Source organism: Novosphingobium sp. NBM11 (genome assembly GCF_015390225.1).
Taxonomy (GTDB): Bacteria; Pseudomonadota; Alphaproteobacteria; order Sphingomonadales; family Sphingomonadaceae; genus Novosphingobium.
The window spans coordinates 226062-283114 of sequence record NZ_VUOG01000003.1 but is presented as its reverse complement, the minus strand read 5'-3'; the positions used below and the strand labels follow the sequence as shown (position 1 = coordinate 283114).

55 protein-coding genes and 6 pseudogenes (2 of these 61 cut by a window edge) are annotated in these 57053 nt (G+C 64.1%); 42 read left to right on the top strand and 19 right to left on the bottom strand.

Going from position 1 to position 57053, the window contains the following annotated elements:
- The 5 genes from F1640_RS21715 to F1640_RS21695 all read left to right on the top strand — a co-directional run.
- Positions 1-137, top strand: the 3' end of a protein-coding gene (locus tag F1640_RS21715) for a TonB-dependent siderophore receptor (protein WP_124808923.1). 2011 nt of this gene lie to the left of the window's left edge; the window shows 137 of its 2148 coding nt (coding positions 2012-2148); its start codon lies beyond the left edge, outside the window; it ends in the stop codon at positions 135-137.
- A 41-nt stretch (positions 138-178) separates the two neighbouring features.
- Complete coding sequence (locus F1640_RS21710; RefSeq protein ID WP_223806575.1) at positions 179-835, top strand: energy transducer TonB; 657 nt, start codon at positions 179-181, stop codon at positions 833-835.
- Between the two features lie 147 nt (positions 836-982).
- Positions 983-3337, top strand: coding sequence for an enoyl-CoA hydratase-related protein (locus F1640_RS21705; protein WP_124808925.1), 2355 nt, complete (start codon positions 983-985; stop codon positions 3335-3337).
- Positions 3337-4509 carry a CaiB/BaiF CoA-transferase family protein gene (locus tag F1640_RS21700; protein ID WP_223806576.1) on the top strand — a complete coding sequence of 391 codons (1173 nt, stop codon included), beginning with the start codon at positions 3337-3339 and terminating at the stop codon, positions 4507-4509. The genes F1640_RS21705 and F1640_RS21700 overlap by 1 nt, the downstream gene beginning before the upstream one ends.
- 10 nt (positions 4510-4519) lie before the next feature.
- Entirely contained in the window at positions 4520-5140 is a 621-nt protein-coding gene (locus F1640_RS21695; RefSeq protein ID WP_124808926.1) for a TetR family transcriptional regulator, read from the top strand.
- Here the strand turns inward: F1640_RS21695 and F1640_RS21690 are convergent.
- Genes F1640_RS21690 through F1640_RS21680 form a run of 3 tightly spaced genes read right to left on the bottom strand, consistent with a single transcriptional unit; the run spans position 5137 to position 7668 of the window.
- Entirely contained in the window at positions 5137-5922 is a 786-nt protein-coding gene (locus F1640_RS21690) for an SDR family NAD(P)-dependent oxidoreductase (protein ID WP_124808927.1), read from the bottom strand. The genes F1640_RS21695 and F1640_RS21690 overlap by 4 nt on opposite strands.
- A 4-nt stretch (positions 5923-5926) precedes the next feature.
- Complete coding sequence (locus F1640_RS21685; RefSeq protein ID WP_194921848.1) at positions 5927-6592, bottom strand: hypothetical protein; 666 nt, start codon at positions 6590-6592, stop codon at positions 5927-5929.
- The gene (locus F1640_RS21680; RefSeq protein ID WP_194921846.1) at positions 6550-7668 is read right to left on the bottom strand and encodes an amidohydrolase family protein; all 1119 of its coding nucleotides are present in this window, start codon (positions 7666-7668) and stop codon (positions 6550-6552) included. The genes F1640_RS21685 and F1640_RS21680 overlap by 43 nt, the downstream gene beginning before the upstream one ends.
- Before the next feature lie 138 nt (positions 7669-7806).
- Here F1640_RS21680 and F1640_RS21675 point away from each other — a divergent pair, with 138 nt between their 5' ends.
- Entirely contained in the window at positions 7807-8352 is a 546-nt protein-coding gene (locus F1640_RS21675; protein ID WP_190287194.1) for a TetR/AcrR family transcriptional regulator, read from the top strand.
- Here F1640_RS21675 and F1640_RS26115 read toward each other — a convergent pair whose 3' ends face one another.
- The 3 genes and pseudogenes from F1640_RS26115 to F1640_RS21665 form a co-directional block, all read right to left on the bottom strand.
- Entirely contained in the window at positions 8353-8880 is a 528-nt protein-coding gene (locus F1640_RS26115) for a molybdopterin dinucleotide binding domain-containing protein (RefSeq protein WP_375336213.1), read from the bottom strand.
- A gap of 237 nt (positions 8881-9117) precedes the next feature.
- Positions 9118-10223: pseudogene (locus tag F1640_RS26110) on the bottom strand (molybdopterin-dependent oxidoreductase); the annotation flags it as partial.
- A 71-nt stretch (positions 10224-10294) separates the two neighbouring features.
- Positions 10295-10504 (bottom strand): hypothetical protein, encoded by a 210-nt coding sequence (locus F1640_RS21665; RefSeq protein ID WP_194921833.1) that lies wholly within the window; start codon positions 10502-10504, stop codon positions 10295-10297.
- Positions 10505-10692: 188 nt separating this feature from the next.
- Here F1640_RS21665 and F1640_RS21660 point away from each other — a divergent pair, with 188 nt between their 5' ends.
- The 9 genes and pseudogenes from F1640_RS21660 (at position 10693) to F1640_RS25585 (ending at position 15664) form a co-directional block, all read left to right on the top strand.
- Positions 10693-10830 (top strand): hypothetical protein, encoded by a 138-nt coding sequence (locus F1640_RS21660; RefSeq protein WP_194921831.1) that lies wholly within the window; start codon positions 10693-10695, stop codon positions 10828-10830.
- Positions 10812-12104 carry a TonB-dependent receptor gene (locus F1640_RS21655; protein ID WP_255530739.1) on the top strand — a complete coding sequence of 431 codons (1293 nt, stop codon included), beginning with the start codon at positions 10812-10814 and terminating at the stop codon, positions 12102-12104. The genes F1640_RS21660 and F1640_RS21655 overlap by 19 nt, the downstream gene beginning before the upstream one ends.
- Positions 12095-12544: a TonB-dependent receptor domain-containing protein gene (locus tag F1640_RS21650; RefSeq protein ID WP_309229347.1), complete on the top strand. Its 450-nt coding sequence runs from the start codon at positions 12095-12097 to the stop codon at positions 12542-12544. Before F1640_RS21655 ends, F1640_RS21650 begins: the two co-directional genes overlap by 10 nt.
- 101 nt (positions 12545-12645) lie before the next feature.
- A complete protein-coding gene (locus tag F1640_RS21645) occupies positions 12646-12897 on the top strand; it encodes a hypothetical protein (protein ID WP_194921810.1) in 252 nt (83 codons plus the stop codon).
- Between the two features lie 135 nt (positions 12898-13032).
- Positions 13033-13452, top strand: a pseudogene (locus tag F1640_RS25905) (ISL3 family transposase); the annotation flags it as partial.
- Positions 13453-13511: 59 nt separating this feature from the next.
- Positions 13512-13712, top strand: a pseudogene (locus tag F1640_RS21640) (transposase); the annotation flags it as partial.
- Positions 13713-13883: 171 nt separating this feature from the next.
- Entirely contained in the window at positions 13884-14861 is a 978-nt protein-coding gene (locus F1640_RS21635; protein ID WP_230461501.1) for a Mu transposase C-terminal domain-containing protein, read from the top strand.
- Positions 14862-15098: 237 nt separating this feature from the next.
- Positions 15099-15266, top strand: coding sequence for a hypothetical protein (locus F1640_RS25590; RefSeq protein ID WP_255530676.1), 168 nt, complete (start codon positions 15099-15101; stop codon positions 15264-15266).
- On the top strand, positions 15230-15664 hold the full coding sequence (locus tag F1640_RS25585; protein WP_309229364.1) for an AAA family ATPase: 435 nt from the start codon (positions 15230-15232) through the stop codon (positions 15662-15664). The genes F1640_RS25590 and F1640_RS25585 overlap by 37 nt, the downstream gene beginning before the upstream one ends.
- A gap of 314 nt (positions 15665-15978) precedes the next feature.
- Here the strand turns inward: F1640_RS25585 and F1640_RS21625 are convergent.
- Positions 15979-17216, bottom strand: a pseudogene (locus F1640_RS21625) (site-specific integrase).
- A gap of 182 nt (positions 17217-17398) precedes the next feature.
- Here F1640_RS21625 and F1640_RS21620 point away from each other — a divergent pair.
- The 6 genes from F1640_RS21620 (at position 17399) to F1640_RS21605 (ending at position 20455) form a co-directional block, all read left to right on the top strand.
- On the top strand, positions 17399-17866 hold the full coding sequence (locus F1640_RS21620) for a hypothetical protein (protein ID WP_194921808.1): 468 nt from the start codon (positions 17399-17401) through the stop codon (positions 17864-17866).
- A 716-nt stretch (positions 17867-18582) separates the two neighbouring features.
- A complete protein-coding gene (locus tag F1640_RS21615; RefSeq protein WP_194921806.1) occupies positions 18583-18759 on the top strand; it encodes a Mu transposase C-terminal domain-containing protein in 177 nt (58 codons plus the stop codon).
- A 378-nt stretch (positions 18760-19137) separates the two neighbouring features.
- The gene (locus F1640_RS25580; RefSeq protein ID WP_309229363.1) at positions 19138-19386 is read left to right on the top strand and encodes a TniB family NTP-binding protein; all 249 of its coding nucleotides are present in this window, start codon (positions 19138-19140) and stop codon (positions 19384-19386) included.
- Between the two features lie 32 nt (positions 19387-19418).
- Complete coding sequence (locus F1640_RS25575) at positions 19419-19706, top strand: TniB family NTP-binding protein (RefSeq protein ID WP_255530675.1); 288 nt, start codon at positions 19419-19421, stop codon at positions 19704-19706.
- Between the two features lie 141 nt (positions 19707-19847).
- Positions 19848-19994 carry a hypothetical protein gene (locus F1640_RS25570; RefSeq protein ID WP_255530673.1) on the top strand — a complete coding sequence of 49 codons (147 nt, stop codon included), beginning with the start codon at positions 19848-19850 and terminating at the stop codon, positions 19992-19994.
- Positions 19991-20455 carry a hypothetical protein gene (locus F1640_RS21605; protein WP_194921805.1) on the top strand — a complete coding sequence of 155 codons (465 nt, stop codon included), beginning with the start codon at positions 19991-19993 and terminating at the stop codon, positions 20453-20455. Before F1640_RS25570 ends, F1640_RS21605 begins: the two co-directional genes overlap by 4 nt.
- Positions 20456-21184: 729 nt before the next feature.
- Here the strand turns inward: F1640_RS21605 and F1640_RS21600 are convergent.
- Positions 21185-22064 (bottom strand): annotated as a pseudogene (locus F1640_RS21600) (recombinase family protein).
- Positions 22065-22769: 705 nt separating this feature from the next.
- On the opposite strand from F1640_RS21600, the gene F1640_RS21595 reads away from it, so the two are divergent.
- Positions 22770-23552 (top strand): hypothetical protein, encoded by a 783-nt coding sequence (locus F1640_RS21595; protein WP_194921803.1) that lies wholly within the window; start codon positions 22770-22772, stop codon positions 23550-23552.
- 1052 nt (positions 23553-24604) lie between these two features.
- On the opposite strand, the gene F1640_RS21590 is transcribed toward F1640_RS21595, so the two are convergent.
- From F1640_RS21590 to F1640_RS25565, 4 genes are all read right to left on the bottom strand, one after another.
- The gene (locus tag F1640_RS21590) at positions 24605-25948 is read right to left on the bottom strand and encodes a replication initiator protein A (protein ID WP_255530671.1); all 1344 of its coding nucleotides are present in this window, start codon (positions 25946-25948) and stop codon (positions 24605-24607) included.
- Between the two features lie 109 nt (positions 25949-26057).
- Positions 26058-27077, bottom strand: coding sequence for a ParB/RepB/Spo0J family partition protein (locus F1640_RS21585; protein WP_375336212.1), 1020 nt, complete (start codon positions 27075-27077; stop codon positions 26058-26060).
- Entirely contained in the window at positions 27074-27967 is an 894-nt protein-coding gene (locus F1640_RS21580; protein WP_309229345.1) for an AAA family ATPase, read from the bottom strand. The genes F1640_RS21585 and F1640_RS21580 overlap by 4 nt, the downstream gene beginning before the upstream one ends.
- Complete coding sequence (locus tag F1640_RS25565; protein ID WP_255530669.1) at positions 27961-28272, bottom strand: MerR family transcriptional regulator; 312 nt, start codon at positions 28270-28272, stop codon at positions 27961-27963. The genes F1640_RS21580 and F1640_RS25565 overlap by 7 nt, the downstream gene beginning before the upstream one ends.
- Before the next feature lie 262 nt (positions 28273-28534).
- Between F1640_RS25565 and F1640_RS26105 the strand changes: the two genes are divergently transcribed.
- Together F1640_RS26105 and F1640_RS21570 are read left to right on the top strand one after the other, a co-directional pair.
- Complete coding sequence (locus F1640_RS26105) at positions 28535-29395, top strand: toprim domain-containing protein (protein WP_194921660.1); 861 nt, start codon at positions 28535-28537, stop codon at positions 29393-29395.
- A gap of 69 nt (positions 29396-29464) precedes the next feature.
- Positions 29465-31663: a strawberry notch-like NTP hydrolase domain-containing protein gene (locus F1640_RS21570; protein ID WP_194921658.1), complete on the top strand. Its 2199-nt coding sequence runs from the start codon at positions 29465-29467 to the stop codon at positions 31661-31663.
- A 185-nt stretch (positions 31664-31848) separates the two neighbouring features.
- Here F1640_RS21570 and istB (F1640_RS21565) read toward each other — a convergent pair whose 3' ends face one another.
- Both istB (F1640_RS21565) and istA (F1640_RS21560) read right to left on the bottom strand, forming a co-directional pair.
- Positions 31849-32628: an IS21-like element helper ATPase IstB gene (gene istB, locus F1640_RS21565; RefSeq protein WP_194918758.1), complete on the bottom strand. Its 780-nt coding sequence runs from the start codon at positions 32626-32628 to the stop codon at positions 31849-31851.
- Entirely contained in the window at positions 32618-34144 is a 1527-nt protein-coding gene (istA, locus tag F1640_RS21560) for an IS21 family transposase (protein ID WP_194918756.1), read from the bottom strand. The genes istB (F1640_RS21565) and istA (F1640_RS21560) overlap by 11 nt, the downstream gene beginning before the upstream one ends.
- 233 nt (positions 34145-34377) lie before the next feature.
- Between istA (F1640_RS21560) and istA (F1640_RS21555) the strand changes: the two genes are divergently transcribed.
- The 17 genes and pseudogenes from istA (F1640_RS21555) to F1640_RS25560 all read left to right on the top strand — a co-directional run bounded on the left by istA (F1640_RS21555) (position 34378) and on the right by F1640_RS25560 (position 47666).
- Entirely contained in the window at positions 34378-35889 is a 1512-nt protein-coding gene (gene istA / locus F1640_RS21555; RefSeq protein ID WP_066770782.1) for an IS21 family transposase, read from the top strand.
- Positions 35886-36725 carry an IS21-like element helper ATPase IstB gene (gene istB, locus F1640_RS21550; RefSeq protein WP_066770779.1) on the top strand — a complete coding sequence of 280 codons (840 nt, stop codon included), beginning with the start codon at positions 35886-35888 and terminating at the stop codon, positions 36723-36725. Before istA (F1640_RS21555) ends, istB (F1640_RS21550) begins: the two co-directional genes overlap by 4 nt.
- A gap of 283 nt (positions 36726-37008) precedes the next feature.
- Positions 37009-38021, top strand: a pseudogene (locus tag F1640_RS21545) (hypothetical protein).
- 99 nt (positions 38022-38120) lie between these two features.
- The gene (locus F1640_RS21540) at positions 38121-39761 is read left to right on the top strand and encodes a PRTRC system ParB family protein (protein WP_375336209.1); all 1641 of its coding nucleotides are present in this window, start codon (positions 38121-38123) and stop codon (positions 39759-39761) included.
- 37 nt (positions 39762-39798) lie between these two features.
- Positions 39799-40230: a PRTRC system protein E gene (locus F1640_RS21535; protein WP_047100432.1), complete on the top strand. Its 432-nt coding sequence runs from the start codon at positions 39799-39801 to the stop codon at positions 40228-40230.
- Positions 40231-40270: 40 nt separating this feature from the next.
- Complete coding sequence (locus F1640_RS21530; protein WP_047100433.1) at positions 40271-40477, top strand: PRTRC system protein C; 207 nt, start codon at positions 40271-40273, stop codon at positions 40475-40477.
- A 132-nt stretch (positions 40478-40609) separates the two neighbouring features.
- Positions 40610-41641 carry a hypothetical protein gene (locus F1640_RS21525; RefSeq protein WP_245648924.1) on the top strand — a complete coding sequence of 344 codons (1032 nt, stop codon included), beginning with the start codon at positions 40610-40612 and terminating at the stop codon, positions 41639-41641.
- Between the two features lie 7 nt (positions 41642-41648).
- Complete coding sequence (locus F1640_RS21520; protein ID WP_047100434.1) at positions 41649-42476, top strand: PRTRC system protein B; 828 nt, start codon at positions 41649-41651, stop codon at positions 42474-42476.
- Positions 42473-43132, top strand: coding sequence for a PRTRC system protein A (locus F1640_RS21515; RefSeq protein ID WP_047100435.1), 660 nt, complete (start codon positions 42473-42475; stop codon positions 43130-43132). Before F1640_RS21520 ends, F1640_RS21515 begins: the two co-directional genes overlap by 4 nt.
- On the top strand, positions 43122-43925 hold the full coding sequence (locus F1640_RS21510; RefSeq protein ID WP_047100436.1) for a PRTRC system ThiF family protein: 804 nt from the start codon (positions 43122-43124) through the stop codon (positions 43923-43925). The genes F1640_RS21515 and F1640_RS21510 overlap by 11 nt, the downstream gene beginning before the upstream one ends.
- Positions 43925-44188, top strand: a complete 264-nt coding sequence (locus F1640_RS21505) for a hypothetical protein (RefSeq protein WP_047100437.1) — start codon at positions 43925-43927, stop codon at positions 44186-44188. Before F1640_RS21510 ends, F1640_RS21505 begins: the two co-directional genes overlap by 1 nt.
- A gap of 70 nt (positions 44189-44258) precedes the next feature.
- Entirely contained in the window at positions 44259-44903 is a 645-nt protein-coding gene (locus F1640_RS21500; protein ID WP_047100438.1) for a hypothetical protein, read from the top strand.
- A 41-nt stretch (positions 44904-44944) separates the two neighbouring features.
- Positions 44945-46105 (top strand): phosphoadenosine phosphosulfate reductase family protein, encoded by a 1161-nt coding sequence (locus tag F1640_RS21495; RefSeq protein ID WP_194921801.1) that lies wholly within the window; start codon positions 44945-44947, stop codon positions 46103-46105.
- Positions 46102-46425 (top strand): hypothetical protein, encoded by a 324-nt coding sequence (locus tag F1640_RS21490; protein WP_047100236.1) that lies wholly within the window; start codon positions 46102-46104, stop codon positions 46423-46425. Before F1640_RS21495 ends, F1640_RS21490 begins: the two co-directional genes overlap by 4 nt.
- A gap of 17 nt (positions 46426-46442) precedes the next feature.
- Positions 46443-47267 (top strand): hypothetical protein, encoded by an 825-nt coding sequence (locus tag F1640_RS21485; protein WP_047100237.1) that lies wholly within the window; start codon positions 46443-46445, stop codon positions 47265-47267.
- Positions 47260-47532: a hypothetical protein gene (locus F1640_RS21480; protein WP_245648926.1), complete on the top strand. Its 273-nt coding sequence runs from the start codon at positions 47260-47262 to the stop codon at positions 47530-47532. The genes F1640_RS21485 and F1640_RS21480 overlap by 8 nt, the downstream gene beginning before the upstream one ends.
- Positions 47526-47666 (top strand): hypothetical protein, encoded by a 141-nt coding sequence (locus F1640_RS25560; protein WP_245648927.1) that lies wholly within the window; start codon positions 47526-47528, stop codon positions 47664-47666. The genes F1640_RS21480 and F1640_RS25560 overlap by 7 nt, the downstream gene beginning before the upstream one ends.
- A 368-nt stretch (positions 47667-48034) precedes the next feature.
- On the opposite strand, the gene F1640_RS21475 is transcribed toward F1640_RS25560, so the two are convergent.
- Genes F1640_RS21475 through F1640_RS21455 form a run of 5 tightly spaced genes read right to left on the bottom strand, consistent with a single transcriptional unit; the run spans position 48035 to position 56316 of the window.
- Entirely contained in the window at positions 48035-50482 is a 2448-nt protein-coding gene (locus F1640_RS21475; protein WP_194917675.1) for a DEAD/DEAH box helicase family protein, read from the bottom strand.
- Positions 50479-52386, bottom strand: a complete 1908-nt coding sequence (locus tag F1640_RS21470) for a TniQ family protein (protein WP_194917677.1) — start codon at positions 52384-52386, stop codon at positions 50479-50481. The genes F1640_RS21475 and F1640_RS21470 overlap by 4 nt, the downstream gene beginning before the upstream one ends.
- Positions 52383-53513, bottom strand: coding sequence for a TniB family NTP-binding protein (locus tag F1640_RS21465; protein ID WP_194917679.1), 1131 nt, complete (start codon positions 53511-53513; stop codon positions 52383-52385). The genes F1640_RS21470 and F1640_RS21465 overlap by 4 nt, the downstream gene beginning before the upstream one ends.
- Positions 53510-55627 carry a DDE-type integrase/transposase/recombinase gene (locus tag F1640_RS21460; RefSeq protein WP_194917681.1) on the bottom strand — a complete coding sequence of 706 codons (2118 nt, stop codon included), beginning with the start codon at positions 55625-55627 and terminating at the stop codon, positions 53510-53512. Before F1640_RS21460 ends, F1640_RS21465 begins: the two co-directional genes overlap by 4 nt.
- The gene (locus F1640_RS21455; RefSeq protein ID WP_194917748.1) at positions 55624-56316 is read right to left on the bottom strand and encodes a hypothetical protein; all 693 of its coding nucleotides are present in this window, start codon (positions 56314-56316) and stop codon (positions 55624-55626) included. The genes F1640_RS21460 and F1640_RS21455 overlap by 4 nt, the downstream gene beginning before the upstream one ends.
- Before the next feature lie 43 nt (positions 56317-56359).
- Between F1640_RS21455 and F1640_RS21450 the strand changes: the two genes are divergently transcribed.
- Positions 56360-57053, top strand: the 5' portion of a protein-coding gene (locus F1640_RS21450; RefSeq protein ID WP_194922096.1) for a hypothetical protein. 197 nt of this gene lie beyond the right edge of the window; only the first 694 of its 891 coding nucleotides appear in the window; it begins with the start codon at positions 56360-56362; its stop codon lies off the right edge, out of view.

The window sequence follows — 57053 nt, the reverse complement described above, 5'->3', positions numbered from 1 at the left end:
GCGAGAACCTGTTCGACAAGGCTTACAGCCTGCCGCTGGGCGGGGTTTCGCTGGGGGATTACAAGGCCACCGGTACGTTGCGCCCGGTTCCGGGGCGCGGGCGCTCGGTCAATGTCGGCGTTGGCGTAAGCTTCTGACCATGCGTGGCGGGGGAGACAGGCCTTGGCTGTTGTCACCGGTGGGCTTCGGCCCACTGGCCCCGCGCGTGGTGGCGCTGGTCGCCACCACGCTGCTTCACGCGCTGGTGGTGGCGGCGCTGGTGGTCGCGTACGGAGCCCGCGAAACAGGCAAGACGGCGCAACCCTTGCGGCTGACGCTGATGACGCTTTCCGCACCGCCGCCCTCCCGCCCGGTGCGGCCGTTGCACAAGCCGGCAGACGCACCCCGACGGTCGCCGGAGCGGCAGATCGTTGCCATTCCTGGCGCACGCGCACCGGTCGTGCCGGTTTCCGCTCCGCCGGCGTCGCCCGAAGGCGGCGCCTTGGCGCCCTTGCCTGTGCCGCACGCCGTGAATGCGGTTGTGGCCCCGCCCGAACCGCCTCCGCCGCCCATCGCCGAGCCGGCCGATATGCTGGCCGCTTACCGCACTCTGCTATCGCTCCACATCCGGGCGGGCAGACCACGCGGTTCCGCGTTGCGGGGCACGGTCCTAATCGCCTTCCGGATCGATCGCGGCGGCACCCTGGTGGCGAGCGACATTGCCGGGTCCAGCGGCGATCCCAATCTCGACCGGATCGCCTTGCGGATGGTGCGGCAGGCGAGTCCGATGCCCGCACCGCCCGCCGGCCTGGCAGCGGCGCAATTGGCATTCGAGGTGCCTGTCGCGTTCCATTAGGCTGGTGCCGCGCGCGCCGCATAGCCTCGCCAGATGGCTGGCGTCGAAAATCACGATCTGCTCCGTCGATCTAATTGACTCGGATTAAATGAGCATTTAGGCGCTTGATTAAACAAGCATTTAAAATGCACCGAGGAGAGGCGCTCCATGGCCATCGATCCGCAAACCCCCATATTGGTCGGCGTCGGCCAGATCGTTCGCCATTGGGACGGTCAGGACATCGACGACGCGCCGAGTCCGCTGGGGCTTCAACTCGCCGCGGCCGAGCGCGCGCTTGCCGACAGCGGCGCGGGCGAAGCGCTGCGCCAGATGATCGATGGCGTGGTCGTGGTACGCGCCAATCATGACTCGATCGAGGGCGTGCGCCATCCGTTCGGCCGCTGCGCCAATCCGCCGGTCACGCTGGCGGCCGGACTCGGGATAGGTGGCGCGCGCTGCATCTATTCGGTCGTGGGCGGCGACCAGCCACAGGCGTTGGTGAACGAAGCGGCGGAAGCGATCTTCGCGGGCGATGCCAAAGCGATCCTGCTCGCCGGGTCCGAGGCGATTGCGACGATGAAGCAGGCGCTGAAGGCGCGGCTGACGCTCGACTGGTCGTACAGCGTCGATGGTCCGTGGGAGGACCGTGGACTGGGACCGTCGCTCCTGACCGACTACGAGCGCGTCAACGGGCTGGGCATGCCGACGCAGACCTATCCGGCGTTCGAGCAGGCGCTGCGCGCCCGGCTGGGATTGGATCGGCCCGGCTATGTCGCGCTCATGTCCGAGCTGTGGGAAGGCTTTTCGGACGTCGCGGCAATGAATCCCTATTCGCAATTCCCGCAGAGCCGTTCGCGCGATTTCCTCGCAACGCCGGGGGACGGCAATTATCCGATCGCCGAGCCCTATCTCAAATGGCACGTCGCGCAGGATGCGGTGAACCAGGGAGCTGCGGTTATTCTCACCTCGGTTGGCGCTGCGCAGGAGGCCGGAATCGATCCGGCCAAATGGGTCTATCTGCATGGCTATGCCGCGGTGAAGGACCGGCCGGTCCTGGAGCGGCCCGATCTGTCGCGTTCGCGCGCCATCGAGGCGGCGCTGCGGGGCGCGCTCGCGATGGCGGGCAAGACGGCGCGCGGCATCGAACAGCTCGATCTCTACAGCTGCTTCCCCTGCGCGGTGCTGCTCGCGGCGGAGGTGCTGGGGGTGGATTGGCGGCACACCCCCTGCACCGTCACCGGCGGGCTGCCGTTCTTCGGCGGAGCGGGGAACAATTATTCGATGCACGCCATCGCGACGATGGCCGAGCAGCTGCGCGCGTCGCCCGGGCAATTCGGTCTGGTTCTCGCCAATGGCGGCTTCCTCTCGAAGGAAGCGGCCGGCGTCTATTCGACCGAGCCGGTCGAAGGCTGGCAACCGCGGCGCGACGATGGCGGGCAGCGCGCCATCGACAATGCGCCCGCGCCGACGTTGCTTGCCGAAACGACCGATGCGGTGATCGACAGCTATACGGTGACCTGGAAGAAGGGGCAGCCTTCGCGCGGCTATGTCATCGCCTCGAACGAAACGGGGCGGGTGCTGGCGCGGGTTCGCACGGGGCATCGCGCGACACTGGCGAGCCTTGCCGAACAGGATGCGATCGGCCGGTCCGTTCACATCGTGCATGAGAAGGGGGTGAACTTCGTCGAACCCGCAAGCAGGCTTGGTGAGCCCCCATCGGCATCGGGCCGGGCAGCGGGCCTGCCGGCACGGCGGTTCGCGCATGTGCTGGTCGAGCGCCGTGGGCATGTCCTGGAGGTCACGCTCAACCGGCCGGAGGCCATGAATGCGCTTTTCAGCGCGGCACATTTCGAGCTGCACGAAATCTGGGATGATTTCGAGCGCGATCCTGACCTGTGGGTGGCGATCGTCACGGGGGCGGGCGACCGGGCCTTTTGCAGCGGCAATGACTTGAAAGTCACGGCGAAGGGCGGGGACATGTCGATCCCGCCGTCGGGTTTCGCCGGACTCTGCTCGCGCTTCGACCGGACCAAGCCGGTGATCGCGGCGGTCAATGGGGTGGCAATGGGCGGAGGGCTTGAGATCGTCCTCGCGTGCGACCTTTCCGTTGCAACGGCAAGCGCGCGCTTCGCGCTGCCGGAAGTGAAGGTCGGCCTCTATGCGGCGGCGGGCGGCGTCCAGCGGCTGACGCGCCAGATCGGGCGCAAGGCAGCGATGGAACTCATTCTCACGGGGCGGCATTTCGGCGCTGCCGAGGCGCGGGAGCTTGGCGTCATCAACGATGCCGTCGAAGGCGATGCGACGGACGCCGCGCGGGCGCTTGCCGAACGGCTGCTCGAAAATTCGCCTTCGGCAATCCGCGCCTCGAAGGAGGCGCTCAACGCACTCGAAAATCTGGAATCGCTCGAAGAGGCGCTGGCGGCCAACAACCGCATCTTCGGGCGCCTGATGCGCACGCGCGATTTCCGCGAGGGCGTCAGCGCCTTTGCCGCCAAGCGCAAGCCCGAATGGAGCGGATCGTGATGATGGCAATGGACGGCAAGCCCATGCTGGAAGGGATCAGGGTGGTCGATCTGACCAGCGTCGTCTTCGGCCCCTATTGCACGCATATCCTTGCCGAACTTGGCGCCGAGGTAATCAAGGTCGAGGCGCCGGGCGCGGGGGATGCATTCCGCTGGTCGGGCAAGGCCGCGGCGACGCCGGGCATGAGCCCCGGCTTCATGGCCATCAACCGCGGCAAGCAGTCGGTTGCGCTCGATCTCAAGGCGCCCGACGATCTGGCCTGCATGAAGGCGCTGCTCGAAGAGGCCGACGTGTTCGTGCTCAACGTGCGCGGCAAGGCGGTCGAGCGGCTGGGGCTCGATTATGACGCGGTGCGGGGGATCAATCCCAACATCATCTATGCGCATTGCGTCGGGTTCGGACAGGACGGCCCCTATGCCGACCTGCAGGCCTATGACGACGTGATCCAGGCCGCGACCGGGACGGCAACCTTGCTGCCGCGCGTCGATGGCGATCCGCGGGCGCGCTATCTGCCGTCGCTGATTGCCGACAAGGTCGCGGGCCTCCATGCCGCCTATGCGGTGCTCGCGGCTGTGGTCCACAAACTCCGGACGGGTGAGGGGCAGAAGGTGGAGATCGCGATGTTCGAAGCGTTCAGCCATTTCATGCTGCTCGAACATATGGCCGGGCTGACCTTCGATCCCCCGAACGCGCCCGTGGGCTATTTCCGCCAGATCGATCCCGACCGGCAACCCTTCCCGACGCGCGACGGCTTTGTCAGCATCGTGCCCTATACCGACGAAGCGTGGCCGCGCGTATTCGCGGTGCTCGGAAATTCCGAGTTTCTGAAGGACGAGCGGTTCGCGACCCGCAAGGCGCGGACGGTCAATCTGCCGCTGCTTTACCGCGAGATGGCCCGGTTGACCCCGGCTTTCTCCACGGCCGAGCTGGTCGCGAAATGCCATGCGGCGCAAATTCCGGCGCAGCCGGTGCGCGATATCGCCGATATCATGGACGATCCCCATCTGGCGGCGACAGGCTTTTTCTCGCGTCAGGAGCATCCGAGCGAAGGGGGCTATTTCGCGATGGAGCATCCCGTCCGCTTTGCAAAGCCGCTCGAATCGGCCAAGCGTCATGCCCCGCGGCTGGGTGAACAGTCCGACCGGATCCGCGCGGGGCTGAAGAAGGAATGACAGGGGCAGCATGGCCGAGGACGTGACCGACCAGCCGGCAACGGCGCAGCGTATCGTCGATGCGGCGCGCGGCCTGATGATCGAGCGCGGGCTGCTCGAAGTGTCGATCGCCGACATTTCGGAGCGCGCCGGCACCAACGTCGCGCTCGTCAGCTATTATTTCGGCAACCGCGAAGGGCTGATGATCGCGATCATCGAGGGCGATGCACGGCGCGCCTCGGCGCATCTCGAACGCCTGCTCGCCGCTGATATTTCCCCGGCGGCAAAGATGGAAATCCATATCAAGGGATTGATCGAGGCTTACTTCGAACGGCCTTATCTCAATCGCCTGCTCCAGAAACTGCTGCGCGAAGCATCGCCCGAGGCCTCGGCGAAAGTCGGCGCGACCTTTGTGCGGCCGGTGATCGAGGCACGGCGGGCGATCATCGCCGAAGGAATCGCGTGCGGCGCGTTTCGCGCGGTCGACGCCAACCTAGTGAGCTTCGCAATCGACGGCGCCTGCGCGCATCTCTTTTCGTCGGTGCAGTCGCGGCACACGATCCTGGGCGATGGTTCGCTCGATCATGACCTTGTCGCACGCTACGCTGCAACGGTAAGCGAACTGATCGTTGGCGGGCTGCTCGCGCGTTAACCGGTGAGCGCGGCCTGCGGGTTGAAGCCGAGCGTGGCCGAATAGCCGCCGTCCACCCCGATCGACTGGCCGCAGACGAAGGAAGAGGCGTCGGAGAGCAGCCAGACGATTGCCGCGGCGCTCTCTTCGGGCGTGCCGAACCGGCCGATCGGATGCATCCTTGCCGCGCCGCGCATCGCCTCAGTATTGCCCTGTAGCACGCGGTGAAGCATCGGGGTTTCGGTGCCAGCAGGGGCGATCATGTTGATGCGGATCCCGCGTCCGGCGTTTTCGACCGCCGCTGAACGGGTGAGCGCCCAGACGGCATGCTTGGATGCGGCATAGACCGACTGTCCGACGAGTCCGGTGAACGAGCCGACCGACCCGACATTCACGATCGCGCCGCCGGCCGTGCCCATGGCGGCGATCTCGGCGCGCATCGCGAAGAAGACGCCGCGCGCGTTGACGTCCATGATCTCGGCATAGTCGGCATCGGTGAGCTCATGCATCGGCGCCATGCGTCCTTCGGTGCCAGCGTTGTTCACCGCGCCGTCGATGCGGCCGAAGGTGTGAGTGGCCTTGGAAACGAAGGCATCGACTTCGTCGGAGCTGCGCACATCGACCGGCAGCGCCAGCGTCCGGGACGCCCCGGCGCGGGTCGCTTCGGCGGCAACTTCTTCCGCCTTTGCCTGGTCGCGGGCGCCGACGACGACGATCGCGCCGGCCTGCCCGCAGGCGATGGCGGTCGCGCGTCCGATGCCCGTCGATCCGCCGACGACGAGAATGACCCTGTCCCGCAGCATGCGATCAGGCGGCGCGGGCGATCTGCGGCCGAGCGGTGCCGTCGCCAAGATAGACGCCGGGGGTTGTACCGAGCAGTTGGTCGCGCTCGAACGTCTGCACGCCGTTCACGAAGATCTGGCGATACCCGCCGGCGCGCGCCTTGCGCCGCCAGTCGCCGCCGGGTTGGTCATGAACGACGTCGAACCGGTCCTGGTCGAAATAGAGCTCGGCAAGATCATAGACGAGAATGTCCGCGGCCATGCCTTCCAGCAGCGCGCCGCGATCCTTGATGCCCATCGCGCGTGCGGGCTGATAGGAAAGGCGGTAGTGCATGTCCTCGAGCGAGAGGAAATCATTGTCGCGCACGAGCCACAGGATCAGGTCGGTGGTCCACTGGCCTCCGCTGAAGTTCTTGGTATGCGCCCCGCCGTCCGACGCGCCAGCGAGAACGCGGCTGTTCGACAACAGATCGGCGACTTTCGCGGGGTCGATCGCGATGCCGGGCGTCTTGAGTTCTATCCGGAGATCGCTTTCCAGCGCGGTGTCGATAAAGGCATCGACTTCGGTCTTGCCTTCGGCGGCGGCTATCTCGCCCAATGTCTTGCCGAGATAGCCCTTCGCGTCGTTCGAGCCATCGCCCATTCCGATCACGGTATAGTCGGCCAGCCCGCCCGCGGTCGCCTCGAACATGACCGGTCATAGCTTTCGTTGAAGCGGCGGCGGAATTCGGGATCGAGCAGTTTCGCGCGCTTATCGGCGGGATCCTTGCAGAAGGTCAGCTCGCGATAGACGTCGAGTGCGTCGAGCGAGCAGCCGGGTGAGTTGAAGAGTTCGGTCTCGTTCCAGGCGCGGCAGATGACGGTGGCGGCGTACATCTCGACGCCTTCCTCTTCGTTCATCGCGTCCAGCCACGCCATGCTCTGGCGGTGGAGGTCTGGAGTATATTCGCTGACCGAGAACACGTTGTGCAGGATCGGCCGGCCAGTCTCGCGCGCCAGCTTTTCGCTGATGCTTCGGTCGCCGACCGGGCCGATCTGCGCGATGAGCTGGATGATCCCTTCCTGCCGGTCCCGCAGCGCGCTCGCCATGGCGACGGCATCGTCCGGATGCATGATGTCGGTCGGCATCGCTGATCCGTCGATGTCGACATGGTTGTTCTCGTGCCCCATGAAGCTTAGCGACAGGCCGCACGCGCCGGCATCCATCGCCTCGTGAACCAGTTCCTTGATCGCTTCGATTTCGGGCGCGGTCGGGCGGCGGTGCTTCGCGTCCTCGCCCATCACATAGAACATCACCGCGTTGAGCGGCAGGAACATGGTGAGGTTCACCGCCTTGGGTGTCCGCCGCATCGCCTCGACGAGTTCCGGGAAGGTTTCCCATGACCAGGGGAGGGCGGTTTGCATCTGGATCGCGGGAACCTGCTCGGTGGTTTCCATCATGAGCATCGCGCGTTCGCGATCCTTCGTGTGGACGGGGGCGAAGCCGAAGCCGCAATTGCCGGTAACGACGGTGGTGATGCCGTTCTCCCCGGCGTTCGAGCAGGCCGGGTCCCAGAAGATCTGCGCGTCATAATGGGTGTGGGTGTCGATATGGCCGGGGGCGACGATCAGCCCGTTGGCGTCGACGACGCGCGCGCTGCCGGGATTCGCAATGTACCCGATCCGCGCGATTTTCCCGTCCTTGATTCCGATGTCGGACCTGAAGCGCGGAAAGCGCGTGCCGTCGATGATCGTCCCGTTCTTGATGACGAGGTCGAATCCGTACATGACAATTCTCCCGGTATGTCGTTATGCGGGATGAATGCGACAAAAAATAAATTTCGTCAAATTTTGAGAGTTTCTGCGGGTTGGATGATGGATACGGAACTTGAAACTGACGTCGCGCGCCGGACGCAGGCCCGCATATTGGACGCCGCGAATCAGGTGATCGCGAAGGTCGGGTACAAGCGGTTGCGGATGGAAGCCGTGGCCAAGGGTTCGGGGATCACGCGCCAGACGATCTACAATTACTTCCCGAACAAGCAGCAACTCGCGACGGCGGTGCTGCTGCGCGAAGGTGCGCTGGTGAACGAGCGCGCGAAGAACAACATTCCGGACGATCTGGAAGGGGAGGCGCTGCTGTCGGCTGCGGTGCTGGCGCTCGTCGATGCGGCACGCGCCATGCCGATCTTCGAAGGCCTCTTCGAGGAAGGCTCTATGGGCTATGTCAACGAGCTTGCCGAGCACTCGCAGGTCATCGAGCGGATGATGCACGACTATTGGGCGCCGGTGATCGAACGGATCGCGGCGACGGGACGGGGACGCACCGATATTTCGGTCCAGCGGATCGAATGGTGGCTGAGCTTCGTCTATCGCGCGCTGCTTCAGCGCCCCGCCGAGGATCTCGACGATCGCGCCAGCATGGACGCGCTGGTCCGCGACTTTCTGGCGCCGGCGGTGATGGCGCGCTGATCAGGCCGCGATCGGCGTGACCGTCACCGGAATGCCGTCGATAAACGTCGTTCCCGAAACGCGCTCGACCGCCTCCGGCCCGAGCCCGAGCAACAGGCTGATGTTCGCGCCGGGCAGGGTGTTGGCATGGCGCCAGCCGCCATTGTGCCCCCATCCATGCGGATAGCAGACCGCGCCCTCGATCACGTCTTCGGTCACTTCAACCGCGACTTCGACGGCGCCATGTGCGTTCGCCACACTGGCTCGGCCACCATCGCTGAGGCCGTATCGGGCGGCGTCGGCAGGGTGGACGAGCAGCGCCGGCCCCTGCGAACGCGCCAGCTTTTCGGGATTGTGCATCCAGCTGTTCATCGACTTGAGCTTGCGCTGGCTGAAAAGCTTCAGCTCTCCGCCGTCGGTTGTCGCGGCCTGCTGAGCGGCGAAGCGCGCGAATTCGTCGGCGACGATCGGATGCCAGAGACGGATCTTGCGATCGTCGGTAGCGACATGGTCGGCCCAGCCGCCATAGGTGAGGGGCAGGTCGAGCATCGTTCCGTGCGGCATATCCGCAAGCTTTGCGAAACCGAGCGCTTCGTTCCCGCGCCGTTTGCCGAGTGGGCCATGCCGGAGCGCAAGCTCAACCAGCGTCAGCGGGGTGATCGCCATGCCCTGCCGCTCCAGCCAGCGCAGGCCCGGGGTCGGCGCGATCGAACCGAGCCCCATGCGCGCGGCGAGATCGCTGAAAATCGCCAGTTCCTCGCGCGCCTCGCCCATCGGCGGCACGGCCGCGCGGGCGTACTGGAGATAGGGCCGCACCATGTGCGACAGCCCGATCAGCGGGATGTCGTCCTTTTCGAGGAAGGTGGCCGCGGGCAGGATATAGTGCGCGAAACGGTTCGTCTCGGTCACATAGAGATCGACCGAGAACAGGAGATCGAGCGATTCGAGTGCCCGTTCGAGCCGTTCGCCCCCCGGCGCGGACAGCACCGGGTTGCCGGCGATGACCATCATGGCGCGAACCTGGCCCTCGCCCGGTTGCAATATGTCGTCGGGCAGCGCGGCGGCGGGCATCAGCCCCGCAACGACCGGCAGGTTGCCGATCCGCGTGCGGTGCTCGCCATAGCCCGAAAGCGGTTCGGCGCCCTCGGCAAGCGGAAAGGCGCCGAAGGTTGACCCGCCCGGCTTGCCGAACTTGCCGCCCGCGATGTTGATCGCATCGAGCAGCAGGTTGGCGATCGTCGAGAAACGGCCGCGGCACAGGCCGACCCGGCCGTACATCGCGGCGCGCGGCGCGGCTGCAAAATCGAGCGCAAGGCGTTCGATGGTGTCGCGCCGGATGCCGGTGGCGGTCGCGGCCTCGTCGAGATCGACCTGGGTGACGGCCGTGCGCAGATCGTCCCAGCCGGTGCAACGCGCGGCAAGGAAGGCGTCGTCGACCGCGCCTGCGCCGATCATGACCTTGAGCATCGCTGCGTGAAGCCATGCGTCGGCATCGGGCTGGATCGCGATATGCTCGTACCGCTTCGCGGTTTCGGTCCGGCGCGGATCGATCACGATCACCCGGCCGCGCTCGGCAATGGCGTCCAGATCGTGGCGCATCCGCGGCGCGGTGAGCAGGCCGCCGTGCGATACCAGCGGGTTGGCGCCCGTTATGATCAGGAAATCGCAATTCGGCAGGTCCGGGATCGCGTTGCGAAAGGCGACGCCATAGAGAATCCAGCTCGCGAGGTGGCGCGAAGTGCTGTCCTGTGACCCTGCGCGTAGAACTTGCTGCTGCCGATCCTTGCAAGGAACCATTGGCTCGACATGAACGTGTCGGTCGAAAAGGCGCCGGGATTGCCGAAATAGGTCGCGACCGCCTGAGGCCCGTGCGTGGCGATGATCGCCTTCAGCCGCGTCGCAATATCGTCGAGCGCCTGATCCCACGAAATCTCGGCAAATTCGCCGGGGCCGCCGACACGTTTCAGCGCCGCAGCACGCGGTCGGGATCGTTGGCTATGTCGATGATCGCTGCGCCTTTTACGCAGATATGCCCCTGCGTGTGCGGATTGTCGCGATCGGGTGTCAGCTTGACCGGGCGGCCGTCCTCGACCGTCACCACCGTCCCGCAGAAGGCCTCGCAGAGCCGGCAGAAGCTTGTCGTCTGGGTCCGAATCGGGGCGTTGCTTGCCAATTCCCTCTCCCTCCAATTCGCCGGAAACCTGCGAAATCGCCCGTTTAAATGAGCATTTAAGATGCATGTTGACAGAATAAAATACGACGAATATCTATTTTTGTCGTGTCGGGGTATGAGCTACAGCGGCTCGGACTGGCAAGCGGAAAGATGAAGCGAAAAGCTTCACGATCTGGAGGGAGACGAAGATGCGTAAGGCTGTTCTGATGGCCAGTGTCGCCATCGCCACGATGAACCTTTCGCCGGCTTGGGCGGAGGAAGCCGGCGCGTCGGCCGCGGAAGACGGTGTGACCGCCGGCAGCGGAGACTGGCCGATATCGTCGTAACCGCGCAACGCCGGTCCGAAAGTCTCCAGAAGGTTCCGGTCGTGGTGACCGCGGTCGAGCCCGAAGTGCTCGAGGCGCGCAACGTTTCCACCCTGCAGGACCTGCCCAAGCTGACGCCGTCGCTGACGGTCCAGAATCAGGCGAGCAACGTCACGCCGTTCATCCGCGGCGTCGGCTCCACCGTCACCGGAGCGGGGCAGGCGGCCAGCGTCGCAACCTATGTCGACGGGGTCTATATCGCGACCCTGACAAGCGCCGCTTTCGACCTCGACAATGTCGAGCAGGTCCAGGTGCTCGAAGGGCCGCAGGGTGCGCTCTATGGCCGCAATGCGACCGGCGGCGCGATCGTCGTGACGACCAAGACGCCACGGCCGGGCGACCCCATTTCGGGCCGCTTCCGCGCGGGGTACGGCAATTACAACAATCGCGAGGCGTCGGGGATCGTTTCGGGCGGGCTTGGCGAGATGTTCGCCTTCTCCGTCAACGGGTCGATCCGCAAGCGCGACGGGTACATCAAGAATCTCAACGCTTCGGGCGCCGGGACGAGCAACGCCGACTTTTACGATCGCGATTCCAAGTCGATTGGCGCGGTTCTTGTCTTCAAGCCATCGGAGCAGTTCAACCTCGTGCTCCGCGCGCAACATTTCGAATCCGACGATCGGTCGGGTCAGGGCTATCAGGCGGTCGGGCTCGACCTCAACGTGCTGGGTACGGGCCTCAACGGATCGCAGCTTTACTATGCCGGCTTTCTGCAGAGCTTCGGCGTTTCGCCCGCCGACGCGTTCGCCGCGGCGGCGAATTTGCGCTTCAGCGGTGAACATGGCGCGACTTACGAAAACGAGGCCAACGGATCGACCCGCGGCATATTGCGGCCGGGGGCCGGCGGGCTCCTTCGTTCAGCTCAATGCCGAAACCTATTCGGCGAAAGCCACGCTCGATCTCGGGTCGGTCGAAATAAGCTCGTTGACGGCATACCAGACGGCGAAGTCGTTATCGGCGACCGAGATTCTGTTCGCGGACCCGAAGAGCTATCCGGCGGGCTTTCAAGGCGGCTCCGTCGGCTTCACCGGGGATTTTCCGTCGCGCACCTGGCAACAGGAACTGCAGGTCGCTTCGGTGAATTCGCCCGTTCAGTGGATCGCCGCATGCTCTACCTCGACGCTGCCGGCGATGTGTTGCTCACCGGCGACCTGCCGCCGCTATCGGCGCTGACCGCCGACAATCGCTGGCAGAACAGGTCCATTGCGGCTACGGCCAGATCACCGTGCCGATAACCGACAAGCTGAGCATAACGGCGGGCGGGCGCTACACGGACGAAAAATATACAACACCGATTTTCTGTCGCTTGCCGATCCCAAGAAACGTCTTCGGTATCCCCAACCAGGGCCGACAGGAGCTGAAAGGATCGAAGTTCACCTATACCGGCCGCATCCAGTACGGACACCGCAGCATTCTGCTCTATGCGGGCGTCTCCACCGGGTTCAAGGGCGCGACCCTCTCGAACACCAATCTGCTCAGCCCCGGTGTGAAGCCCGAGACGATCACCTCGTTCGAAGGCGGGGCAAAGATCCGCTTGTCGCCCGATGCGCGCCTCAACATCGGCGCGTTCCACTACAACTATGGCAATATCCACATTGCCTATACGGACTCCGCGAGCGGATCGAACATCCTGGGTCAACGGAACCGGGGCCAAGATCACCGGCGCGCAATATGATCTGCTGTGGCGGGTCTCGCCGATGTTCACCCTGCGCTCGAACGGCCTGGTCCTCGACACCAGCTATGATCGCGACGTGGAGGTCGGCGGGCGGGGCCGGGGTGCTGTTCATCAAGGGCAACCGGCTGGCGGGGGCGCCGAAGTTCGTCGTCTCGCTGGGCGCGGACGTCAAATATCCGATCGGTGATGGCGAACTGAAGCTGTCGGTCGATGCATCGCACACGCCGGGTACTATTTCGGGTCTGACTCAAATTCCGTGCAGATTTGAACATTTCTGCGCTGTGTGCGGCCAACTGGATTGGGGGTCAGCAAGGAGCACACGTCGATGGCCTCGAAAGGCATGGGAACAGTAGCCTGCAGTTACCGGGATTAATCGTGGAAAGCCGGACTGTGATCGACGGAATCGTCGAGATGTCGGGCCGATTGGCGGCCGTGGGAGCGGATTGCCCGGATTGCGCGCATGCCATCGACGTCTCTCCACAGTCGATATGACCGCATGCCTTTCGGATTTGCCGGTCAGCGGCAGCATCGTCAGGCTGAGACTGTCGGTTCGACGGTTTCGGTGCACGCATACCCTTTGTCCAAGGCGCACGTTCAGCGAGCCGCTGGCGCCGCCGGTTGGCCGGCGATATGGCCGCAGGGTGGGTTCGTTGCGACGCGCTAGTGCGCGCGGTGGCGTCGCGCTGGGTGGTAGGCCGGGCTCGCGCATGATGGCGCGTCTGTCGGCGCCTTGGTCGCGCGACACGATGCTTCGAGTTCTGAGACGCAGCGATCCTGCCTCCGTGCCGCCGCCACCTGCGCGGGTGGTTGGCATCGACGACTTCGCTTGGCGCCGCGGCCACAGCTACGGGAGCATCGTGGTCGATCTCGAACGACGCGAGGTGATCGACCTGCTTCCCGATCGTCAGCGCGACACGGTCATCGCCTGGCTGCGCCAGAACCCGCAAGTCGAAATCATCTGTCGCGACTGTGGCGGATCCAGCAAGAAATCCCAAAATCTGCCGCGCTTGCCGTCGCCGAGTTCGCAACGATCCGCCTCCGGTTGCTCAAGGTCGCCGCCCGCGTCATTGAATCCGCAACGCGCATCCGCATCGCCTTCGCGTCAGCATGCCCCGATGCCGCCACGTTCAAGGCCGTCGCCACCAACCTTCGGCCTGCTCCTACATAGCCCGCGCGGCCGTGCCGCCGAACCGCAAGCCCCCCTCCATTAACCCCGAAAAGCCCATCGATCCCACCGCGGTGAAAAACACCGCCAGAGGCGCTCGTCCGGATCACATCACCGAAAACGCATCGCCACCCAACAAGCCCGGAACCTCAGTCTCATGAATAGGCCGGGCTAGTGCATCGGCGCGAAGCCGCGACCTCGAACGAGATGTGGCAGGCCGATCATACCGTTCTCGACATTCTCGTGCTCGATGATGCCGGAACCCCGGTGCGTCCTTGGCTGACCGTCATCGTTGACGATCACAGCCGAGCCATCGCCGGTTACTTCCTCAGCCTCGATGCCCCCAGTGCCCTCAACACGGCGCTCGCCTTGCGGCAGGCGATCTGGCGCAAGCCCAATCCCGAATGGATCGTCAGCGGCATTCCCGAACAGCTTTACGTCGACAACGGCTCGGATTTCATCTCCGAGCATATCGAGCAGGCGTGCATCGCCCTCAAAATCCGCCTCATCCATTCGCTGCCGGGGCGTCCTCGCGGGCGCGGCAAGATCGAGCGGCTGTTCCGCACCATCAACGACATGTTCCTGCCCGACCTGCCCGGCCACCTGATCGCGGGCAAGCCGCTGTCGGCGCCAGTGCTCACGCTCGACGAGCTGCGCGCCCGCTTCGAGGCGTTCGTGTGCGGCGTCTATCATCGTCGCCCGCATGGCAGCACCGGCGAACCGCCGATCACGCGCTGGCAGAAGGGCGGGTTCCTGCCCGCAATGCCCGACAGCCTTGAACAGCTCGACATGCTGCTCGTGCACGTGCCCAAGCCCCGTAAAGTGCTGCGCGACGGCATCCGTCTGATGGGCAGGCGCTATGTCGAACCCACGCTCGCGGCCTTCGTCGGCGAGCAGGTCGAGGCGGTCTATGACCCCCGCGACCTGACCGAGATCCACGTCTACCACCAGGGCCGGTTCGTCTGCCGTGCGCTCAGCTCCGAGCACGCTGGGCACCCGTCGTTGCGCGCGATCCAGCGCGCCCGGCGCGGCGCGAAGGAGCGCGACAAGCAGGTGCCTGCCCCCACGGAGACCTTCGATGGCGACCAAGAGGATACGGCTTCCCGGCCCACCACCTACCGAGGGCTCCGGCTCTACGCCGCTGACGATTGAGTTCCTGGTCGAGCAGCCGTTCCTGGCGACCCGCGAACATGCCCGGTTCGTCGAGTTTGCCGAAGCCTGCGCGCACTACCGCTATATCGGCGTGTGTCATGGCCGGCCGGGCGTCGGAAAGACGCGATCGGCGCGCGAGTTTTCCAGCTTCCCCGACCTGGGGAATATGCCGCGCTCCGTCCCATTGCCGCGCTCCTTGGCGAAAAGGTCGCTCGCTGCCGCGCCGTCTTCTACACCGTGTCGGTCAGCAACACGCCCAAGACGATCGACGCGGTGTTGGGCCTCAACCTCATTAAGCTGGGCTATGCCCGGCTGACGGTCGCGGGCGGCTCGCAGGACGAAATCACCCATGACGCCGCCCGCATCGCCTGCCCCTCGTCATCGTCGACGAGGCCGACCGCCTGACCATAAAGTCGCTCGAACATCTCCGCGACATGGCCGATCGCCACGGCTTCGGGCTGATCCTGATGGGTATGCCGGGCTTGGAGAAGCGCCTCGCCCGCTATGCCCAGCTCTACTCGCGGATCGGCTTCGTCCACGAGTTCAAACCGCTTACCGAGACCGAAATGCGGCTGCTGCTCGCGACCCACGCCGGCGATTTCGGGATCAGCTTCGACCCGGCCCAACTCGACGCGATCGAAGCGCAGGCAGCCGTGATCCGCATCACGCGCGGCAACTTCCGGCTCATGGAGCGCCTGTTCGCGCAGATGCGGCGGATCATGACCCTCAACCGCGTCGAGGAGGTCACCGCTGACATCGTTCAGGCCGCGCGCGATTGCCTCGTCATCGGACCCGGCAACTGACAAATAGCGCGATCAGAACGCCGCCATTTAGCGCGAGCGTTTACACAGGATAAGATCCATACCGTTTCCGGAACCACTTTCTTGTTTCCTCTTCGAAATTGGACTGTGCTGATGAGTTTGAGCGATGGTGGCTTCGCTCATACACTACGCGCTACCAGGCCCCTGCCCGTTTCTTAGGCTTAACGTTGTAGCTCAAGACCCCGGGGGCTCAGCCTCCCTTCTCCGGTTCTTGCCGCTGCGCAAATCCCTCGATCTACCTGCCGCCGTCGTGTGGTCGCACGGCATCATCCAAAGACCTATTTAGGCCGTCATGACTAGCCAATCTTCGCCATAAGGCGCCCCGCCGCCCCTGCTCTGCCGCGAGATTGCGATTATAAGCGAGCGGCATCCGCGGCGACTTCCACCGCAGCGCGTCCATGATGCCGGCCAAATCCTCCCCGCTGGCGAACAGGTCCTGATTGAGCCCGATCCGCGTCGAGTGCGCACTGATCCCCTTCAGCAACCGCGCCAGATCGTCCGCCGTCAAATCGGGCAGCGCGCCACGGTCGAACGCGCGGCCGATGATCGACCGAAAGATTGGTCCGATCGAGCCCGGGTGCAGCGCCACGGTGCCGATGTCATATTCGACGCGCGCCTTCACCGCCGGCTTGGACAGCGTCTTGCGCAGATCCCACGTCTCCCGGCCCGAGATGCTGTCGATCGGCCGACCGCGCACGGCTGCCCGCGCCTTGTAGCGCCGCACCTGCACCCGCCGGAACAGCGGCCCTGTCGTGATCCCCGCCGCTTCGGTCCACGCCGCGATCGCCGCGACGGTGCGCGGGCTGAGGTAGGCGGTCGCCCCCTCCCCGTCTTGATCGCCCTTATGACGCAGAATCTGCAGCAGCCGCGCTTCGGGATCGATCGCCTCCTCAATATGCTCAATGGCGACCGCCACCAGTTCGGAGGCGCGCAGCCCGGTGTCATAAGCGGCCGATAGCAGCGCCCGATCACGCAGCCCCGGCAGATCCTCGCCACAACTCTCGAGCAGCGCGCGGATGTTGAGCCCCCGCGCCTTGTCGCGCTCGACGTCGCGCACCGGGCCCTTGAACCGCAGCGGCCGCGCCTGCTTCTGCGCAGCCCCCTTCTCGCGGCGCACCGTCTGGAGCCGCAGCTTCACCAGCGGCGCCGGCGTCGGATCCTTGAGCTCGAGCAGCTGGTGGATCTTGGCGATCGACGCCTTGTAGCGGGATAGCGAGGCCGGCCGGCTCCCCTTCCCGGCCCGCGCGTCGAGATAATCGGCCACGGTCTCGGGCGTGGCCGGCAGCGCGATCCGGTTGTTGCGCCTACACCACGCATCGAACGCCTCGACGTCGGACTTGAGCGCACGGATGCTATGGGGCGATGAAGCGGCCTGATAGGCGGCGATCAGGCCCTCGTTGACGGTGATGCGCTCGCCGGCGCGCATCTGCACGATCGTCCACGCAAGGTCGGCCGGCGCCCTGACGGCCGGCAGGACAGCCTCAGGCGGCGCTACGGGGATTTCTGGCCCTTCCCGGGCGGTTTCGGTGCTCACGACGCGCCTCGCTCCTCAGCCGCGCTTGTTGTCAGTTTGAGTAAACCGGCGGACCGGAAAAACTAGAGATTTCAATCTTCACCTTGCTACAATACCTCCGGACTCTCGCCTGCCTGTCCAATTTCTGATACAATACCGGCGGACCCGGCAACACGAGTCCCTGGCACGATCGGGGATAGGCTATGGCCGAAACGGGCACGGCTCTTACGAGAGCGGATTCTACAGCCTGGAGCATCGCTTGCAATCGCGAGCCGACTATTCGTGCGCTCGCCAACCTACCTAAAATTACCCGCGCCGCCATGTTGGATGCGAGCGCGGAACTGAGTCTGAGCAGGTCGCGCCTTTTTGAGCTGGTGGCGCGCTACCGGGAAGATCCCGTTACCAGTTCCCTTGTCGATCGGCCCGAAGGCTTTCCCAAAGGACGCCGCCGCCTGCCGCCAGAGGTCGACCAGCTCGTCGCCTCCGAAATCGAGCAGTTCTACCTAACCCGCCCCAAGCCAACCCTCGCGCGACTGGTACGCGACATCCGGCACGCCTGTTATGAGCGCGGCCTACGCTCTCCAACGCGTAAGACGATCGCCGCACGCGTTGCCACGATCGGACGGGAGCGGCCTCATCAGGAAGCGCGACGGGGCGAAAGCAGCGTCTGATCGAATAGACCAGTGATCGGATCTTACACAGCCGACCATCCTCTTCAGATCGTCCAGATGGATCACACGCCTGCCGACATCATCATCGTCGACGAACATTTCCGCAAAACCTCTCGGTCCGCCCGACGTTGACCCTGCAGATCGACATCGCGACCGCGCGTGATCCCAGGCTTCTATATCTCGCTCGAAAGCCCGTCGGCCACGTCAGTCGGCATGGCGATCCGTCACGCCGGTCCTGCCAAAGATGGCTTGGCTTGAGGAGCGGGAGATCAAGATTGATTATCCCATCTTTCGGCATTCCCAAGACACTGCATCTCGACAATGCCCCAGAGTTCCGGTCCCGGGCGCTGAAGCGCGGCTGCCAGCAGCATGGCATCAATCTCAAGTACCGGCCCGACGTACGCCCCACTACGGCGGCCACATTGAGCGCCTTGATCGGGAACAACGATCGGCGCCGTGCACCTCCTACCGGGTACGACCTTCTCAAATATCCAAGCCAAAGGCGATTACGACGCGGAAGGCCAAGCCTGCATGACACTGCGCGAGTTCGAGCAATGGTTTACGATTGAAGTTGGCGTCTATCATGGTTCGATTCATAGCGAGCTTGGCATTCCTCCCCTCAACGGCCTGGCCGACGGGCTCGGTGTTCGCCCCGATCCGCTCCGGCTCCCGGCCGATCCCCGATCGCTTCCTGCTGAATTTTCTTCCCTTTCGAAATGCGGAAGATCAGGCGTGAGGGTATCGAGCTGTTCCACGCCTTCTACTGGCACGGCGGTTTAGCCAGCCTCATCGCAAACTGCGGCCAAAAGCTCCCGATCAAATACAATCCCCTCAACCTCTCGGCAGTCTACGTCGAGCTGTCCGATAACGAGCATCTGACGGTCCCGCCTTAGTGATCGGCGGCGGCCTGCCAATCACTAAGTTTCGAGCACGACCTGGCAGTCCCGAACGCTGCGCAGAGCGCGGGGCGCCAGGCTGTCGATGAACAGTCGCTGTTTTGACATGGTCAACGAGCAGCGGCGCATCGTCCTTGGACGCGATCCACAAGACTAGGCGGCCCGAAAATCGCGCAGCGTGTTGCCTATGCCCTCGAAGCAGGTTTTCCGCCGTCCCCGCACTCTCTGCCGCCGCCGCCCCACATCGCCCGAGCCGGATGATACGGAGCCTATTGTCCCGTTCCAGATCGAGGAACGATTATGACCGACCTCTTACGATCATTTGTTTCCCGCATATCGCGAGCAGGCGGTGTTATCCGATGAAGAGCGCATCGACTGGCTGCGACGCGGACCGATGGGTTTTCGCTTCCGCAAGCCGAAGCGGCACTCGGCAGGCTTGAGGATCTGCTGACCTATCCGCAGCGCGGGCGCATGCCCTGCCTGCTGCTGTTCGGATCGACCGGGATGGGTAAGAGTGAAATCCTCAACCGCTTCGCTGAACTACACGCGAGCAGGTACGACAAGCGCGCCGGTCTCACGACCATGCCGATCGTGATGGTGCAGGATGCCGCCGCAACCGACTGAGGACGAATTCTACACTGAGCTTATTGCTGGCGATGAACTATGCCGAGTTCGATCATATCAGCCTGCGATCGCTGCGCTCACTCGCACGACGGACCCTTGGCGAGTTCGGAACCAAGGTGCTTGTGCTCGACGAAATCGATAAGATGCTGGCGGGCTCGCCGCGCCAGCAACGGATATTCCTCAACACTATCCGTTTTCTGACCAACGATTTGCGCATCCCGATCGTATGCGCGGGCACGGAAGGATGCGCGCATCGCGATCCTCACCGATCCCAATCTCGCCGACCGCTTTGCCGCTTTCGAGCTTGCCCCATGGCGTAACGATCACAGCCTGCGCCAGCTTATGGCGAGTTCGCGGGATTGGCTGCCCTTACGCCGTTCTTTCCCGGCTCGATGACCATGAGGTCCGTCAACGCGTCATTGCGCTAACCGAGGGCGTGACAGGGCCGGATATTCCGAATCATGGAGGCTGTCGCCATTGAGGCGATCCGCAACGGCCGCGAGATGATCGACGCCGACAGCTTCGAAGACGACCAGCTATTGCTCCCGCTCGTGTCGATGCAAGTAATTGCCAGCGCCAAGCGGGCGATGCGCCGGCGCGCGGCATGATTGCACCCAATGTACCGCTCGCTGACGAACTGCTCACGTCCTGGCATGCGCGCCAGCGCCGATCGCGCCGCGGACGAACGCTTTCCAAGCCCAAAGCGGTTCGAGATCGCAAAGGCAACTGGCGACACCCCGATATTCGGCCGATGCAGGCTTGGCTGAAAGCCGCCGCCGATCGCCTGGACGTGTCGGCAATTCGCTTGGCCGAGCAAAGCCTTGCACGGCGATACCCTGCTCTCGCGCTCGACTTTCTGGTCTGGGAGCACCTACCCCGCCCGGTCGACTATCCCGAAGTCAGCGCCGTTCCGAGGCTCGGCATCTCCTGGTGTAGCCGGTGCCTCGCAGAGGGCTTTGCCAATGACGAACCTGCCTACGTCCGGCAGCAATGGTATTGGCCGCTTCAGGGTTCTGCCACCGGCACCGCTGGCCTTTGGAGGACCGGTGCAACGCGTGCGGATCGCTGAACTGGCGCTTTGCGACGCCGGCCCGCGGGCCGCTACGAATGATCTGCGGGGCATGCTGGCGACCACTGGAAAGAGCTTCCGTGTCGACACTCGACGCTGAAAAGGCCGCCCGGGCCTGCTGGGACCACGCCATTACATTCGAGTTGCAGTTGATGGGTGCCATGGCAGGCAAAACCCCCGACCAGTTCCGCTTCAACTTCACATCGGCCAGCCAGCTCCTCGATCAGGTGCGCGACATTTGCAGCCTCCTGACCCGATCCCCGCCGGGCCACGACCATTGGGGAGGCAGGACCAGGGCCATCGCGCTCAACGATTTCGCATGCGACGCGATAACGCCCGGCATGCGCGACTACCGATTTCTTTCATACGATGAACCGAACCCACTCGCCACGGCAACACCACTGCTGCGCCGGTGCCTCCTTGCGGCCGCCCACGCAATCATCGACTCCGATCCAGGGACGACCACCGCGCTGTTCGGCCCTGACGCACCGCCGGCAATCGACACCTTCGTCGCCGGGATGAATCGCGAGCTGCTTGACAGCTATCCCGCCGCCACGGGCCACTGGTCTCCCACGTTCACTCGACAAATTGAGGCTGCAAAGCAGCGGAGGCGGCGGCGCTCGACCCTCGCAAAGTTCAAACTACGCCGTTTCGCCGGCAACCACAGCCTTCGCGGAGGTGTAGCGGTCATCTCGCGGGACTTCCTTCCAAGCCCCGCTCAGGTGTCCATCAAATGCAGCTTCTCGCTTGGTCAATCACCCGCCGGACCCCTTCAGGCGACCACGCCAGCCCACCCCGCGGAGTTGGTTCACGCAGATCCCGTGTCAGCCACGCGGCGATTTCTCGCAGCGAAGAATCCGGATGCGTCTTTCGTCGATCGGCGACAAGCCGCGCGACCCGCGTATCAGGCGGCAAGCGCGGCGCCGGATCGAGGATCGTCGGGTCCGCATACCCTGCCTTGACCAGCGTTCGGCACGCTTTCACGAGCGTCCGCTCACTGAACGAACGAACCGGCGGTGTGATCGCGCGGATTTGTCGCAGCACGATCCCCCAGGGGAGGTGTGGCCGCAGTCGCGCGACCGTGGGTAACCATCGGTGCCGATCATCGACCAGTTCATGGAGATAGCGCTCCTTGAGGGCGTACCGGATGTCTGCGATCGCCGCTGGATCGCGCGAGCGCATCTTCGGGTTCCCGGGCTTCGCCCCGCGCGCGACAGCGGCCTTGAGGCCGGCCCTGGTCCGTTCGCGGATCAATGCTCGCTCGAATTCGGCGAAGGCGCCGAGCATCTGGGTCATCAGCATGCCTTGCGCGCTCGACGTGTCGATGGGATCGTGGATCGAGCGGAAATAGGCCCCCTTCCCCCCGCAAGGTCTCGACGATCTCGAGCAGATGCGAGAGCGACCGGGCCAAGCGGTCGATCCGGACCACCAGCAGCGTGTCGCCGTGCCGCACGCGCTCGAGCGCTCGTGCAAGGTTCGGCCGATCGCGGCTGCCACCGCTCGCCTTGTCCTCGAGGATCACCGTGCAACCCTCAGCGCGCAAGGCACTGAGCTGCGCGGCGGTGTCCTGTTCGTCGGTCGAGACGCGCGCGTAGCCGATCAGGGCCATTTGTCACATTCCATATAATGGGGTCAAACGACCGGTTGCCCCCATATGATATGAATTCGAGGACCTTATGGCCAGCTTTGATTGAGGTGGTCGAGTTCGATCGGCCCATCTCGACGGCCACAGAACCCGCTGTCAGCCCGGCTCTCCCGCGCGGACAGGCAGCGTCGGCTTTCACATCCTGGCGAGCTCGAAAATGCGGGCAGTCTGCGGGGTTTTCTCGGCAGAGGCCGCACCAGTCCGGGGGTTTGCTACCCAGAATCCGGCGGTTTGGGGACAATCTGGCGCGCTACGTCGCGCGGTAAGCCAGAGTCCGGTCGTATGGGGAAACCGACACTTGTAGCCCACCTTATAAAGAACGGTCAAATCTGCTTATGTGATAAGTGCAATTATCCAATGTGGAATGAGGAGACGTGCAGGATGTCACAACGAACCGGTGACTTACGTTGAGAACGTGGTATCAAGAATCGTGAGCACTTCGATGTCCTTACCCCCCCTACTCGCCCTCGGCCGACTGGATGGGCGTCTCTCCAACAGTCCGGCTCGGATATCTGGCTAGCGCGGGCGAGAGTGAGTGGCACAGCGACGATCGCGGGAATCGCAGGTGTTTCCGTATCCATCGACGATATCATGAATTGGATTTGCGGGCGAACGCCACCGCCACGCCACAGCGAGGGCTTGAACGACCCAATGTCTGTGGCAGCCGTGATGCACTTCGCCCTGACGGCTCAGCAGACGCCAGCTGACGATCTCACCGCAGCCACGTTCAGGATCCTGCGTACGCTGCTCGACGACCGCGCCGAAGCGGAGCTCTGGGGCCCAGAGGACCTTGCTCGCTTCTCAGGCGCATTCAGGGCGGCTCAGGCGGCCATTGCAGCCCCCTACCCCTCCCCTACCCTCCTCGCTGTCGCTGAGCGTCTCCTGGAGGTCCAGGCGGCTTTGGAGGTCTCGCCGGCCTCCGATCGGACTGTCACGATGATCGACGGCCGTCAGATGATTCTCGAACCGGTGAGTTTCGGCACAATCTGGATGACTGCGTGTCAGCTGCCTCGAGCATTGGTCGCGTCCGGCATGGCGACGCAAATTCTGCCATCGGCTGTGCACCTGCCGCGCTACCTTCCAAACTTGGCAGAGGAACTTACCCGCGAGTTGGAAAACACGATCGGCTTGGCAAGCAGGCAAGGATTGGCGGAGCTCGACAGGCTCGAGGGACGGATCGCAAATCTGCCGCGGGTCGTTGAGGTGACCAGGCGTAGCCGGCTGCCGGAGTTGTTGCGCTTGGAACTAGCCTATCCTGGGCTTCGGGTGCCCGCCATCGCACGCTTGCTTGGCGTCACACCTCAGGCAGCGGCCAAGCTGGCGGCGCGCTCCAGGGAGTTGAAGGAGAGCGGTCGGACCAACCAAGGGGACCGATCGCAAGAGTGGCGTCCCTCCCCTCCTCTCTCCTTTCCATCTAAAAATAAGAAATCTCAAAATCCGCCGAAGGCGTAAGCGTTAAGCGGGTTATATCTTTGAGTTAAAAGGTTACTGCCGCGGCGATTTCGGAAAAAACCTAGGGAATCCCGCGATTCGCTGCCTGTGGACAGATTCCGATAACACGACGGGCGAGCTCCGATAACACGACGGCGCGATTCTAATAACACGACGCTTTCGGTCTGATACCACGATGGCCGCTATGAGGGCTGTGGATAAGCTGATCTTGGTCGGGCCTGCACCGATCCGCGCTGGCAGCGGTTAGCGTTCCGATTCGCTTTTTTTGCTTCAACCCCAAACCCGGGATTGTCCGATCGTGATCCTTGCTCAGGTTCGGCGTGTTATCGGGAATGTCGAACACGTCTTCCATCGTGTTTTCAGGAATGGCTTTTCGCCCCCGCCCCGCGCACAGCTTCGATCGGTCTGCTCCGATGCACGCGGCATGGTCCTTCAAGGGGGTGCTTCAACCTCACTGCGGCCTCAACATCGAGGCGGGCCCAGGCTCCCTCTATTGCTCGCAAACCATTGGTTGGCGCTTGGTCACCGGGTCGTGTTTTTAGAATCAGCCGGGTGGATTTCCGGGAGTGTCCGAAAGCGCCGAATTTCAGCCCCTTTTTCAAAGTGCCGGTTTATCGGATGGCGTTTCAGATCGATTCCTGAAAACACGTTGCGATCTGCAGCGGAATTTGTCGCTGCCGGTGGTCGATGCTCGATTCCGGATTCGCGAAGCCACGTTGGAAATCCGTTCCCGGGCTGGCGATTTGCGGTGTTCGTCGCTCGGTTCGTGCCGCGGCGGCTGTTCAATGGCAGGCGTCTTTAGATCGGTCGTCTCGGCTATACGCGAAGAACCTTCAGGGGATGGTCGGAGATCAGATCGGCTACGGCGTTCACGATGCCCAGGGCCAGAGCCGGAAGTTCAGGCCCACGTGGAACCCCACCATAGTCCTTCCGCCAAGCCGTGGATGAGCATACGAAGCAGCCGCTTATCCGCGCGGTAAGGAAGCGATGGCCGGACGATTGCACCCGCACGTCGTTCGGCTTGCTGCCGTCGACCGCGTGGCTCGCTTCAATCAGAATCCCGGGAGCGTGTATTTATTGCGCTCGTGATGCTTCTTCATGAAGCCGTAAAACCGCTTCGAGTAGTTCCTCGGCATCTCGTCGGGATTGCTGTTCAGGAATGCGTCGAACTGCTTGATCAGGACGTCCAGGTCCCACCCAGGGCATTCTGCCTTGATCGCCGCGTAGGTCTCCGGGTCGAGAACCTCATGTGCCCGGCCGCCGCGGCGGCGCGGCGTGGAAGCCGCAGCGACAGCGTAGCTTTGATCATGCGGATCTAGGCTGGGCTTGGGATCGGCGACCTTGAGATCTGAGACAGCACGCTTCACCAGGCTGCGGACGAGGCTTGGGTCAACAAGCTTTTCTACGGCTTCCTCAGCCGGCGCTGGGTGGAGCGGCTTGGGAGCACCGACCGCCTTGGAACTTGCAGCCGGGCGGGCAGGGGAGGGGGGCGCGCTGCGCTTCCGTGACGGGACCTCCTGGTGCCCTTCCATGAAGCGACGCATCACCATCTTCAGCTTTGGTCGGGGCGTCTCCGCTCCAATCACTTCCAAGTTGATCTCCGGGAGGCTGTTGGCCCGCGCCAATTCAAGGATCTTATTCTTGAAGGACGGCAGCGAGCTTTCGCTCCCGCTCTTTTGATGCAGCGTCTCGAAGCCGATCGTGAAGCCTTCGGCGCCGTTGCCGCCGGCGTGCTTGCGGCTCGCGCGGTACAGCCACTTCCCGAGCCCGCTTGTGATCTCGAAATAAAGGGGAGAAATCGCTAGGACGTTGCGCTTGTCCATCACACCGTCGAAGAACCACTTCGACAGAGTGATCTCCATTCCGAGGGACCGTTGGGTTCGCTCGTCTACGAGATGCGTATAGCTGTCGATCCACGAGAAGGTGGTCTCACGGGTTTTCGAATTTGCCCGGATATTGGTCTTGATCGTGGTTGCCTGTAGCCTGTCCAGCGCTCCGATGAGACGCTCATAGGCACGTCCGCTCACACCCCAGCAGATGCGCTTCAACAAGTCGCCTGGTTGTAGCCGGATCGTCGGCGAAAGATCATTCTCTCCACGTTCGCGCAACTCATTCAAGTGAGAGGCGAGGTAGATCATGATGTCCGCATCCCAGATCGTCGCCATGCCATATTCGGGATTGGCCGACACGTGGACGGTAACCTGTTTGTCCGGGCTTACATATTCGATCGGTTTGACCCGCTTCTTCTTCGACAGGCTGAAGAAGGGGCGCTGCATCGTTTCCTGATAATCGCGCAGCGAGATGTCGCTAAAATCCGGGAGCGTGAAGAACATTTCAAACTGTACGCGACGGCCACCAAGCACCGTCGTCGCAGCTTCGTTTTCGCTCTCGTTCATGCCGCGTCCCACGCGTGGGACAAATGGCCTAACCCATTGAAATCGCGCGGAAAAACCCCGAATTTCAGAGTGGTGAAGTTCGGGTTATTCCAAGCGGCTCCAAGCCCCATCAGCGCGCCGCTCCTTTCAGGATCTTGGCTCGCTCGATGAGCGGGCGAAGAGCTTCGAGGATATCGTCCGCCGACAGATCAGTCGGATTGATCGTGATGGTGAGCCCCCGCGCACGATCACGGTCGACCTGACCAATCATGGTCCCCTTCGCTTCGATGGTGGCCTTCTGGGAGCGACTGCTCCTGCTGACCGTCGTCGCCTTGATCAACCGCGCGACGACCTCCGCGCCGCTAATCGGCTCCTCGTCTCCCGACTGCCGAAAGCTCTGTTCCGCGGCGATGTCCTTAGCGGCCGCCTCCATCTTCTCTCGCATTGCGGGCATGCGAACGAGCGGCAGCAGCTTGTCGCCGTGGCGCACCTGAAGGTCCATCGGCGAGCTAAACGCACTTACGATCGATTGCGGGATTTCCGTGAGACCGATGTACCTCGACAACATGGATTTCGAGAGCTTCACACGGTCCGCCAAGCGGGCCTGCACGCCATCATAATAGGCGTCGACGGCAGCTTTGTAGTTTGCTCCCCGTTCGAGATCGGAGATGTCCTCACGTTCCCGGTTTTCGATGTCGGCCAGCCTGAAGGCGGCCTCGTCGTCGAGATCCTCGATGATCGCGACAAGCTCGATATCGGGATAGTGGTTCGCGTTGAGCCACGCGATGGCCCAATGGCGCCGTGTGCCGATAACGAGCTCATATTCGAGCGCGGCATTCTTCACCCGCCGAACAACGACCGGGATACGGTTGCCGTTCTCGGCCTGAATGGAGTCTATGAGGCTTCGGACACGATCCTCAGTCAGCAGCGCATAGTCGCGCGCGTTTCCGGGCCAGATCGAACATTCAGAGGGCTTCAGCCGGATGGTCGGTCGCTTCACCATTCGGGCGGCCTCGGTGAAGCCTTCCAGCCGCCGCGCCGTGAAATTGCGAGCAGCTCCGCTTTGCCCGACGTCGGTCTGCTCGGGCGTGGGCTCCGAGGCCGGTGCCGGCGCCGCCAGAGCTTCGCTGATCGCTGACCGCCGGCTCACGCTGCGGCACTCGCGACGGAATCGTTCGCTCGCCTCGAGATGCTCTGCGACGGCCATTGCTCACGGATCTGCTGCAGAACCTCTCCGAACACAGCGTCGAGATTATCACGGCACCTTTGATAGGTGGCGTGTGCCGCCGACGGCTTGCTCTCGTAGATCGATCGAAAGGCCTGTGTGGCGTTCTTGATTTCTTCCGATGCCAGGATTGGCTGGCTCAGGAGGAAGTTGGCATAGGTTGCCTGCATCATCTTCCACATGTCGGCCTCACCCGGTTTGCTGGGCGTGTAGGCTGAGCAGACCACGCGAATAAAACCATAATCCACCGGCGTGCCATTCTCTTCGAGAATCTCGATATTGTCCGCAATAGTATCCATGAAGTGAATTGTGGACAGATAATCGAGCTGGCGGGCTGGTACAGGCACAAGAAGACCGGTCGCGGCCGCCATCACGTTCAGACCAAGAAAGCCCATCGCGGGCGGCGGATCGAGAACGATGACGTCAAAGTCTTTTATGATGCTTTGAATGCCGATGCGAAGCCGCTGCAGACCCTCACGGACAGCCTGACCGCCCTCGCGCAATGTCGCTGTCAGGTCCCATTCCGCATCCTGAAGCCCGAGGCTCGACGGGACGATCTTGATGGTCGGCCATGCCGTGTCATGAATCGCCTGTCGGAAATCGTCGAAGGTGCTGCGGGGCGACAAGAAATTGCCGAGAGTCTTATCTTCATCGAAGAGGGTCTCGGGCTGAATATCGAACATCGTAGTGGTCGAAGCCTGCGGGTCGCAGTCGATGACCAGCACGCTATAACCGTGAAGAGCCAAATAATCCGCAAAATGCTTTGTGATCGTGCTCTTGCCAACGCCGCCCTTGAAATTTTGCACTGCTACCACAACAGCATCTTCATCTGCCGCTTTGCCGGACGAATGTGCAATGCCTCGCGGATCTTCGTCAGATCTTCAAGCGTGTAATAGCGGCGGCCGTTGCCCAGTTGCTTTGGCGGCGAGAGCCGGCCTTCCTTCTCAGCCTTCGCCAACGCCTCAGGAGTGCGCCCGACCAGTTCGGCCGCCGCCGTGGGGCCAAAGGTGAGGTCGAGAACCTTCCGGTCCTCGGGTTTGAATACGACCGACTTCACTCGGTCGCGCATCATCTCGCACGAACGGGTCATCGTCCGAAGCGTGTTTACGGTATAGGACATCCCCGCGTGCCTCCCTTCGAATCAAGCCAGCCCGATCCGGTTTGCCTTCCATCAGCAAAAATAGGCCTAAAAGTCAAACTTGGCATGAATCTGCGGGCAATCCCCTAATCGTTGCGTTTTGCGCTCGCCGATCGGGAATCGGCGATCAGATCAAATCGAGTGGTCCAAATCTGAAGGCGATGGAGCCTGTTTCAAAGTAGATCTGGGGCGGACCACGCAGAGGAGGAAAGCGGGAGCGACGCATCGAACGTGAGGTGCAATCATGCCGCTGGTAGCTAATCGCCCAACCCAAGAACTTGTCGATCTCGTCGGCGCGCTCGGCGGCCGTTGGATCGGCAACATTGCCATGTGTCGTTGCCCAGCCCACAGCGACGCCGATCCAAGTCTATCAATCCGGCAGGGCGACCAAGGCATCTTGGTGACGTGCTTTGCCGGGTGCGATCGCGAGGACGTTTTGCGCGAACTCGGCCGAATCCGCCCGGACCGGCATCATCCAATGCCGGCGGCCGTACAGGCTCGCCGAACATCGAACGGCGCGCATATTTGGGACCAGGCCATCGATGTCAGGGGCACTCTCGGCGAACGTTACCTTGACCACCGGAATCTTCTCCCACCGCCCCCTGATGTCCGGTTCCACCCGCGCTGCCCCTACCTTCCAAAGCCGAAAACGGTGTTCCTCCCGGCGCTCCTTGTTGCGATCCGCGAGGTCCGGAAGTTGGTTGCCATTCAACGCATCTTCCTCAATCCGGCTAGCGCCGATTACGTTCGCAAGGTCATGCTAGGTACACCTGGGTCAGGTGCGTGGCGGGGTCGGAGAGGCGGTGCGACGTTGGCGCTCGCCGAGGGCTTCGAAACCGCCGACGCCTATGCTCGTATCCGCAATATTCCTTGCTGGGCGTCCCTCGGAGCGCGCCGTCTGGACCAGCTCATCATTCCAGAAGGCGTGACCACCCTTTACATTGCCGAGGACAACGACGCCGAAGGTCGCCTCGCCGCGCAAAAAGCCGAGGACCATTACGCCAGGCCTGGCCTCACCATTCATCGCGATCCGCCTCCCGCCATCTTCAATGATTGGGCAAATGCGCTCGACGCTATGAGCCGGCAGCGACGGCTAGGCGCTTAGCGCCGGAGGAGGGGAGGGGGGCCGAGAACGTGACGCTGCCGAGGGTGCAGCCACGCAGGAGACCCCGAAATGACCGACCTCTTCCACGCGGCCGCTCGCGCGGACCATGACGCTGCGCGTCTACTCGTCCCACACCTCACATCGGGCGGCGCAATTACGCGTCGCCTACTCAACGAGGTCATGGCCGCCGCTTACGGTGGCTCCGACGCGGACGGTCGCTGGACTCAGCGGGCAAGCTTCGAGGTTCTCGAGCACGCACTGGCATTACACCTCCGTGATTTTCGTCCGGGCTTGCGCACGTTCGCCGACGTGAGCGCGCTCGTTGCGCTTTCGGACCGGCTGCCGACCCAGACCGTCAGGAGCGAAGAGCAGATCGACTGGCAGCAATTCTCGACACCCGTCGACATTGCAGCCGTCGCCATATTGCTCGCCCACGTACAGGCGGACGACGTCATCCTTGAGCCGAGTGCTGGCAACGGCCTGTTGGTCGCGCAGCTCGGGTCGCACAAGGCACTTCATCTCAACGAACTCGATCCCGTGCGGCGGGCGCGCCTGCACCAAGTGTTCCCGGAAGCCCACATCTCCGGCGAGGACGGCGCCACGATCAACTCGACCCTGTCCGCGGTCGAGGCGCCATCCCTCATCCTCATGAACCCGCCATTCTCGCGCTCCCTGGGACGCGGTGCCGATGACTACGCAGCAGTCCGCCATCTCCAGGCGGCGCTCCGTCGCCTGCGATCAGGCGGACGACTGGTCGCGATCATGCCCGACTGGTTTGGTCCGAGCGCCAGGATGCGTGATCAATACGAGACCGTGCTGCGCGATGTCACCGTTCGCACCGCGATTCGGCTCGAAAAATGCTACCTGAAGCACGGCACGTCGATTGCCGTTCGGTTGTTCGTCATCGACAAGGCGCCTGGCAAGGCGCCACCGGCCATCATTCAACGATCTTCCGTGGCCGAGCTGCTCAGTGCGCTGCGCGTTCCGGAAAGATCGACCCTCGGCCGCGACGCTCCAGCGCCTGCACCGAAGCGGTCGGCCGGCATCTCGATGTTCCGGGCCGTCAGGAGCAGCCGCCCCGAGCCGCGCGCCTATCACGCGCCCGTCCGCAACGACGTCCTTCCGGTGGAATATGAAAAGCTGGCAACCCCGGCCCCCTTGCTCGAACAAACCGGCGTCTATCTTCCCTACCGGCCGAGCCGCATCAGCTTCATAGCCGCCGGCGAACATCCGACGCCGCTCGTCGAATCGGTGGCGATGGGTTCGATCCCGGCGCCGGTGCCGGACTATGTCCCGTCGCTCCCCGAACGCACAGTATCAGAGCGACTTCTCTCCGCGTCCCAGCTCGAAACCGTCGTCTATGCCGGACATGCCTGGTCTCAGACCATCCCAGGCAGGTTCAAACCGAACAAGGAAGGCGTCGGCCTGACGCTCGCCGATGACGGGTACATCTACCGGAAGGGCTTCTTCCTGGGCGATGGCACGGGCGCCGGGAAAGGCCGGCAGATTGCGGCCTGCATTCTCGACAACTGGCTCCAAGGCCGCCGTCGCAGCATATGGGTTACCAAAAACGCGCCTCTTCTCGAAGATGCACGCCGCGACTGGACCGCACTTGGGGGTGTGAGCGGCGACATTCAGCCGATCTCCAACTGGAAGATCGATGAGCCTATTCGGCTCGACCAGGGCGTTCTTCTCGTCACCTATCCGACGCTGCGCTCCATGCGCGGCGATCACAGCCGCCTCAAGCAGATCGTCGACTGGGCCGGCGCCGACTTCGAAGGCGTGCTGGCATTCGACGAGGCTCACGAGATGGGCGGCGTCGCAGGCGGGGAGGGTGCGCTTGGCGCAAAGGAAGGCTCCCAGCAGGGAATATGCGGCGTCCTTCTCCAGAACCAGCTCCCCGGCGCGCGCGTACTCTATGCCTCTGCCACCGGCGCGTCCGACGTCAACAATCTGGCCTATGCCGTGCGCCTGGGGCTTTGGGGCCCCGACACCGCGTTTGCCGATCGCGAGCAATTCATCAGCAGCATCCGCCAGGGCGGCATCGCCGCGATGGAGCTCGTCGCGCGAGACCTCAAGGCGACCGGCCTCTACATGGCGCGCGCCTTGAGCTTTGCCGGTGTCGAATATGAGATTCTCCGGCACGAGCTGACGCCTGCGCAGATCGAGATCTACGACACGTATGCGGACGCCTGGAGCATCTTATGCGCAGCTAAGCATAAGATGGCTTATCGCGAGGAAGCGGTAATGCGAAGGAACGCGGCGTAGTCGCGGGTTTCCTGGGGCGCGGCAGGAAGTTGCTGCGCATTATTTTGGTTGCGAACCTCGGCGGTCTCTGGACCAGCTGAGGAGTCAATCATGTTGAAACTGTTGATTTCTGCTGAGAGTTGACCCGGGATTTTCATCGAGAAGTGACCCTGGTGGGTGTTATGTCCCGCGCTGCGGGGTTTGGGTCAAGCGGGTGATTTTTCCTTTCTGGATTTTGGGGCAGCGGTGCTGGCCTTGAAGCGGAAGCTATCGTTTCCGGTCTCGATGATGTGGCAGTGATGCGTGAGACGGTCGAGCAGAGCGGTGGTCATCTTGGCATCGCCGAACACGCCGGCCCACTCGGAGAAGGAGAGGTTTGTGGTGATGACCACGCTGGTGCGCTCGTAGAGTTTGCTGAGCAGGTGGAACAGCAGGGCGCCGCCTGATGGGCTGAACGGCAGATAGCCGAGCTCATCGAGGATGACGAGGTCGAGGCGGAGCAGGCGCTCGGCGAGTTGCCCGGCCTTGTTCATGGCCTTTTCCTGCTCGAGGGCGTTGACCAGATCGACCGTGGCGAAGAACCGGACCTTCTTGCGATGATGCTCAACGGCATGAACGCCGAGGGCGGTGGCGAGATGGCTTTTGCCGGTGCCAGGCCCGCCGATCAGCACGACGTTGTCGGCATTGTCCGTGAAGTCGCCGCGGTGGAGTTGGCGCACGAGCGCCTCGTTCACCTCGCTGGCGGCAAAGTCGAAGCCGGCCAGATCCTTGTAGGCCGGGAACCGGGCCGCCTTGATCTGGTAGGCGATCGACCTGACCTCGCGCTCGGCCACTTCGGCCTTGAGCAGCTGGGAGAGGATGGGCACGGCAGCATCGAAGGCCGGGGCCCCTTGCTCGGCGAGGTCGCCGGCAGCCTGGGCCATGCCGTACATCTTGAGGCCGCGCAGCATGACGACGACGGCGGCGCTGGCGGGATCATGACGCATGGCGCCACCTCCTGCCACGCAGGGCATCATAGCGGGCCACATTGGCCTTGGGCTCGCGGTGCAAGCTCAGGGCCTGTGGCGCGTCAATGGCGACCGGGTTGACCGGCTTGCCGTCGATCAGGCGATGCAACAGGTTCAGCACATGGGTCTTGGTCGGCAGCCCGGCTTCCAGCGCCAACTCGACCGCGTACAGCACGGCCTGTTCGTCATGATGCAGGACCAGGGAGAGGATATCCACCATCTCCCGGTCGCCGCCGGGCCGCTTGAGCAGGCCGGCCTGGAGACGCCGGAAGGGCCCGGGCATCTCGAGGAAGGGAGCGCCATTGCGCAAGGCACCGGGCTTGCGCTGGATGACTGCCAGGTAATGCCGCCAGTCGTAGATCGTCCGCCCCGGGTGATCATGGGAGCGCTCGATGATCCGGGCGTGCTCGCACAGGATCTGCCCTTCGGCGACGATGACGATCCGCTCCGGGTAGGCCCGCAAGCTCACCCGCTGGTTGGCGAACGATGCCGGCACGCTGTAGCGGATGCGTTCGAACGTCACCAGGCAGGTCGGCGATACCCGCTTGGCATGCTCGACGAAGCCGTCGAAGGGCCGGCCCAGCGGCATCAGGCAGCCCACTTCGGCGGCATGCACGTCGGCAATGGTGCCGGGCAGCACACCATGCTGGATCTGCGGCCATTGCGCGATGCACTGAACCTCGAGCCAGGCATTGAGCGCCGCCAGATCGGGGAAGCTGGGCATCGGCTGCCACAGCCGGTGCCGGGCATCCTGGACGTTCTTCTCGACCTGCCCTTTCTCCCAACCCGAGGCCGGATTACAGAACTCCGCCTCGAACAGATAGTGGCTGACCATCGCCGCGAACCGGGCGTTGACCTGCCGGGCCTTGCCCGAACCGATCCGGTCGACCGCAGTCTTCATGTTGTCGAAAATCCCGCGCTGGGGAATGCCACCCAGAACCCTGAAGGCCTGCGTCAACGCATCGAACAACATCTCGTGGGTCTGGAGCAGGTAGGCCCTGACGACGAATGCCCGGCTGTGCGACAGCTTGGTGTGGGCCACCTGCAGCTTGACCACCTTGCCGCCAAGCAGTGCGTAATCCTCGCTCCAGTCGAACTGGAACGCCTCGCCGGGCTGGAACGCCAGCGGCACGAACGTTCCCCGCCCACTGGTCTGCTGATCGCGTTGCCGCTCGAGCTTCCACTCCCGGACAAAGGCCGCGACACGGCCATAGGAACCGGTGAAGCCAAGCACCGTCAGGTCCGCATAAAGCTGCTTCGCCGTCCGCTTCTGCTTGCGCGACTTGCCCGCCTCAACCCGCAGCCACGCCGTCAACTTCTCGGCAAACGGGTCCAGCTTGCTCGGCCGCTCCGGAACCCTGAACTGCGGCACCAAAGTCTCGGCGCGCAGGTACTTGCGGATCGTGTTGCGCGACAATCCCGTCCGCCGCTCAATCTCCCGGATCGGCAGCTCTTCGCGAAAATGCCAACGGCGGATCACACTCAAAAGGTCCATGTCGATCACTCCTCGTTCCCCCGACCTGTCAGCCAGGGGGAAGGTCAAAACATGGGTCACTTCTCAGTGGAAATTTACGCCCCTCCCGGGTCAACTCTCAGCAGAAATCAACAGGTCGGCCGGTTCTTGTGCAGGGCGGTGACAAAACCAGCCACTGGAACGCCAGCGAAGTGCTGAGCGTGGCGGAGTAAAAACCGGCCAGTGGTAAGGCTGCCCTTTTGAGGGCGGCCGGGATGTATGCCGTGGAAGTTTACGCGAGTGTTCGGCAGTTTGTGTTTGTGCAGGGGCGCAGCCAGCGAGAGGCCGCGCGGGTATTTGGATTAAGCCGGGAGACGATTGGCAAGATCTGCCGATTTTCACTGCCACCTGGCTATACGCGCACGAAGCCGGTGGAGAAGCCGAAGCTGGGGCCTTTGCTGCCGGTGGTTGACGCGATTTTGGAAGGTGACCGGACGGCGCCGGTCAAGCAGCGACACACGGCGAAGCGGATCTTCGAGCGGCTGCGCGATGAATATGGCTATGGCGGCGGCTACACGGTGGTGAAGGACTATGTCCGGCTGAGCCGGGTGCGTGGCCGCGAGACATTTGTGCCGCTGGCGCACCCACCGGGGCATGCGCAGGTGGATTTTGGCGAAGCGGTGGGCGTGATTGGCGGTGTGGAGCAGAAGATCCACTTCCTGTGCATGGATTTGCCGCAGTCCGATGCCTGTTTCGTGAAGGCTTTCCCGCGCGAGACGACCGAGGCATTTCTGGATGGGCATGTATCGGCCTTCGACTTCTTTGGCGGCATTCCCCAGTCGATCCTCTACGACAACACGACGATTGCGGTGGCCAAGATTCTGGGGGACGGCAAGCGTGAGCGCACACGTGCCTTCAGCGAGCTGGTCAGCCACTACCTGTTTTCTGACCGCTTCGGCCGACCCGGCAAGGGGAATGACAAGGGCAAGGTCGAAGGGCTGGTCAAATACGCGCGCCGCAACTTCATGACGCCCAAGCCGCAGGCGGCGAGCTATGACGCACTGAACGCGGCTCTTTTGGAGCGCTGTCATGCGCGGCAAGGCGAACGTGCTGGCCGCCATGCCCAGACCATCGGTGAGCGCATGGTTGCTGACGTTGCGGCGCTACGCCCACTACCGCCGGTGCCATTGGAGCCATGCGAGAGGCGCAGCGCCCGTGTGTCATCGACGGCGCTGGTGCGGTATCGCGGCAATGATTACTCGGTGCCCACAAGGTTTGGGTTCCAGGATGTGGTGGTGAAGGGCTTCGTGGACGAGGTGGTGATCCTGTCCGGCGCCGAGGAGATCGCCCGCCATGTGCGCAGTTATGGCAGCGGCGATTTTGTGGCCGATCCGCTGCATTATCTGGCGCTGATCGAGACAAAGCCGAATGCTCTCGATCAGGCGGCTGCACTGCAGAATTGGGCCTTGCCCGATGTCTTTGCCCACCTGCGGCAATTGCTGGAGGGACGCATGGGCCGCAAGGGCAAGCGCGAGTATATCCAGGTCTTGCGCTTGCTGGAAGCGATGCCCATGGCCGTGGTGACCCATGCTGTCACTCAGGCGATCCACATGGGCGCGATCAGCTTTGATGCGGTGAAGCAGATCGCACTGGCCAGGATGGAACGGCGGCCCGCCAGGCTTGACCTGACGACCTATCCCCACCTGCCAAGGCTGGATGTGAAGGTCACGCAGGCGGCTGATTATGCGGCTCTGATGCCCCAGGTCTCGAAGGAGATGGCAGCATGAGCCGGGCGCCCGATGACAACCTGCCCACCGGCACCACCGCTGGTGCGCCACAGGTGCTGCTGGCCCACCACCTCAAGCAACTCAAACTGCCGACCGTTTTGCGCGAATATGAGAAAGTAGCCCGGGAGTGCGCGCGTGATGGTGTCGATCATCCCCGCTATCTACTGCGCCTGATCGAACTGGAACTGATCGACCGTGAGCGGCGCACTGTCGAACGCCGGATCCGTGCTGCCCGGTTCCCGGCCGTCAAAAGCTTCGATACCTTCGACTTCACCGCCATCCCCAGCCTCAACAAGATGCTGACGCTGGATCTGGCGCGCTGCGAATATATCCTGCGGCGCGAGAATATCATTGCGCTGGGCAATAGCGGGACGGGCAAAACCCATGTGGCGCTCGCCCTGGGGCTGGCCGCCTGCCAGAAGGGCTTCACCGTGACCTTCACCACCGCCGCGGCGCTGGTGAACCAGTTACTGGAAGCCCGCGACGAGAAGCGGCTGCTCAAGATGCAGCGCGAGTTGGCTGCAGTGAAGCTGCTGATCATCGACGAACTGGGTTACGTCCCGCTCTCGCCCACCGGCGCGGAGCTGTTGTTCGAGACCTTCTCCCAGCGCTACGAACGCGGCTCCACCATCGTTACCTCCAACCTGCCGTTTGAGGACTGGACGCAGGTGCTTGGGTCCGAGCGCCTGACCGGCGCATTGCTGGATCGTTTGACCCACCACGTCAGCATCCTGACCATGAATGGTGACAGTTACCGCCTAAAGCAGTCAGCCAGTCGCCGTCGCGCCACTGCCAGCGGGGCGGAGCAAAACCAGGCCACCGTCGACGAAAACTGACCCATCAAAACGGCCAAAAGCAAAGGGCCCCGATCGGGGCCCTTTGCTTTGCACCTGCCGCAACATCAGTGGCCTACTTTTACTCCGCCACAGTGGCCGGTTTTTGCTCCGCCGTTGACAGGTTCTCCATATCCAGCGCCGCATCCCGCAGCGTTATGTCGAGATCTAACAGGTGTCGGATGCTGGGCGTCGTCATGGCAAATCTCCTACTCATTAGAACGTAACGTGAACATGCGCGACCGTCAATTGTCCGCGTGCTTCCGTTGCGAGCGGAGCGCGCATCATGCCCATCAACGTCATCGTCGGCCTTCCGCACCTGAACGATGGGCCGATCCTTCAGCGGGCACGCGCGCTTGGCCGGACCGCGCTCATCTCGGCGAACGCGCTTTCACGTTGGTCCGAAAAGCGCGGCTGGCGGGAATGGACCGGATGGCGCCTGGGGCAACTCCAGAATGCACGGGGTTTGTCCGGCCTCTGCCTGGACTCCGCAGGCTTCGTCGCGACTGCGCGCTATGGTGGCTTCCCGTGGTCCCTGTCGGACTATGTATCGCTCGCGGCGGCCTATCCATTCCAATGGTGGGCAAGTGCCGATTACTGCGTCGAGGCTGAGATCGCGCGAGATCGCGACGAAGTCTTCGACCGCCTGTCGCGCACCATCCGCGCCAATCGCGACTGCCGCATCCTGGGCGAGGATGCCGGAATAGCCGACAGACTGATGCCTGTGATCCAGGGCCGGCGACCATCCGACTATGAGCGCTGTGTCGATGCGCTCTGGGGTTCGCTCCGCCCCGGCGCATTGATCGGTGTCGGAAGCATGTGCCGGCGCGATATTCACGGACCGGAAGGCCTGATCGCGGTCATCGACCATCTCGATCAGATTCTTCCGGCCGGTGTTCTGCTCCACGCATTCGGCGTCAAGGGCACGGCACTGCCCTTCCTTCTGCCTTTCGCACACCGGGTCGCGTCGATCGACAGCCAGGCCTATGGCGTCGGTGCGCGTCGGGCAGCCCTGAAGGCGGGGATCTCCAAGACCGATCGCGTCGTGGCCGATTACATGGAGCAATGGCTCGCCGGTCAGTACCACCGACTAACCGAGCGGCCGCGCCGCCTTCCGCAGCAACGGCCTGCTGACGCAGATCCTCCGCCGATCGATCCCTGGGAGGCCGCAATCGCGCAGGCCCGTACCGAAATCCGCGATCTCATCGAGTCCGGCGATCTGACCATGACGAAATTACCGCAGCCTGGGTCGAGCAATGGGCCGCTGACATCCACCGGAGGCAAGCCGCCGAGCAATGAAGAGGGGAGGGGGAAGGGCAGGGTTGAGCATCAGGCTCGACGGAAAGAGGGCGCGCACCCGCGAAGGAGGCGCGACGCCAATCCCGAAGGAGACCCGCCTTGACCCCATCGCACCCGCATGCAGCCATGACGCTGCCGCTCTCCAAGATCATGCTTGGGTACAATCCACGTCGCTATTTCGACCGTAAAAAGCACGAGGACCTGGTCGCCTCGTTCCGGCTGCGCGGCATGCTTCAGCCGATGCTCCTCCGCCCGGCGGCCGGCGGCGACGACACCTACGTCGTTGTCGCGGGAGGCCGCCGGTATCGGGCCGCGCTCGAGGCCTTCGGCCCAGAAGGGGAGGTACCCGTCGTCATCCGCGAGATGACCGACCAGGAAGCGCTGGAAGCGGCGATCGACGAGAACGACAATCGCGACGATGCGTCGGAGACGGAGCAGGCGGACGCCGCCGTTCGGGTTCTCGCCGCCTGCCAGAATGATCGTGCAGAGGCGGCGCGGCGGCTCGGCTGGTCCCAGGCCAAATTCGACCGCCGCCTCGCCCTCGCGAATCTCTCCGACGCCGTGAAGCTCGCGCTCGATGAGCGCCGCATCAAGGTCGGGCATGCCGAGCTGCTCGCTGCCATTCCAGCGGACAAGCAGGACAAGGCTCTCGACACGATCACCGCTTCCGGTCTCGACGTCGGAAAAACGCGCGACCTCCTGATGCGCGTCACGCAGGATCTCGCCAACGCCTGCTTCGACAAGACCGAATGCATGGCCTGCCCGTTCAACTCCGGAACGCAACGAGCCCTCTTCGAAACCCATGTCGATGAAGGCCATTGCACCAATCCCGGCTGCTTCCAGCTCAAGACCGAAGCAATCGAAAAGGCCCGGATCGAGGCCCAGGAGCGCGCTGCGGCTGCCGCACAGGCCGAGGCCGCCGATCGGCAAGCGGACGGTGACGATGGGGAAGCTGCTCCCGACGCCGACGAGCTGGCCGATACCGACGACGATGGCGACGGTGAGGCCTCGCATCCAGGGGTTCGAGCGGCCGCGGTCGCGGCCAATCGGTCGTCGTCCGGCGCGATCGTCAAGCCGGCCGCCCGGGCTGGCGGTGCGACCGTCTCCGCCAAATCGATCGCCGGCCGCACCGCCGATCTTCGGGAGGCGACCTGGCGAACGGCGCTTGCCCGGGGCCTCGCCGATAATCCGTCCCATGCGCATGCCGCGATCCTCGTCGCCGGCCTGACTGGTACGCTCGCGCAGATCAAGCCGGCTACCTTGACGTCGCGCGCCGGGCTGCTGGTCAACCCTTCGTTTCCCGACCTGAGCTTCGAAGAGAAGATCGAGGGGATCCGCGCGCTTTCGGACGCGCAGGCAGCGAACACCCTTGCCGCGATCGCGGCGGCCTATGCGCGCGATGTGCAGTCCTTTGCGCATGTCGCCGACCTTGCCCGAGCGTTCGCAATCGACATCCGGCACGGCTGGCGTGTCGATCGATCTTTCCTGGAGCGGTACACAAAGGACGAGCTCAAATTCATCGCCCAGGAGTGCGGCCTCATCGCGCACATGGGCGAGAAGGCGTTCGCAAAGCTGCTCGCTTCCAAGAAGGCCGACCTTGTCGCCGGGATGCTCAACGCGGTCGGCTTCGATTGGGCCGGCCGCCTGCCGAGCGGCATGACCCTCGACGGGAAATACGGGCCTCCTCCGGCCCCTATTCGCCCCAACGCCGACCGCGGCATTCCCGCGATCGCGGCCTGACGGCCCTCTCTTCCCTCCAAAATAAGGACTGACAATCATGCTGATCGCAAGTCTCTTGCCGTTGCTCGGCCGCTACTCGCTCGGATTTGACCTCGTGGCGGGTCCGGACGAGACCGTTACGTTGACCGTCATCCCTCGCGCAACTGAGGGCAAAGCCCAGCGGCTCGAGACGGGAGAGCTGCGGCCGATCTCGATCACGGCGACGGCAGCGGAAATCGACATCGAACTCGCCAAGGGGGCAGACGGCGCGCTCGGCCAGCTTATCGCTTCGCGCAAGACCCTCGCCGACCAGATATCTGAGCAGCGCGAGGCGGCCGAGGCCGCACGCGCGGCGTCGGCGGAAGCGGCCAAGGCGAAAGCCGCCTCCGCAGCACCCCGACCGGCCCCGACGAGCAGCTCGCCCGTCACGCCGCCCGCGGGCGCGCTTCCGGCCGATGCCAAGTCGGACGAACCCGCCAGCCTCTGGTGAGCACCTCGAGCCCCTGTCCAGCGCCAAGGAGTACGCCCCAATGCAGATCAACCAGCTTGACCGCGCCTATCGATATGACGGCATCGATCTCCCGGTTCCACCCCATCTCGCGCACGACCCGCAGGCTCTGCGTGCCTATCACGCAACGCTCTACCCGGCGATCCTCAACGCCGAGACGGTCGACGCCGGCGTGAACGGGGGTGTCCACGTCACCGAATACCGCCGCGCCGTCGGCACAAAGGGTTGATCGTGCCCCGCCGTCACGGCGGAGCCATCCCCGCCGCACCGCGCAAGACGCTTCTCGAATGGATCGAGTTCGATGATGGCAACGCAACCGGCATCTCCCAGCCTTCCTGCAGCATCCAGGCCCGGGCCCTCCATGCGCAGCTCGCGCTCGAGTCCACTCATCGAAGCCACTCTCCGGAGCCGCTTCAGCCACCGGCAAGCCTCCGACTTCCGCCGCTCGGCTGATCTCGCCGGCCGATCGGTCGAGATCTCGCCCGACATACCACTGACCTTCGACCAGCCTCTTGCACGACACCATAAGCTGATCGGGCGTTGGGTCGCATCGCACGAGAAGGCGACGAGACGATATTCCCGTTGCGAGGCGCGACGGCGCATCGAGCATGTTTTCAACTCTGCTGCTGTCGAGGCGCTGCGTCCGATCGATCTCGCGGAGCTTCGCGTGGTCGTGCTGAACGGCGAGTCCGAGGGAGCGCCGGCGATCGTGATCATCTGCGAGAGCATCGGCCAACTAGATCTCGGATGGATCGAGACCAGCGAGGCGCCGATCGCCTGGCGCGCGGCTGCCTACGCGGCGCTCGAGCAGACCCTGGGGGCTGCGCTGCCGATCTTCGGCTACCAGGATCTCTTCGACGAAATATCCATGTACTATTGGGATGGCGAGACTGAGGATGACGCCGCCCGCCAGTGCCTCATCGACTATCACGGCGCAGACCCCGGCGATCTTGACGAAGTCGCGCTGCCGTCGACCATGGAGGCCAAGAAGCCCGCATGGATGATCGCGGCGAATGCAGCGCCGCTGGCGAAGCTTCCTCTCGACCTTCGCAAGGCACTACGCGAACTCCGCAGCGCGCACGACGCGCTTCGGCGCCTGCCGGGAGATTGCAACGCCTGGCACTTCGACGGGCAAATTCTCTACGAATATGTTCCCGGCCTCGAGGAATGTTCGACGCTGCCCCCGTTAACACTCGTGCCGGTCGAGTTCTTCGCGGCCGAGGTGGACGATGTCGGACGCCACGGCATGGAATACGGCTTCATGGATGTCGCGGGGATCTGCCCGCTCTCCGAGGCCGCGCACGTTGAGCGATGGTTCGCGTCGCTGCGCACCGGCGCTCACTTCCTGCTCGCTGCGCAGCAGCTGATCCAGCTCGATCCCGACAAATTGTGAGGCCCCAATGCCGGACCATAGCGCCCATTTCGAAGCCACCGCCGGAGGCATGGTGCTCACCAACGCCATCCTCCTGTACCGCACCGAGACCCCCCGCGGGCTCGATCCCTACCGCACCCCCGGGCAGGATGGACATGCCTTTGCCAGCATCCATCATGTGGAGCATGGCGGCGAAGGCGGGCCGACGATCGCCGCCGGCACGCCGCTGACCCGCGCCCACCTTCGCCAATGGACCGAGGCCCTCGGGCGCGCAGCGCCGCCTCAGATCCTTCCCCACAATGTGCTGGTTGCTCATCGCGACATGCTCGCCTGGTGGACGCCCGAGCAGGTCCGCCCGGCTTATTTCCATCTGTCCACACCGCCGGCCGGCCTGCGCGTCCTCGCGCAACGGACGATCCGGCCCGTTCCGTATCCCGCCCAGCTGTTCGTGGCGACGCCGCGCAGGCTCGGGGTCTATGCACTCGCCGAAAATGAGCGCCCCTCGGCGACCACGCATGTACTCCATTCGCCGATCCTCAACGTCTTCGTCGACGGCTCTCTCTGCTGGGGGAACATCCCGAGGCCGCGCACGCTGGACGTCGCGGCCATCCCCGTCTTCGAGCGGGCGCTCTTCGATTCCTGGTCGACGCACCCCAATCCCGGGCAGGAGCTGACCGTCACCGGCAAGGGCGGCCTGCTGAAGCTGTGGGACGACCTTGCGGCGCGCCAGGCGACGCGCTTCCCGGTGAGACGCCTCCGGCCGTTCATCGGCACAAGCCAGCGGCTGCCTTCGAGAAAGGCCAACGCCGAACCGATGACGCTGGAGCGGCTGATCGCCGAGGGCGCGGCGTCATGACCGTCCTCGCCGACGATCCCACCGCGGCCGCCATTCTCGCAGCGGCGCCCTGTTATCCGGTTCCGCCGATCGGTCGGTCCCCCGCGATCGACGCGGTACGCGCCTCCCGCACAGGCCATTGTCTCGCGGTCGGCAGGGACGGTGTCATGCTTATCGTGCGACGGCCATGGCTCGAGCTCGACATTCCTGTCACGCCGGCGTTCCCCGCCTACCTGCCTTATGGGAGCGTCGGCGAGCGCCGGGCGGAACTACGCTGCGGGCTGATCCCCCACGAACTGTTCGGCCGGATTCTCGATCACTTCCGCGCGGCCTTGCCCAACGAAGCTGCCGCCTTCGTCCTGTGGAACGAGAATGAGCGAAGCTTCTCGATCCACTACCCGCACATCGATGATGCCACTCCCTCCCGCGTGAACTATCGGTCCCCGATACTGGCGCCTGACCAACATCTCATCTGCGACATCCACACTCATGCGCATGGCGCGGCATTCTTCAGCGCGACGGACGATGCCGACGACGCGCACTCCACCAAGATCGCGCTGGTGCTCGGCCGTCTTGGTCAACCGGAAGGACCGGCCATCGCCTCGCGCTTGTGCGCCGGCGGGATATTCCTGCCGCTGCCGCGCAGCCCGTTTTCAGGAGACGACGATGCAGCCTGAAATCCCCAATCGCCACTATCTTCCTGCCGGCTTCGACAATCGCGCGATCAAGATCCTTCTAGTCGGCTGCGGCGGAAATGGCGCGCAGATGCTGATGGGACTGGCTTCGCTCGAGACAGCGCTACGCGCGATCTCCACCCGGTCGCTCCAGGTCACCGTCGTCGATGACGACGTCGTCAGCGAAGCCAATCTTGGCCGGCAACCCTTCTACCGATGCGACCTCGGCGCTTCCAAGGCCCGCACGCTCGTCGAGCGGATCAATCTCGCGCACGGCCTTTGCTGGCGAGCCGTCCATGGCCGCGCTCCCGAAGCGGTCAAGCTCGCCGACGCGGATATCCTCATCAGCTGCGTCGACACCGCTTCCGCGCGCCGCGCCCTGGGCGGCGATCTGGCGAATGGAACGTCCGTGCCCGCCTATTGGATGGACCTCGGCAACCGCGCCGGAGACGGGCAGTTCCTGATCGGGTCGCCTCACCGCTCCACCGGCCACGACCGGCGGCGCCTCCCGACCGTCCTCGAGTATTTCCCTGAGATCGCCGACGAAACGGAGCCCGACGACGATGCTCCGTCCTGCTCGGTGGCCGAGGCGCTCGAACGGCAGTCGCTTTTCGTCAACCGCGTTCTCGCAAGCCACGCTCTGGCGCTGCTGTTCGACCTCGTCGGGCGCGGGTCGATCGGCCACGCTGGTGGCTTCATCAACCTCATTCGCGGGCAATGCGTCCCGATCCCGCTTCCCGCGGTCGAGGAGGCGCAGGATCAGCGCGTATCGGCCGCGCTGCCCGGACCCGCGTGATGGGCGCTCGATCCTCCAAGGCCGAGGTGCGCAACCCCGTTCTTGCCCTGCCGGCGGTCGCCCGCCTCCGGGCGCTCAGTCCCGAGGCGCGCCTCGCGCTGCAGTCCGTGCTGCTCGACATCCAAAGCGAAGCCCGGCTTCGCGCCGAACGGAGTTGGCGGAGCCGCAAGCCACCGGTTGCCGCATATTGGGCCGCCTGCGGTGTCTATGCCGGTCACATCGCGCGCGCGATCGGCCCCGGGCCAGGGCGTCGGCGCGGCTGACCGCCAGGAAAAGGAGAGGGGGGAAGGGGCGGGGCGAGCGGACGTGCGCTTGAGCCCGGAGAGCCTCCCCATGCACTACGATGTCGCGATGCGCCACCAGCAGGCGCTCGATCCCAGCGCGCTGACCACGATGGCAGCCACCCTCCACGCGATCGGTGCCGCCATCACCGACTGCCGCAACGCGGGCAAGGACCCCGAGATCGACGCAGCGGTCATCCTTCTCGCCCGCCACCTCGGGACTGTCTGCGAACGCCGCCCGGACGACATGGCGCTGCGCCGCAACTGCATGGACCAGATCGCCGAGATCCGGCGCCACCCTGTCCTGCGGACCCTCGCTTGTCGTGGTGTCGCCTACGACGAGGGTGCCAAACGCACCTTCCACAGCGAGGGGCGCACTGCCATGCGCCGGCTCGCCGACGCCCTTGGGCTTGAGGCCGATAGCTATGAGGTCCGCTCCAACAAGGGTGGTCCGGCCGTCTCGGGCGAGATCACCCTCCACGGCGAGGAGGTGTATGTCCAGCTCAGCCTGGGTGCGATGGGGGCCGGCCGCGAAATCCTGTTCCGGCGCTGCAGGGGGCGCAAGGACCATACCGGCGAGCGCAACCACTTTGCCTCAGTCGCCGAATTGCTGGCCCCGGACCGCTTCGCCGACCGGCTCCGCCGCGAACTCGCGCTCTCGCCGCCGGTCCGGCAGTCCGAGCGCCTCTTCGCCTGACGCCGCCAGTTACCAGGCCGCCGCCCTTTTCCGGAGCCGTCATGCCACCCATCGCCCAGCTCGCGGCCGCGGCAGCGGCCGCTCGGTCCTATCCGGCCGTCCCCGGCCTGCCGGACATCGCCATCACTTCCGAGATCGTCGCCGCGATCCGCGCCGGCGCCTGGATCGTCTTCAACCTCTCAGGCGGCAAGGACTCGAGCGCGGCCCTGTTCGCGGTCAACCTTCAACTCGATTCACTCGGCCATCCGCGGGCGCGGCGGATGGCGATCCATGCCGATCTTGGCCGCGCCGAATGGGATTCGACCCCCGATACCGTCGCGCGCATAGCCGCCAGCGCCGGCGTGCCGCTGACGGTCGTGCACCGGGCGGCCGGCGACTTGGTCGACCGCTGGATCCAGCGGTTCGGAAGCGGCAAGCGCCGCTACGAGGCGCTCGAGATCTACAACCTGATTGGTCCCTGGTCGTCGGCGTCGCTCCGCTTCTGCCAATCCGAGATGAAGGCGGCCGTAATCGGTCCGGCGATCGCCAGAATGCTGCGAGGCCAGCAGATCATCTCCGTTCTGGGCCTGCGCCGCGACGAAAGCCACAACCGCGCCGCCACCCCGATCGCCAAGGCCGATCTTCGCTATGCCAAGGCCGGGAACCGGCACGGCACCGCGATCACCCTCTGGCACCCGATCGCGCATTGGAACAGCGAAGAAGTATTTCGTGCTCACGGCGCGCTCGGCATCACCCTGCACGAGGCCTATTCGATATGGGGCGCAACGCGCCTCTCGTGCCGCTACTGCATCTTCGCCTCGCTTCACGACCTGTCGGCTTCTGCCGCAGCCCCGGCGAACACCGAGGTTTATCGCGAGCTCGTCGGCATCGAGGCGCGATCGACCTTTCCATTCCAGCCGACACGCTGGCTCGCCGACATCGCACCGCATTTGTTGAGCGGCGGGCTCCGCGCGGACGTCGAACGCGCCAAGGCCGACCAGCTCGAGCGCCGGCATCTCGAGGCCTCGATGCCGGCAGGCCTCAGATACGTCAAAGGCTGGCCTCCGCGGATGCCCACCCTCGCCGAGGCCGATGACATCGCCGCGGCACGGCGGCCCATCCTTGCGCGCCACAGGCTCGAGAACCGCTATCCGACCGGATCAGCCGTCCAAGCGCGCTTTGCAGAGCTGAGGGTCGCGGCCGGGCGGCAGATGTCGTCGTGAGGACGATCGATGCCGCCGTCGGCTCCTTCCGGATCATCGCCCGCATCGAGGACCCGCCGCCCCTCGGCTGGCGCTTCTGGACGCTTGCCGGCTTTTCGGGCGATCCACTGGATCCGAGCCCCTATGGCGGCTCGCGCTGCCTCGCGCTCACCGTCGTCGACATCGACGGCAGCGACCGCTGGCTCTGTGCGATGGAGCTCGACCACAGCTTCCGCCTGCTGTGTGCTCACGATCTCTTCCCCTGCCCGAGCCAGGCGGGCGCGGGCGCCTTCGCCAACGCGATCATCGCCCGCCACGCCCGCCAGCGCGCGCTCCTCTGACCGACGGATTCTGACCCATGCAGACCGACCGCAGCCAGCGCTGGCGCGAACGGCGCGCTCTGTGGGCGCGCGATCTCACTCTGATCGATCCCGGCGCCTACAGCGTCGATGTCATCGATCACGCGGACGCGCGCGCCTTCATCGCGCAGCACCATTATCTGCCTCGCTATCCGGCCGCGCAGCTTGCGGTGGGGCTGTTCGCGCGCAAGGGCGCGCTCGAAGGCGTCGCCGTTTTCGCTGTTCCGACCACCGGCGCCGTCATCTCGCGCCACACCGGGTTTGACGATCCTCGCCGCGGCTGCGTCCTCGCGCGCCTCATTCTGACCGACGCCGTGCCCCAGAACGGCGAGAGCTTCTTTGTCGCGCGGGCCTTTCGCCACCTGCGCCGGGAACGGCCTGGGATCGAGGCGGTGGTAACCTACAGCGATCCAGGGGCGGGCCATATCGGCCGCGTCTATTGCGCGCTCTCAGCCGCGCACCGCGCGGTCACGAAGCCGCGATCGGTCCTTCGGGTCGGCAACATCACGATCTCGGGGCGCACGCTGTCCAAGATACGCCTGGGCGAGCAGGGCCATGCCGGCGCAATCGATCAGCTCGTCTCGCTGGGGGTCCCGAGGCCGCGCATCGGCGAGGAACCGCGAAGCTGGCTGTGGCGGCTCCAGCGCGAGCGCCATCTCGTCACGCATCAGCAGGCTGGGCTGTTCGCCTATTGCTTTGAGCTGACGCGCGAGGCCCGCCGCCGCGGCCCCACCCTTCCGCGCCTGCCGTATCCCAAGGCCCTTCCGCCGCGCAACGCGCTGCTTCCGCTCATTTGGCCTGATCAGGAGACCCTCCATGGCTGACATCACGCAGCTGCCCGTCATGACCGCGGCCGATGCCGAAAGCATCGGCTTCGCCCGCTTCAACGACGTGCCGACGCTCCCGATCGACATCCCCGACGGCAACTTCACGATCAGCGCCAAGACCACCGACGGTCGTCGGATCACGTTCTCTTCGGCGAATACAAGCGCGGCTGCCCGCCAAGCTTCGTCGACATCCAATATCACGACAAAGGGACACGCATCGCCAACGCGAACGGCGGTACGTCACCGACCTTCGACATGCTGACGATCGGCCTGGGCGGCCGGAACCTCTTCGACAGCCGCAAGCTCGGACCCGACGACAAGCCCTCGATCGCCGTGATCCTGATGGGCGAACCGACGTCCCGGCACCCCGCCACGACACGGCCGCCGGATAACTGACGAGGCCCGGCTTTCGAGAGGCGGCCCGAAAACACCCGCCTCCGGCGCAGCCGCATCGGACAAGCGAGGGGAGGGGGGCCTTGAGTTTGGCGGCATTCAGCCGCGTTCAAGCCCGAGGCCCCTATGATCACCTCTGCCACGCTGAGGCCGGTCGACACCATCATGGTGTGCGCGCCGCCGCCGGTCGTCCTCGCCTATGGCATCGGCGTCGACTCCACGGCCCTGTCTGTGGAGAATCGATAAGCGCATATGACATTGGCGGTTGCAGGCAGTATCTGGCGGCCTTCGAGAACCATAAATCTCATTCGCAGAATCGGTTCTCGATTCGCCGGTGGCCCCCGAGAATCGATAAGTGATTCTGCCCCGGATTACTCGATGGTGTAGCCGAGCGCGCGATATCCGGCCTGACGCTTGGCGGCCATGCGTGAGAGCATCGGGACCGCATCGTCGACATAGTCATAGACGAGCACGTCAGTTTTCCCGGCGTGCCGCCGATGCAGGCGCCCGACATACTGCGCGAGCGTCCCTTTCCAGGAGATCGGCATGGTCAGGAACAGCGTGTCGAGACGGTCGTCATCGAACCCTTCGCCGATATAGCGGCCCGTTGCGAGGATGAGCCGCTCCTCGCTGTCAGGCACACGCAGTGCCGAGTCTGCCACCTTGCGTTCCGCTGCGCTCATCCCACCCCGCAGCACCACGAGATTACGCACGAACCGGGATAACCGGCCCTGCAGATATTCGAGATGGTCCTTGCGCTCTGTCAGGATTACTGGCGAGCGCTTCGCCTCCAGGGCACGGAGCACGTCATCGAAGATAAGATCGTTTCGGGCCTCGTCCTGCGCCAGCGCGGCATAAACCGCCGGCATCGGCGGTCTGTCCATGATCGCGAGCGGCTGCGGCAGCCGGAATGCTGTGCGTCGTTGCCGTGTGCGATGGGCGATCCCCCGGCGAGCGGCCTGGGTTCGCGCATCTACCCGATAGCGGATCGGGCCGCATTGCATGAAGATGATCGGCTGATGCCCATCCTTGCGCGCAACCGTGGCGGACAGGCCGAGCACGAACCTGGCCTTGGCGCGCCGGGCTACAAGTTCGAAGCTCGCCGCGGACAGGTGATGGCATTCGTCGACGATGAGGTGACCATAGTCGCCAACCAGATCCGAGACCTCGCCGTGCCTTACGAGGCTCTGTATCAGCGCCACGTCGATCACGCCCGTAGGCTTTCGCTTGCCACCGCCGATCGTCCCGATCAGCTTCGGATCGATATCGAGGAACGTTCGCAGCCGTTCGACCCATTGGCTGACCAGCTCCTTACGATGGACGAGCACGAGTGCATTGACCCGCCGCTTTGCGATAAGGTGTGCGGCCACCACCGTCTTGCCGAACGCCGTCGTCGCGGCCAGCACCCCGTCATCATGTGGATCGAGCGCCTCGACCGCCCTTTGCTGGGGTTCTTCGAGATCACCCTGGAAGGACAGGCCGTCCGGGAGCGGAGTCCCTGCCATTCGCTGGTCGTCGATCCTGACAGTGCTTCCATGAGCAGCTATAAGCGCAACCAGTTCGTCGAGGCATCCTCGCGGCAGCCCGATATGTTTCTGGTGAAGCTCCGCGCAGGAGATGATCCTCGGTTTGCCGAACGTCGGCAGGCGCATCGCCTGCGCCCGATAGAACTCGGGATTCTGGAACGCCGCGAGCCTGACGATCTGCGCGGTTAGCGCCGCCGGCAACCCAGTCCGGTCGATGTAGACCTGATCGCCCAGCACGATCCCAAGTGTCTCGGGCAGCGGTTCGGCCACAGGCAACAAGGGCGGCCGCCGGGACGGTGTCATCCGCCAGGGCTCGGCGGCATGCTCGTCCTCCACCGGCATCCGCACACCCAGCACCCGCCCGCGCATTTCCGCGTCGGCCACCATGCGCGCGGCGTCGTGCGCATCCAGCTGCGACAGCGAAGACAGGAACGCCCATTGATCGGGATAGGGGCGCAACTGCTCATCCACGAACAGGCTGTTTCCACGCCGGCGGGCATGCCCCTGCAGCGGCAGCGCGATCAGATTGCCGAACCCGCCGAGCGGCATGGTGTCCTGGCTCGGGAAGAAGCGATCATAGGAGCCGAACCCGATCTCCGGACGCCGCTCCATCGTGTCGGTCAATAGCGATGCGCCCAGCGCGCGGGCGGTTCGTGCCGGCACGGCGTCGGCGAAGAATATCCAGACATGGCCGCCATTGCCGGATCGGGATCGCTCGAGCGCGGCGGACACCCCTCGCAGGCGGCAGGTTTCCATCATGGCGAGCGCGTCCTCGGCCCAGCTCGCCTTGTCGAAGTCGGCCGCGAGGAACCGGCAGCTCTCGTCCGCAAGCAGCGGGTAAACGCCCGCCACAAAGTCGCCCGCGTCGGATCGCGATACCGCCCGCCCACGCAGATGTTTGTCGATCACCTCGTCCGTCACGGGCAGGAACGCCTGGTGCGCGCACTCGCCGCATTTGACCTGCGGCTTGTCACAGAGTCCGCGTTTCCACTCATTGCCGCAGGCGGGCGCATAGCCGCCGCGCCCGGTCTTGCGATTCTCCCAGCGCAGTGGGAAGACATCTTCACGACCGGCGAACAGCCTGCGGAACAACGCGACCTTCTTGCCTGTCGGCGATGTCGCAGTTACCGGAGGATCGGAGAACAGGGAGATCGCATCAGCTTTTCGGTGCTCGGTCGATTGTTGCGTCGCGACGGCATCCAGCGCTGCGATCACCGCCGCCCGCTCGTCATCCAGGGCCTTGAGCCGGGCCCGCAGCCGCGCCGCTTCATCTGTGCCGGCAGATCCGTTCACATCGCTGCAGTCGTTTCGGGCAACCGATCACGATAGACTCCACGGATCACTTTTTCGGCGCTCTCGCGGTGATAGAAGGGCTGCAGCTTTCGGCTTCCAACGATCGCCGGCACCAGACCGGCGCTTCGCAGATGTTGATGAACCCTGACGGCATGGGTAGCTTTGCTGGGGATACGCGCCAACTCGGCAGCACTGACGAAGCGCGCACCGAACGCTTCGACCTCCGCTCGCCGTAAGGCGGGCACGATCCTGAGCCGTGTCTGTTTCCTGTCGATTGTCAGCCATCCCATTTGTTTGAGCTTTGCAACCGTCGGGATGGTCACGCCGAGGTGGCGCGCGGCTTGCGCCATGAGCATGAACACCGGATCATCCTTATATTCGAGGCCGGCGATCACCGCGTCGGTATCGACCAGTATCTGCGCAATGCCTCGTTCGCTGCGTAAGCGGCCCGTTGCCCTGATCTGGCCGCGCAGCAGCCCGCCGATAATCGCCTCCGAGGACCGATAACAGATGCGCACGGCGCGCAGGATCGTCTCGCTGCCCGGTGGCGGCGCTGTGACGAAGGGCGCATCGCCGTGCAATGCAATGAGGAAGCGGTCGAGATCGGCCAGACGATACTGTGCCGGGATCGACGCTCCACCAAGCGGGAAGGCGCGGGGAAGATAGCGTCGCGTTATGAGCGCCTTGAACAGCCCGAGACCGACGCCGAGATAACGCCGTGCCTCCTCGGGAGAACAGGACTCGCGGAAGAAGGCCGTCAACGGCTCCTCGAGGGATTTCGGCACGACCATACCCCGGGCGTTGCTGGACAGCGAGTCGATCAACCTCAATGCCGCAGCTACGGTCGCGACCCGTTCAGCGGATACGCCGCAGAGCTTCGCCAGACCGCCTAGCGTGGTGAGATCGCCTTCTGTTGCGGGTTGGCGGAACAACATCGTGCCTGCTGTTATCGGCACATTCTTCACCACATGATTCTTGACGGTCTCCCGGATTGGCTCGAGAGCCGGATTGGTGGACAGGCCGAGCCAGTATTGCAGACGCCCATAGACACCCACGGGCGTCAGGCGCTTGAGCGGACATGCTGCCAGCATCCCGTCCAGCATCTTTTCGAACTGGTTGGGGAAGTCCTCGCAGACCGCAAAGCCCGCCGCCATGGTGCGGGCACGCTCCGCAGGCTCCTGCCGGCGCCAGCTGACGATTAATCTGCCCCAGCGTGCGACCGAGCCCACCCATTGCATGATCTCGGCGGCGTCCGCGAACGCCAGGCTGTCGAGGAACGCGTGGGAGATGCAGGGGCCATCGCCAAGCCTGCCGACAAGATAGGCATCGCCGATCTTGCCGTCCGACGTGATCGCTTCAGTACATTCCTGCGTCAGATCGTGCCCACATGTGCAACGCGCTGGTGACAGGTCCGAACGGCGGAACGCGTGCCGACAGGCAGGACATGTCGCCAGCAGCGCCCGACCATGATGAGGACAACTCGATACCTTCGCCAGATCCCACCAGGAGCGCCGCCACGGTCGACAGGCGACCGGCCCGTGACCCTGCTCGATATCCGATCGCATGCAGTCCGGGCAGATACGGGCGAAGTGACAACTATAGCTGATATTGCCGCTGCGGCTCACCAGCTCACCTGCAAGGACGCTCCCACCCTCGGTCTGCATTATCGAGTTACGAAGCAATGTTTCGAGCGGCACGCCGCTGAGCCGCGCGATATCGTGAAAGCGTCGCCCACGCTCCATATCCCGAACGAAGTCGGTCCGGTCGACCAGCGGCACCTGACGCGCAAATTCCAGCTGGGTTTCACAGCCATGCCGCAGGGCAAGCCGGTTGAACAGTGCCCAGCCTGGCTCGAACGCTGCCGGCCGCACCCGCAACGCAAGTCGAGTTGCCGATGCTGTCATAATCCCTCGCGCACGAAGGGCCGCAGGGGTTGCGCGCCGCTTCCGCGCAGCTTTGTGACGCGGCTCATATTCCTGGGCGACGGAGGTACGGTGTCGCGCAGCCAGATCTCGCGTAGGCGTTCGGCCGAACACAGGAAGGGGTTGTCGTGGCGGGCCGGGCCGCCGCTCGGAACTGACGGTTCATCCTCAAGGATCGCATCGAAGTCCAGCATATCCCTGACGTCGGGCTCATAAATCGGATGCCAACCCGCATGAACTTCTCCCAACAGGTTCAGATCGATCGACCGTCGGCCGATCGCCAGTGCCACGCTCAGCGCCTGGCTCAGATATTTGGAGACGATCCCGATCTCGCCGCCCGTCGCGACGTAGATGCGTTTCGCCATCTCATGCTTCGCGAGGCCGGACGCATCCGGCAACCCCATCATCTTCTCCATGACGCCAAGCACGCCAGAGAACATCGTGCGGCCGCTCCGGGTCGCCCAGTCATAGGGCTTGAGGATGATCGTCGGTTGCAACCGACGGCGCAGTTGCATCGTCTTCTCGCCCGGCACGGAGATGTCGAGCAGCCGGGGAAGACCCGCGATCACGATCTGGACTTTCACACGGTTGAGCAATGACTTGATGAACTCGGTCACTTCCGCCGTCATGTCGGGATTATTCTCGTTCACCATGTGATGCCCTTCATCGATGAAGATCATCTCGGTGCCCGTCTCCTCGGCATAGAAGGCGATCTTCTCGATCACCTCGCTGGTGTTCCAATGGTCCCGCGCACGATAGCCGTAGGCGCCGAGGATCGCCCCTACCAGCGCCCGTCGCGTCGTCCGTTCCGGTGCTTCAACATAAACAATGCGGCGGATATCGGCGTCCTCTGTGGCGCTGTCGGGATAGTCGGCCATATAGTCCTCGAGCGCCGTCGTCTTGCCGGACCCAGCAGAGCCGATGATGAGCAGGGCCCGGGCCTTGAAGCGTCGGCTGTCCTCGCGCGGGCGGTATCGGCCATGTAACTCGCGGATCGCCGCCTTCGCTTCCATGTGCCGCGTATGCGGGATCACCGTGGTCTCGAACGCAAGCACGGCGTCGGGCACCGCTGGCCGTGCCGATAACTTCGCGGCGCGATGATGTGTCATCGCCTCGGGTCCGACCATTGTGCAACCAGAGCCTCGATGTCCGCGTCGAGATCTATCACGGGAGGCGACGGCACCGGTGGCTGTTTCGTCGCACGTGGTGCGGTTTCTACCGCCGGTGCCTGCGTTCCTATTTCAGGCGGTCCCTTTTGGCCTTCGATCGGCGTGAAGTAGCGACCGTCGGTCTCGTACCGCGCTGCCCGCGTCTTGCTGCGGACTTTACTCGCCTCACTTTGCAGCTCTCCCGCCGTCTGTTCGGCAAAACCGCGCGCTGCTTCGAGATCGGCGACCGTCACCGGCGCATTCTTCGGCAGGCTTCGCTTTGCGATCGAGCGATGGATCTTGTGCTGATATTTGGAGACGCCCCGCGATATGCTCTGGTCGACACACGGGATCATCAGCCATTCGCCGCGCTCGTCGTCGAGCAGCCAGACCTCACCCAGATCATAGGGATCATAGCGTAACTCCCAGTCTTTTTCCAACCCGCCGCGGCGCGCCAGCAGCGGTTCGAGCTTCTCCCGATCAGCATAGAGCAGCCCCTCATATTGGATGCCGATGTTGGAGATGCGCCGGAAGAAGGTCTCTCCGGTCAGCCGTACAATATGGTCGAAGTCGGGAACTGGGCGCACCGGGTAAAGCGCGCTGAGTTCTCGCCAGCGCTCATAGGGCGTGCATTTCAACGTATCGTGGACGCTGTGATGATAGTCGTCGACGATCCACTTGAGGATACGACTACGCACATCCTCGAGCGACAGCCTTGCCCGCGCCACCGGATCATAGAGATCCATGGTCCGCGACAATGTCGTGCCTTCCTCATGGCTGAACACCTGCACGCCGATGGTCTGGAACACGCGCTCGACCGCGCCCTTCAACCATGGCATTTTCACCGGCAGATTGACGATGCCGATGTCGAGCATCCTGGCGGCCGACTGCAGCGATTGCGACCGGAACTCCTTGCCGTTGTCGCAGATCAGCCATTCGGGCACGCCGTGGCACGGCCAGTCATGCTCAATATCGGCGAGCCCGGAGAGATCCTTCTTCCACAGGGAATGGGCAAGCGCTCTCTGAAGTGAGGCATAGGACGGCGCCTCGAAGCTCAGATGCACCCCTATAATCATGCGGGTGGCGCGATCGAGAAGCGCGGTGAGCCAGGGCCGCCCCAAGGCGCGGCCGCTGTCCGGATGCACCACCACCAGATCGATCAGGCAATGATCCACCTCCACTTCTTCGAGCGGCCGTTCGGGCGGGCTCCGCCGCTCGAAGATGCCGAACTTCAGCCAGGCGGCGCGCCGGCCGAAGCGACGCTCATATTCCTGCCGCTCGGTATAATTGTCGCGGATAAACACGCGGAAGGTCCGGTCGCTGACCGCAGGAACATTCTGTTCGCGGCACAAATCGACATAGCGGCGATAGGCATAGTTCTTCCGCCGCCGCGGCATGCCCAAATACCAGACTTCGACGGCCTGCCGCATGAGCTTGTAGGTATCGGGATGATCGCCGTCCTCGCGCGCATAGCGGGGTTGGCGTGCCCCGCGCCGATGATAATGCGGGATCAGGAGCCGGACATCCCGGCCGTGCCGGCTCCATACGCTATACCACGCCCGCACTGTATAGGGATTGGGCCGGGCCGCTTCCTTGGTGCGGCGCGGCTCGCCGTTCCCTTTTCGCCGCTCCGCGGCCATCCGGGCCGCAAGCGCGGCATCCTCGCGTTCCCATTGTTCATGATGCGCGGCGAAGACAGCCTCAGCGGCAGCGGCATAGGCGCCCATGAGTGTCGGGTGCTCGCCGCGAATCGCGTCGACCATGCGTACATAGGTGTCCCTGCGCTCGGCCTCGCGGCGGATTTCTTCGGGCCAGAACTCCCAGGTTTTCTCCAGCGTCTCGGCGATCACCTTGGGCAGGCCGTCCGCATTGCAAGGATGATGCGCCAGCCGCCGGGCGCCATAGACGATGTCGATTTCATCGTCGCTCCATGTTCGCGCATCGCTGCCGCTCTGCGGTCGCAGAAGATAGCCACGGCGCTTGCGCTCGATCACCAACCAGAGCGCCACCTGACCTTGATCGTCCCGGATCGAGAGCGTGTCGCCTTGCTGGAAGCACATCGGCGTTGCGTTCATTTCGCATTCCTTCCCCGCATGAGGACCGTGTCGTCATCGAGCGGTCGATCGAGATCCACCACAAGCTCGCCGACTGCCACGAGGCCGAGCACAATGTTGACATGCACGGGTCGGCCGCCGAGTGCCTCGGCGGCTGCGCCCAGGTTCGACGGAAAGGGGAGGCGGGTGATTATGGTGTGTATCGCGAGGAGGTTTTCTGCCGCCAGCACCGCCACCGTTGCGCGCAGCCGTCGCGCATTCGATAAGCGTGGCTGTCGCCGGATATCGGTGTCGAGCCACATCTCGTGCCGGGCCCCACGTGCGACGCACTCAGCTTCGATTGCTGGCAACCGTCCGCCCAAGGTCGGATCAGCCGCCAATCGTGTGGCCAGTTTTACCTGCCGGTAGATGACTTCGCCGCTCACCGTCTCCAATCGGATATCGGGGGTGTAACGCCGCTGTCGGCCTGCTTCCGTCCAAACGAACGTTGCCGGTTGCACCCCGAACTGCGCAACATCGGGATCGAAGTCGAGAAGCAGCAGCGCATCGCGCTCGAGCAGGCTCTCATAAGGTAGCGCATCGCCAGCCTTGATCGACTGATACCAGCCCGTGCACGATCTTTGCCCCGGCCGTCCTGCCGGATTTCGGGCGAACCGCACCGTTGCGCCAGAACGCAAACGGGCAGATTTGTCGGTCACGCCGGCATCCACTATTCTCCTTGCGGGAACGACTCGAATTGCCGGTTCAGTATAACTGCTTCCGCAAAGGGCGTTAATCGGTTCCGCTCAGACCCTGCTCGTCGAACTCGAATCGCGGGGAGAGCGGCCGGACCTGGTTCTCACCGCCGATCCCGGCGCCGAGAAGCCTGATACCTACGAATACCAGAAGTTGATCGCGGCGTGGATGGCCGCGCGGCGCATCCCTTATGAGGTGGTCCGCTACGTGCCGCAGCGCTTCAAGCACTGGCCACCCTATTACTCGATCCTGGCCAACGTGCTCACCAATGCGACGCTCCCCAGCATCAGCCTCGGCCGGCATAGCTGTTCTCTCAAGTGGAAGGTCGCGCCGCAGGACGCCTACCTCAAGCAATGGGCGCCGGCCCAGACCGCGTGGCAGCGAGGCCAGAAGGTCGTTCGGCTGATCGGCTACGATGCCTCGCCTGCCGACACGCGTCGCTACGCGCATGTGTCCGCGCTGAACGATCCGCTGTTTGAGTGCCGCTATCCGCTGCGCGAGTGGAACTGGAACCGCGACCGGTGCGCCGCGCGTATCGAGCAGGCCGGACTTCCGATCCCTCCGAAATCGAGCTGCTTCTTCTGCGGGGCCATCCAGCCGGACGAAGTACGGGCGCTGCCAACCTGGTGCCTCAGGCTGATCGTGCTCATCGAGGCGCGCGCGGAGCCTCGGCTGCGCACCGTCGAGGGGCTCTGGCGGCGTTCAACCAGGA

Excerpts from the sequence above, each read along its gene's own strand:
- F1640_RS21705 (WP_124808925.1), top strand. The coding sequence starts at position 983 with ATGGCCATCGATCCGCAAACCCCCATATTGGTCGGCGTCGGCCAGATC.
- F1640_RS21700 (WP_223806576.1), top strand. The coding sequence starts at position 3,337 with ATGATGGCAATGGACGGCAAGCCCATGCTGGAAGGGATCAGGGTGGTC.
- F1640_RS21695 (WP_124808926.1), top strand. The coding sequence starts at position 4,520 with ATGGCCGAGGACGTGACCGACCAGCCGGCAACGGCGCAGCGTATCGTC.
- F1640_RS21690 (WP_124808927.1), bottom strand. The coding sequence starts at position 5,922 with ATGCTGCGGGACAGGGTCATTCTCGTCGTCGGCGGATCGACGGGCATC.
- F1640_RS21685 (WP_194921848.1), bottom strand. The coding sequence starts at position 6,592 with ATGTTCGAGGCGACCGCGGGCGGGCTGGCCGACTATACCGTGATCGGA.
- F1640_RS21680 (WP_194921846.1), bottom strand. The coding sequence starts at position 7,668 with ATGTACGGATTCGACCTCGTCATCAAGAACGGGACGATCATCGACGGC.
- F1640_RS26115 (WP_375336213.1), bottom strand. The coding sequence starts at position 8,880 with ATGCTCGACCTGCCCCTCACCTATGGCGGCTGGGCCGACCATGTCGCT.
- F1640_RS21660 (WP_194921831.1), top strand. The coding sequence starts at position 10,693 with ATGCGTAAGGCTGTTCTGATGGCCAGTGTCGCCATCGCCACGATGAAC.
- F1640_RS21620 (WP_194921808.1), top strand. The coding sequence starts at position 17,399 with ATGGCCGAAACGGGCACGGCTCTTACGAGAGCGGATTCTACAGCCTGG.
- F1640_RS21615 (WP_194921806.1), top strand. The coding sequence starts at position 18,583 with ATGCGGAAGATCAGGCGTGAGGGTATCGAGCTGTTCCACGCCTTCTAC.
- F1640_RS25575 (WP_255530675.1), top strand. The coding sequence starts at position 19,419 with ATGAACTATGCCGAGTTCGATCATATCAGCCTGCGATCGCTGCGCTCA.
- F1640_RS25570 (WP_255530673.1), top strand. The coding sequence starts at position 19,848 with ATGGAGGCTGTCGCCATTGAGGCGATCCGCAACGGCCGCGAGATGATC.
- F1640_RS21605 (WP_194921805.1), top strand. The coding sequence starts at position 19,991 with ATGATTGCACCCAATGTACCGCTCGCTGACGAACTGCTCACGTCCTGG.
- F1640_RS21595 (WP_194921803.1), top strand. The coding sequence starts at position 22,770 with ATGCACTTCGCCCTGACGGCTCAGCAGACGCCAGCTGACGATCTCACC.
- F1640_RS21590 (WP_255530671.1), bottom strand. The coding sequence starts at position 25,948 with ATGAACGAGAGCGAAAACGAAGCTGCGACGACGGTGCTTGGTGGCCGT.
- F1640_RS25565 (WP_255530669.1), bottom strand. The coding sequence starts at position 28,272 with ATGTCCTATACCGTAAACACGCTTCGGACGATGACCCGTTCGTGCGAG.
- F1640_RS26105 (WP_194921660.1), top strand. The coding sequence starts at position 28,535 with ATGCCGCTGGTAGCTAATCGCCCAACCCAAGAACTTGTCGATCTCGTC.
- F1640_RS21570 (WP_194921658.1), top strand. The coding sequence starts at position 29,465 with ATGACCGACCTCTTCCACGCGGCCGCTCGCGCGGACCATGACGCTGCG.
- istB (WP_194918758.1), bottom strand. The coding sequence starts at position 32,628 with ATGCGTCATGATCCCGCCAGCGCCGCCGTCGTCGTCATGCTGCGCGGC.
- istA (WP_194918756.1), bottom strand. The coding sequence starts at position 34,144 with ATGGACCTTTTGAGTGTGATCCGCCGTTGGCATTTTCGCGAAGAGCTG.
- istA (WP_066770782.1), top strand. The coding sequence starts at position 34,378 with ATGTATGCCGTGGAAGTTTACGCGAGTGTTCGGCAGTTTGTGTTTGTG.
- istB (WP_066770779.1), top strand. The coding sequence starts at position 35,886 with ATGAGCCGGGCGCCCGATGACAACCTGCCCACCGGCACCACCGCTGGT.
- F1640_RS21535 (WP_047100432.1), top strand. The coding sequence starts at position 39,799 with ATGCTGATCGCAAGTCTCTTGCCGTTGCTCGGCCGCTACTCGCTCGGA.
- F1640_RS21530 (WP_047100433.1), top strand. The coding sequence starts at position 40,271 with ATGCAGATCAACCAGCTTGACCGCGCCTATCGATATGACGGCATCGAT.
- F1640_RS21525 (WP_245648924.1), top strand. The coding sequence starts at position 40,610 with ATGCGCAGCTCGCGCTCGAGTCCACTCATCGAAGCCACTCTCCGGAGC.
- F1640_RS21520 (WP_047100434.1), top strand. The coding sequence starts at position 41,649 with ATGCCGGACCATAGCGCCCATTTCGAAGCCACCGCCGGAGGCATGGTG.
- F1640_RS21515 (WP_047100435.1), top strand. The coding sequence starts at position 42,473 with ATGACCGTCCTCGCCGACGATCCCACCGCGGCCGCCATTCTCGCAGCG.
- F1640_RS21510 (WP_047100436.1), top strand. The coding sequence starts at position 43,122 with ATGCAGCCTGAAATCCCCAATCGCCACTATCTTCCTGCCGGCTTCGAC.
- F1640_RS21505 (WP_047100437.1), top strand. The coding sequence starts at position 43,925 with ATGGGCGCTCGATCCTCCAAGGCCGAGGTGCGCAACCCCGTTCTTGCC.
- F1640_RS21500 (WP_047100438.1), top strand. The coding sequence starts at position 44,259 with ATGCACTACGATGTCGCGATGCGCCACCAGCAGGCGCTCGATCCCAGC.
- F1640_RS21495 (WP_194921801.1), top strand. The coding sequence starts at position 44,945 with ATGCCACCCATCGCCCAGCTCGCGGCCGCGGCAGCGGCCGCTCGGTCC.
- F1640_RS21485 (WP_047100237.1), top strand. The coding sequence starts at position 46,443 with ATGCAGACCGACCGCAGCCAGCGCTGGCGCGAACGGCGCGCTCTGTGG.
- F1640_RS21480 (WP_245648926.1), top strand. The coding sequence starts at position 47,260 with ATGGCTGACATCACGCAGCTGCCCGTCATGACCGCGGCCGATGCCGAA.
- F1640_RS25560 (WP_245648927.1), top strand. The coding sequence starts at position 47,526 with ATGCTGACGATCGGCCTGGGCGGCCGGAACCTCTTCGACAGCCGCAAG.
- F1640_RS21470 (WP_194917677.1), bottom strand. The coding sequence starts at position 52,386 with ATGACAGCATCGGCAACTCGACTTGCGTTGCGGGTGCGGCCGGCAGCG.
- F1640_RS21465 (WP_194917679.1), bottom strand. The coding sequence starts at position 53,513 with ATGACACATCATCGCGCCGCGAAGTTATCGGCACGGCCAGCGGTGCCC.
- F1640_RS21460 (WP_194917681.1), bottom strand. The coding sequence starts at position 55,627 with ATGAACGCAACGCCGATGTGCTTCCAGCAAGGCGACACGCTCTCGATC.